The organism is Allomuricauda sp. CP2A (assembly GCF_001683915.1).
Lineage (GTDB): Bacteria > Bacteroidota > Bacteroidia > Flavobacteriales > Flavobacteriaceae > Flagellimonas.
In genome coordinates, this window is sequence record NZ_LXTT01000026.1 from 171,502 (window position 1) to 229,172 (window position 57,671).

Consider the following 57,671-nt stretch of genomic DNA (forward strand, 5'->3'; position numbering starts at 1 on the left):
ACAAGTGGCCCTGCAACATTTTTGGCCGCAGGGGTATTTGCAATAGGGGTCACTTTTTTCTGGCCGACCATGCTCGGTTTTGTTGCAGAATACCTGCCAGAAACCGGTGCTTTGGGATTGTCCATAATGGGAGCAGCCGGAATGCTTTCTGTCTCGATAGTACTACCCATCATGGGGAACCTTATGGATAACGCCAGTGCACATGAAGCTCTTCGTACTATGTCAACCTTACCAGCCATATTGATTGTGGCCTTTATTGGATTGTATATATTTATGCGAGGAAAAAAAGTTCAGACAGAAGAGTAAGTTTCAATAATAGAGTAAAAATTAAGATTTATGCCAAAAAAAATCAGACTTGGAATTCTTGGAGGAGGCGGAGATTCGCTCATTGGAGTGTTGCACAGAGTAGCCTCGTTCATCAATGACAACTATGAAATCGTAGGGGCGGTCTTCAACCCAAATTTTGAGGACAACATGAATTTTGCAAAGGAGATTGATATTCCCACAAACCGTATCTACAAGGATTTTGATACGCTGGTGGAGGAAGAATTAAAACTTCCGGAGGAGGAACGGATTCAGGTGTGCTCCGTGTTAACACCAAACTTCCTGCATTTTCCCATGGCCAAAAAGCTGTTGGAAAACGGGTTCCATGTCATTTGTGAAAAACCAATGACCACAACCTATGAAGAAGCCAAGATTTTACAGGAAACCTTGGCCAAGGCGGGAACTGTTTTTGCGGTCACCCATACCTATACCGGGTATCCCATGGTGCGCCAGATGCGGGAAATGATCAAGGCCGGGGAATTGGGCAAAATCCATAAAGTGGATGCCCGATATTACCAAGGTTGGATCAATCCCATTATCCATGACAAGGAAAAACGCTCGTCTGTATGGCGATTGGATCCCAAAAAGGCGGGTATCAGTTCCTGTATGGGAGATATAGGGGTGCACGCCTTTAATATGATCGAGTTTACCACGGGGCTTCAGGTAAAATCCCTGTTGTGTGATTTCAATTATATGTATGATGACAACCAGATGGATGTGGATGGAACAGTTCTCATACGTATGGGTAAGAACGTAAAAGGAGTAATCAGGGCAAGTCAGGTTGCCACAGGTGAGGAAAACGGACTGGCCATTGCCATTTACGGCGAAAAAGCTGCGTTTAGATGGGAGCAGGAAAAACCCAATTTCCTCTATAGACTGAGCGATACAGAACCGGTACAGATTTATAAACCGGGACACGCCTATAATTCTGAACTTTCCTTGGACGGCACCAAACTGCCTCCCGGACATCCCGAAGGTATCTTTGATGCCATGGCCAATATTTATCTAGGCGTGGCTAGGGCAATCAGGGGAGAAAAATACAACGATGGTGAATTCCCAACCATGTTGGATGGTGTTCGAGGACTAAATTTTATTGAAGGCACCGTAGCTTCGCACAAGCAAGGCAACGTTTGGATGGATTTGGATTAATCCAGACTCTCACTCTATAAAAGTAAAATGGCCGCAATTTGCGGCCATTTTTTTATCGTTTAAAAAGCAGTTCAAATCCTTGGAAGACCACAATCATGCTCTCGCGTGGAATCTTTCCAAATTCGGCAAGTTCCCGGGAAAAATAGGACCAATGGGTCTTTTTCCAATGTTCCAGACTTTTGTCCCCCTCACCTTCCAACCGTGCCTGTTCTTCACGTACCGCAAAAAAAGGCGTCAATTTTACCGAAGTGGTCCGTATGATGCACTTGGCATTACCCTCCCAATCAGTAACAACCGAAAACTCCCCAATTTTGGGCAGTGGCATATTTCGCTGTTGCAACCCCATTAAGGAATGCGAAACCGCTCTTTTGGTTTCTTTGCAAATTAAATCCACACACGTATTGGTATCTTGTTCATTATCATAAAAACGAACGACCTTGGGAGCATCTTTTGAAGCAAACTCCAAATGGGCGTCCAAAAAATCGCCCCATAGATTCCGGGCAGATGCATTTTCCATAAGCAGGTATTTTAAAAACTTTATATTGCTTTAATTGTTGGCGAATTCCTATATTTATGTTTTCTACATGGGGAATAAAAATATCATAGAATTTTTCTAAATATAGAGGATAAATCGCAAAATTTTGCGGATTTGTTGATTCATAAAACCAAGTTAAATGAAAACTATCAAAGGACCGGCTGTATTCTTAGCACAATTTGTGGACAGTCAACCACCGTTCAATTCTTTGGATGGATTATGCAAATGGGCTTCAAGCCTAGGATATAAAGGAATTCAAATACCAACATGGGAATCGTTCCTTATCGATTTGGACAAAGCTGCCGAAAGTCAGGATTACTGTGACGAGCTCAAGGGAAAAATAAACTCCTACGGCCTTGAAATCACAGAATTGTCCACCCACTTACAGGGACAATTGGTGGCAGTACACCCAGCCTATGACATTATGTTCGATAATTTCGCCCCCGAAGCATTGCACGGAAAACCAAAGGAACGCACTAAATGGGCCATTGAAACCGTAAAAAAAGCAGCAACCGCAAGTAGAAGATTGGGAATTACGACCCATGCAACCTTCTCAGGAGCTTTACTTTGGCATACCATGCACCCTTGGCCTCAAAGACCACCGGGATTGGTGGAGATGGGTTTTGAGGAATTGGCCAAAAGATGGATGCCCATCCTAAACCATTTTGATGAAGAGGGTGTGGATGTGTGCTACGAGATTCACCCGGGCGAGGATTTGCATGATGGGGACACTTTTGAGCGCTTTTTGAAAGCCACAGGGAACCACAAACGGGTAAACATCCTGTACGACCCAAGCCACTTTGTGCTGCAACAATTGGATTACATTGAGTACATCGATTTTTACCATGAGTTTATCAAGTCCTTCCACGTGAAGGATTCAGAGTTCAATCCCACAGGAAAAAAAGGCGCCTTTGGCGGCTACAACGATTGGGGAGATAGAGCAGGACGTTACCGTTCTTTAGGTGATGGCCAAATCGACTTTAAGACCATTTTTTCCAAATTGACCCAATACGGATGCGATGTTTGGGCGGTAATGGAATGGGAATGTTGCATCAAGAGTCCAGAGCAGGGAGCCCGTGAAGGTGCCAAGTTCATTCAGGACCATATTATTGAGGCCACGCAAAAGACCTTTGATGATTTTGCAGGGGCAGAAATTGACTCACAAAAACTTAAAAATATCCTTGGGCTATGAGAAAACCGATCCTGTTGGCCGTGCTGGTCATGGCCTTTGCCTGTAAGGAAAAACCCAAGGAAAATGCTTCACAGGAAGCTGGGAAAGAAGAAATGGAAGTTGTGGAAGAAGCTGAATGGACCGTTTTGTTTGATGGCTCATCCTTTGATGGCTGGCATATTTACAATGGTGGAGAAGTAGGTGCGCCTTGGAAGTTGGAAGATGGTGCCATGATCTTTGATCCTTCTTTGGATGAATCTGAAGGTAAACACTTTAATCTTGTCACTGATGCGGAATACACCAACTTTAAACTATCCTTGGAGTGGATGGTGACCGAAGGGGCCAACAGTGGTGTCATGTGGGGCGTTGTGGAAGATGAAAAGTATGGCGAACCGTATATGACCGGTCCAGAAATCCAAGTGTTGGACAATGTTGGCCACCCCGATGGAAAGAACGGAACATCACACCAAGCTGGAGCATTGTACGATATGGTTTCTCCTGCCGAAGATGTTACAAAACCCCTGGGAGAGTGGAATCATTTTGTAATCACCATAAACCATGAGACCAATGAAGGCAGTGTGGTTTTGAATGATACTACAGTGGCTGAGTTCCCGGTAAATGGGGAAGCATGGAACCAGATGGTCTCCAAATCCAAGTTTGCCGACTGGGAAGGTTTTGGTGAATTCAAAACAGGAAAGATCGCATTGCAACACCATGGCGAACCCATAGTGATAGGGTACAGGAATATTAAGATTAAAGAATTATAAGATGCAAAAACTAAGAAGTATTTTGTTGGTTTTGTTGGCGGTAATTTCCACAAATGGTTTTGCCCAATTGGAAAAGGAACCGACCAAACCGGAAGCCACTGAATTTTATGAACCCGTTGTGCCTGTTGTAACACCGGGAAAAGACGGCGCGCCACCCAGCGATGCCATTGTTCTTTTTGATGGTAGCAGCTTGGATAAATGGATCAGTACTGCCGACAGTACTGCCGCCAAATGGACAGTGAACAAGGATGGCAGCATGACGGTAAAGGACAGAACGGGAGATATTCAAACCAAGCAAAACTTTGGAAGCATACAGCTCCATGTTGAATGGAGATCACCAGCTGAAATACAGGGTGAAAATCAAAGTAGGGGTAATAGTGGTGTTTTTCTTTCTGGATTGTACGAGGTACAAGTTTTGGACAACAACAATAACGACACTTATGTGAACGGTCAGGTTGGCTCTATTTACAAACAGCACACTCCATTGGCCATGGCTTCGGTCCCATCAGGGGAGTGGAACACCTATGACATCATCTACCATGCTCCCGAGTTTGAAAAAGGCCAAAAGGTCAAGTCGGGAACGCTCACGGTGATCCATAATGGTGTTTTGATCCAGGATCATGTGGAAATCAAGGGAACAACACCCTATATTGGTTGGCCCAAAAACCCACCACATGGAGATGGACCACTTCGACTCCAGGACCATGGCGATAACAGCAGGGTAAGCTACAGAAACATTTGGGTACGGGAGCTGGACTAATTTTCTGCTTTTTAACCCCACATTGATCAAGGGCAAAGGGCCAAAAGCTATTTTGGTTACCTTTGGCAAAATATATTGTTCTATATGATTCAATCCATGACCGGTTTTGGGAAGCATGTGGCACAGCTTCCATCCAAGAAAATTACTGTAGAACTCAAATCGCTCAATAGTAAGAGTTTGGATATCAATGCCAGAATTCCGCAATCGTATCGAGAAAAGGAATTGGAACTCCGTAAAATGATAGCCGATGTGCTAGTGCGCGGAAAGGTGGATTTGGGACTCTATGTTGAGATCACCGGGGAAGAAACCACAGCTGAAGTCAATAAGGGGGTGGTTAAAAATTACATGGAACAGTTGGCGCAAATAGCCAAAGGAGACGATATAAAACTTCTTGAATTGGCATTGCGCATGCCCGACACTCTTAAAACGGACAAGGACGATATTGACGAAACCGAGTATGAGGCCATAAAAGAGGCTATGAGACAGGCACTTTCCGAAATATCTGCATTCAGGAGCGAAGAAGGCAAGGTGTTGGAACAGGATTTCGTGGAGCGCCTTAAAAAGTTGACAGTGCTACTCGATGAGGTCAATGCCATGGATCCAGAGCGTCTGGCAACCGTGCGTGAGCGATTGGAAAAAGCGGTGGCCGATGTAAAAGTTGAGGTCGATGCCAATCGATTTGAACAGGAGCTGATCTACTACTTGGAGAAGTACGATGTTACCGAAGAAAAGGTGCGTTTGGCCAATCACTTGAACTATTTTGAAGCCACTTTAAAATCGGATGACTCCAATGGGAAAAAGTTGGGTTTCATTGCGCAGGAGATCGGTAGGGAAATCAACACCATCGGCTCCAAGGCCAATTATGCCCCCATGCAGCAATTGGTAGTTCAGATGAAGGACGAATTGGAAAAAATCAAGGAACAAATGCTCAATGTACTATGACAAAAGGTGGTAAACTTATTATTTTTTCGGCGCCCTCGGGTAGTGGAAAAACTACCATAGTCAAGTATTTGCTGGATCAGCCCGAACTCAATCTCGCCTTTTCCATTTCTGCCACATCCCGTCCTCGAAGAGTAAAGGAGAAAAATGGGATAAATTACTACTTCATGTCCATTTCCGAATTCAAAAAACACATTAAAGAAGGCGATTTTCTGGAGTGGGAAGAAGTGTACCGTGACAATTTTTATGGCACCCTTAAAAGTGAAGTGGAACGACTGTGGGCCGAAGGTAAAAATGTGATTTTTGACATTGATGTTTCGGGGGGACTCCGGATAAAAAAGAAATTTCCCGAAGAGACTTTGGCCGTTTTTGTGAAGCCGCCCAGTGTTGATGAACTCAAGATCAGGCTGAAAAAAAGAAGTACCGAAAGCGACGACAAAATAAACATGCGGATAGCAAAAGCATCCGTGGAACTGGCCACTGCGCCCCAGTTTGATAAAATCATCAAGAACTATGATCTGGATGTGGCCCTAAAAGAGGCCCACGCATTGGTGGCAGATTTTGTTGGCGCTAAAATCCCCGACTCAAAAGAAGATTAACACCATGAAAAAGGTAGGGCTCTTCTTTGGAACATTCAACCCTATTCATATTGGCCATTTGGTGATTGCCAATCATTTGGTGGAGTTTTCCGATTTGGATGAGGTATGGTTCGTCATAACGCCGCAAAGCCCTTTCAAGACCAAGCAATCCTTGTTGGATGACCACCACAGATATCAAATGGTGTATGAGGCGGTGCAGGATTATCCCAAACTAAAGCCCAGCAAGATCGAGTTTGATCTACCACAGCCCAATTACACCATAAACACGTTGGTGCATTTGGATGAGAACTATGGGGAAGACCATCAATTTTCACTGATTATGGGAGAGGATAACCTGAAAAGCTTCCACAAGTGGAAAAACTACGATACCATCTTGGAGCATTATTCCATTTATGTATACCCCAGAATTTCGGAAGGGAAAATGGAGCATCAGTTTAAAGGCCATCCAAAAATCACCAAGGTGAATGCGCCGATCATGGAGATTTCATCCACCTTTATCCGTAGGGAGCACAAAAAGGGAAAAAACGTTAGGCCTTTGCTTCCTTGTACGGTTTGGAAGTATATGGATGAGATGAATTTTTACCGATAGCAGGGCTTACTGTTTTGCCTTGACAACCCCAACCATACTATCAGCGGTACCGTAGTACAGGTGCCACATTCCATCAAAAAGAACCAGACCTTCCAAAAACGTTGTGCCATCCTTGTATTGCCCCGATTTTTCAAAAGGGAGTTCGGGTTTAATAAAAGGGTCATTGGTGCGATCAAGCAGTTTCCATGGTTCGTTGGAATCAAACAGGGCCTGCCCGCCCGTGTAGATTCGATTGCCCAGTTCTTTTACCCCGATGTTTTGGGAATTCCCCGCATTGTACAGGACCACAATGCCATTTTCCGTAAGCAAGGGAGGAGGGCCGGCCTCTACCAACCAAGAATCAAAATAACCCGGTCTTGGGCTCAATACAGGGGCTAAATTGCCTTCATAAGTTTCAATGGGTTCCCAATCGGTGAGATTGGTTGAGCTGGCCAACCAAATGTGTGGAACTCCGTAATACATCCAATATTTTCCATTGATTTTGGCAGCAACCAGCTTGCCATTCTTCAACTCTGTGACAATAGCTCCGGATTTTGTTTCTCGATCAAGATACACGCCTTCCTTATGATTTTTCAATGCCGGACCATGTTTTTCCCAATGGATGAGGTCCTTTGATGTGGCCACAGCCAACCGTGGAATCTTTTGGTTCCATTGCGTATAGGTGAGCACATATAGGCCATCTTCTGTTTCTACAATGCGGGGATCTTCGGTTCCTCCGGGCCACTCATTTTGTTTTTGCCCATCAAGATTTGGATGGAAAACGGGTTTTGGGTTTTTGGAAAAGAGGATGCCATCCGTAGAGGTGGCCAAACCGATTCTGGACCGGTGCCCGCCAATTTCTTTTTCTCCCAGCTTTTCTTCGGCCCTGTACAGCACATGAATCTTTCCATCCTTAACAATGGCCGCTGGATTAAAAGTGGCCATGGATTCCCAATGTGCGTCTTTGCCCGTAATAGGGTCTTTGAATATGGATGTCGTATCTTTTTGAAGAATGGGTTGGGCATTCTGGGGCCGTTCAAATGGGCCCATCATCCAAGGTTTTTCCGATTTTTGTGAAAACGTGGAGACCAAGGGAATCAATAGAATCAGTAGAAATGTGAAGTGCCTCATTGTAGCGTCTATTTTTCCAAAATGTCCGTGCCCAAATAGTTGTCGTCCTTGTTTAGATACCATGCCCTTGTTTTGGGCATTTGTATGCCATTGATGCTCTCCAAACCTTCCAAAAGGATATATTCCCCATCATTTTTACTTTCATCATGGTAGAATTGGTACACTTCCATGGCATAGGTCTTTGGGTCAAAATAGAAATACCAGACATCACTGCCCACGCTTTTTTCATAAGTGACCTTCAACACTAAATATTCCTTGCCCTTAAAGGTTTTCTTTTGCACTTTCTCATCCAAAAGGGTGCCAGGGTCCTTTAGTTTCATGGGGAGTCCATAGAGATAGGTATAGTAGTTTTTCATGGTTTCCCCACGATCACAAGTGAGCCTATAGGTCTTTCTATCCTCATCACTGATTTCAGCAGAGCCGTTTAGGGTGGTGGTACAGTTTCCTTTGTCAAAGGCATAGGTATAGGAAACCCCATCTTTTTCTACCAAAAGGTGGAACTGCCGTTCTGGAATATCCAGGGTTATAGTGCTCAATCGGTCACTTGAATTGGGACTTTTCATGAGGACCTTAAAGTCACCGTCAAAAGTCTTCCAATTACCGTTTGGGTCATGAAACGCAATGGTTTTGTCCAAAAGCTGTTCGGCCGAGATGTCTTGGGCCTGCGAAATGGTGCCAAGGCATAGTGCCACGAATAAAATAAAGTAGCGCATAGAAACAAAAGTAAGCAATCTACTTGTCTTCTGGCTTTTCTATACGGGCGGGTTCCACAGTGCTATCATGCTCGGAATAATAGAGGTCCAATAGCTTTATGGTGGCCTGCACCATGTCTCTGCTTTCGGTGAGCAGGGAAAAGTACAATGTCGTGTTCTTTGGACTGGTCTCCTCGGTCCGTGTACGGGCCACCTGTTTTTCCACTTTGTCGGAAATCAAATCAAAATATCTATCCTTCTCACTTAAGATACTGGCAATATTTTCAAAGGATTTTTTACTAAAGGTTTCGGTAGTCTTGGTAAATAGGCCTTCCAAATGTTGATCTAGATCTTTAAGCTCCTTAATTTGATTGTACTTCAACTTTTTATGGTTGTTGCGCACGTGCGTATAGCTAACTTTTGAAATATACTCGAGAGACTGTGTGAAATCTTGGAGAACGCCCAGCAAGGTGATGTAAAAATTACTGGCCCCACCCACACTGGATTCATCCAAGTTTTTGATAAAGTAATACAGGTTGTTTTTAAGGCCATCCACTTCTTTGGATAGTTTTTTAATCCCTTTATTGTTCTTTTTCAGGGCTTCAAGATCGTGTTTGGCCAAACCATTGATGGCACCAGTATAAATCTTGTTACTTCTTTTTACCACGCTGGCAATGTTGGTGGCACTTTCTTCAATGACTCCCTGTATGGAACTGCTCTCAGCTTTTCTTAAGATATCCTCGACCTTGTTCTCTACTTTTTTACGGGAATGGCTCAAATAATTTCTGACCAAAAGTACCCCGGCAAAGAACAAAAGCACCAAAAGTGCAATAAAGCCACCAATATGAAGTAAATAGGCAATGGTGGCAGCTGCCACAAAAGCAGAAATGGCCGTGAAGAACCAACCCCCGATTACATTGAGCACCCCGGCCACGCGGTATACAGCACTTTCAGAGCCCCATGCCCTATCTGCCAACGAACTGCCCATGGCCACCATAAAGGTAACATAGGTGGTGGACAAAGGAAGTTTCATGGAGGTTGCCACAGAGATGAGCACACTGGCCACCATGAGATTTACAGAAGCCCTTACCATATCAAACGCGGGCATATCCTGCACTTTGCCTTTTGGAACATATTGATTGGGTTTGATGAGCCTTGTAGAAACTTTTTCCCTAAAATTTTTGGGTGCCACATTGGAAAGATTGTCAAAAGCCGTCATGGAAAATTTTACAATCTGACGGGACAAAAAGTTAGGTTGAAAACGTTCTTCCCCTTCCCCTTCACGGGCCAGATTAATCTCGGTTTCGGTGACATAACGTGCCTTGGTGGATAGCCACAGGGTAACGATCATTACCAATCCAGAGACCAATAATAGATAGACAGGGGTTTGGACTGCAGCGGCCAATCCGCCCATGGAATATTCAGAAGCTGCGATCCCAGAAGCCTGCCAATCCTGAAAAGATTGCCATGCGGCAATGGGTACACCAATAAAGTTCACCAAATCGTTACCGGCAAAGGCCATGGCCAAAGCAAAGGTTCCCAAAATAATTATGAGCTTATAAATGTTAAGCTTAAAAGTTGAGGTGAGCACCAAAGAAACTATGACCCAAAAAACAAAATTCCCCAACAAGAAAAACTCGGGCTGGGTAGAGGCAAAATCAGTTAGCCCACCATCAAACAAATTGGCACTTTTTAATCCCTTTACCAAGATAAAATGGATAATTGCCGTTATGGCCAGTCCACCAAAAATAGAGCCGATCCATTTGGGTTGCTCATTGAACCGGAAGGAAAGCAAAAGTCTTGAAACAAATTGCACTATAGCGCCAACCGTAAATGCAATGACCACAGAGAGCAAAATACCTAAAATAATTTCGGTGGCTTTGTCTGTGTTGATGTAGCTGCCCAAGGCTTCAAAGCCACCACCTGTGCCAGAGACCTTGATCAATGCCATGGCCACAGCGGCCCCCAAAAGTTCAAAAACGATGGATACCGTGGTTGAAGTGGGCATACCCAGTGTGTTGAAAAAATCCAACAACAGCACATCCGTGATCATTACGGCCATGAAAATGATCATGATTTCCGAAAAAACGAATTCAGAAGGGTTAAAAATACCTTTCCGGGCCACTTCCATCATGCCACTTGATGACATTGCACCCAAGGCAATACCAATACTGGCAACCACCATTATCGTCTTAAAGGAAATAGCTTTTGATCCCAATGCTGAATTTAGGAAATTCACAGCATCATTACTGACACCAACGACCAAATCTGTAATGGCCAAGACTGCCAGGGCAACCATTATTACGAGGTAAATATTATCCATAGTTAATACTTCAGAAAAAATTGTTCAAATATCTTGATAATGACCAATGCCTAAGTTATGTTAAGGTTATCTTTTAAAGGTGCACCTCCATTTGTAAACGCCACATTAACTCATCAACTCCATTGTCTAAAGTTAAGTAACTTAAATCGGTTTGCACCTTTAGTTTGTGTCCTACTATATACTTTGAAAGCCCCAAGGTGTATTGTTTTTCACTTTCCTTTCCTGTTATCTCCTCATTTAGACCAATATCCGTAAACCGGCCGGAAATTTCCCAATTGTTTTTGAAAAGGTATCCGGTTTGTAGGTTCAGCCCATTACCAACCTGCACCACATCTCCCGTTTCAGTACCATCCGAATTTAGGGCAATGGGGCTGTCTGAATCACGATTGGCATACTCTCCCATAAGAGAAAAGCCATTGTACTTCAACATAAAGTCCAAAAAAACAGTGGAGATATCGGTTTGGTAAAACCCAGTATCATTGAACATATATTTGCCCAGATTGCTTCTGGTTTTCACAGCGTCCTTGTTGATATCATAGGTTGCCCCGAGCATTAGTTTTATGGTTTTTTCCCGTTTTAGATCGGCCGCAATGTAATCACCTTTTGAAGTAAACTTGCCAAAGGGCAGCAGCTCCAGTCGGGTGGTATATTGGTGTCCGCCAAGATTACCTTCGGTAACGTTTCTGCCTTCTCCTTGGGAAAAAGCAAATTTTTCCCGCACCAACATCTTTTTGCCCAATGTAAAATGGTGCCTTAACTGAAACCCCATATCCCTATCTATGTTAAACCTACTATTGAGCAAGGAGCGGTCCACTTGCTGTAGATTTGCGGATGAAATAACCCTCTCTATATTCCCAGGAAGCTTTGTTTGGCCAAACCAGATCACGAAATTTTGATAAAAGTTCCATTTAACAACCGCATCCAAAATATATCTGGGCGTGTTTCTGGTGAACTGTGACCCTCCTGAAATATCCCGGTTTGAAAGTCCCAACTCTATTTTATATTGAAGCTTCGGAGAATGGACAAAACCATCGAATTTTAGCCGTGCCCTACGCACCAAAAAGTTTTGTTCCGGGTTTGCAAACCCTTCATCATCCTTGCTCCAGCTAGAAATGGACAAAATTTGCATTCTTGCCCCTACCTTTGCAGACCAAGTGCTGTCCTTGCCCATAAAATTTAATAAACCGTTGCCAAAAGTTGAAGGTTGGAGTTCCTGTGAGTAAGAAAAAGGCGCACATAGAAAAAGAAAGAAAAACCCATAAAGGGCTAACTTTTTAAAAATCATTACGGTACTAGTTTTTGTCGCTGCAAAGAACAGCACCCAATGTTAAGCTAACGTTTCTTTTATGTTATTTTAAGGAAGTATTATCGACAAAAAAGGGCTACCTTTTTAAAGGTAGCCCCTAGGATTTCGAAGAATAGTCGACAAAAACTAATATCCGTAAAGAAATCCTTAATCAAACCCCAAAAGTGGTCGCTGGAGATTTCTTAACCGTAATGTTAAGTTTAAGTAATCATTAAAACTTCTAATATTGTGGAACATAGCAGCGATACGCTTTCTTTCTTTTGAGTTGATAAAGGTTGAACGTATATTGCGCTTCAAATTGACCGCACATGGAATGGGAACAGCTACTTTCCTTAAAACGACAGGGAGACACCCATAAACGACTCCGAAAAGAACAAGAAGAGACCCGTTTGGGTTTTGAGGTGGATTATGACCGTATCATATTTTCCTCAGCCTTTCGGAGCCTTCAGGACAAGACCCAAGTGGTGCCCATGCCCATAAGTGTCGGTTCCAACAAAGATTTTGTGCATACCCGGCTTACCCACAGCTTGGAGGTTTCCGTGGTAGGGCGGAGCCTGGGTCGCTCTGCAGGACAACAAATTTTATTTAAATATCCTTATTTGGCGGAAGTGCATGGCTATCATTTCAACGACTTTGGGGCCATAGTGGCCGCTGCTGCCTTGGCCCATGATATTGGCAACCCCCCTTTTGGGCATAGTGGGGAAAAAGCCATTGGCAATTATTTTAAACAAGGAAACGGAAAAGGCTACGAAGCCTCACTTTCTCCAGAGGAATATCAAGATTTGGTGGATTTTGAGGGGAACGCCAACGGATTCAAATTGTTGACCGAGGCTAGGGAAGGGGTTCCCGGAGGGTTACGGTTGAGCTATGCCACCTTGGGCGCTTTTATGAAGTATCCCAAGGCCTCTTTGCCCAAAAAGCCATCCAAACACATAGCGGACAAAAAGTTTGGTTTTTTTCAATCCGAAAAGGATTTCTTTAAAGAAGTTGTGGAGGAAATTGGTTTGGCTTCCAATCCCGCCAATCCCGAAACAGGGTTTTTTAGACACCCCTTGACCTATTTGGTGGAAGCTGCGGATGATATCTGCTATACGATCATAGATTTTGAGGACGGGATTCATTTGGGGCTTATTCCAGAGGAATATGCTTTGGAGTATCTTATCAATTTGGTGAAGGACAACATCAACACCAAAAAGTACAATGCCATGACCCATTCCAGTGATAGACTGAGCTATTTGCGGGCTTTGGCCATCAACACCCTGATCAGGGACGCTGTTGATGTGTTTGTACAGAACGAAACCGAAATTCTTAAGGGCGATTTTGACTCCGCTTTGCTGGACAAGGGAAAATATCAGGCACAGGTAGAGGATATCATAAAACTGAGCGTTGAAAAAATCTACCAATCCACTGAGGTGGTGGACAAGGAGTTGGCAGGGTATCGGATAATCTCAGATTTGCTGGACACCTACACTACGGCGCTGATCAATGCCAAAGAAGGCAATGCCAGCAATTATGATCGGTTACTGATCAGAAGCCTACCTGAAAACTACAGGAACGCGGATAAATCAACGTATAAAATCTTGTTGGACACCAGCTGTTTTGTGGCCAGCTTGTCGGACAGTGCCGCGGTGCACATCCATAATAAATTGACAGGCCGAAAAATCTAGAAACTGAAGAGCAGTCCAACGCCCAACAATTGTTTAAATTGAATTCTTGGTATTCCGGGATCTATGACTGTACCGTCATCCGCGACCACCTCGTCAAATTTAATGTCATCATCATAGATAAGATGTGTTCCAATGTTGGCGTTGATATGGTCATTGACCTTTAGATTAAAGTTCATTTCCCAATCCACATCTATGTTTCCAAAACTTCGAACATAATCTGTATACAGGCTTAATCTGTGATTCATTAATACATTCCTGACAATTTCTTTTTCCCATGTGTTGGTAATGAGAAAACCAAGTTCCAAGAACAGCTGTTCACCTTCTTCCACACCAAATGCACCCTGATTTGAAAGGACTTCATCCAAAACAAAGGTAGATTTCATGGTGGCGGGCGAAATATATAGGTTGAACTTTTCTTTTGTAGGAATATAGGAGGTACCCATACCCAGAAAAAGGTACCCGGGAGACATGAACCTGGAAATGGGATTGTCCCTATCCGGGTATTTAAAACCATTTGAAAATTGCGTGTTGAAATTTGTCTTTACGGAATAATACCAATTGGTGAGGGTATCTTTTCTAAAACTTATGGTGGATGACAGCCTAATTTGGTCGTCTGTTTTTCTGAGCTTCCTCCCTTCCTGCGCATTCAACCCATACCTAAAGATGGCTTCATTGTTCCAGTTCAAGTATCTGAATTTGTAGTTCCTGCCAAACCGCATACTGGCCAAGGCCGAAACTGAGTTGTCCCCACCTGCGTTCCAATTTACGAAGGAAACCTCGTTGATGTTCATTCCAAACTCATTGATTTTCTCCCAAAATGAGGTTGGCTCAAAACGGCTGTACCACTTGCGAACTGGTTTTATGCGATTTAAAACAGCCCTGGGGTCGGTGAGCTTTGCCCCCCTTGTCACATATTTTAGTTTGACATCTTTAATGCGTATTACCTTGAAAGTATAATCTGTACTGTCGGATTTAAGCTCAAAAACCTTATATGGGGCAACTTGCGCTTTGGCCGACAGGAAAACAGTAAGGAACAGAATTATAAAAAAGTTTAATCGCATTGGTTTAAGGTTGATTTTATATAGGAATGTAGGGCATCAAAATCTATACCAGCAAGCCTGTGGGTCTCCTCCATTGTTCCGTGTTCCACAAAATTATCCGGAATCCCAAAGACTGTAACAGGTTTGTGGATCCGCTCTTCATTTGCATATTCCAACACTGCGGAACCAAATCCACCCATCTTGCAGCCGTCCTCTACAGTTATGATATGATCGTACTTTTTAAAAATAGTGCTTAGGCACTTTTTATCCAAGGGTTTTACAAAGCGCATATCGTAATGGCCTATGGTTTCCGGATGATCTAGAGTGTCCAATACCCGAACAATTTCATTTCCAATATGACCCATGGTGAGGACCGCTATTTTTGATCCTTCCTTTAAACAACGAGCTGTACCTATTTCAATGGGCTCAAAGTTGTTTTTCCAATCCAAAGTCACGCCACGTCCTCTGGGATATCGAATGGCAATGGGGCCCTTTAACCCTATTTGGGCCGTATACATAATGTTTCTGAGCTCCATTTCGTTCATGGGAGCGAAGAGGATAAGGTTGGGGATACATCGCAAATAGGCCATATCAAAAACGCCATGATGGGTTGGGCCATCCTGGCCCACCAATCCAGCACGATCCAAACAAAAAATGACCGGAAGATTTTGAAGTGCCACGTCGTGGATCACTTGGTCATAGGCCCGTTGCAAAAAGGTGGAGTAGATGTTGCAAAAGGGAACAAGCCCCTGTGTGGCCATCCCTGCGGCAAGGGTAACGGCGTGCTGCTCTGCAATGCCCACATCAAATGCCCGATCGGGCATTTTGTCCATCATATATTTTAAGGAACTCCCGGTAGGCATTGCTGGAGTGATGCCCACTATTTTTTTATTTTTTTCGGCAAGCTCCACCAAAGTAATCCCAAAAACATCTTGATATTTGGGTGGTTGTGCCTCTTGGGACTTTTTGAGCCGCTCCCCTGTTACCTTATCAAATCTACCGGGAGCATGGTAGACGACTTGGTCTTCTTCCGCCTTTTTTAGGCCTTTTCCCTTAGTGGTGATGATATGAAGGAGTTTGGGACCTTCAATATTTTTCAATCGCTGCAATTCATGGACCAAAGCTTTTACATCATGTCCATCCACAGGTCCTGAATACTTCAAGTTCAAGCATTCAAAAATATTCTCATCCTTGGCAGTCCCAGCTTTTACATTGGTGAGATACTTTTTTAGGGCGCCCACACTGGGGTCAATTCCGATGGCGTTATCGTTAAGGACAATAAGGGCATTCACATCCGTGACACCAAGATGGTTGAGCCCTTCAAAGGCCATTCCACTCGCAATGGAGGCATCACCCACCACCGCAATATGTTGTTTGGAAAGTTCCCCTTTTAATTTTGAGGCCATGGCCATTCCCAAAATAGCGGAAATGGCGGTTGAGCTGTGCCCGGTGCCAAAATCGTCATACTCACTTTCACTTCGTTTGGGAAAACCACTAATCCCACCCAGTTGTCTGTTGGTGTCAAAGATTTCCTTTCTGCCCGTCAAGATTTTATGGCCATAGGCTTGGTGACCCACGTCCCAAATGAGCTTATCCAGAGGGGTATCAAAAACATAATGCAGGGCTATGGTAAGTTCCACAACCCCCAAACTGGCCCCTAAATGCCCCTCTTTGGTAGATACAATATCAATGATAAACTCCCTAAGCTCTTGGGCAAGTTTGGGCAACTCATCCAAAGCCAGTTTTTTGAGATCTTGAGGGGAACCGATATGTGTTAAAAGCTTTTCCAATGAATAAAAAACAAAAGTACCTATAATCGGCAAAATTATTTTATGTGTAGCTTAGCCATCTCAAAAAATCTTTACAAATAATTGTGGAAAATCCGTTTGATGACACTTATTTTATGAAGAAGGCCCTTCAGGAGGCCGAAATAGCTTTTGAAAATGGAGAAGTGCCCGTTGGGGCGGTCATTGTGGTGAACAACAGAATTATTGGAAGGGCCCATAACCTTACGGAGCGATTGATGGATGTTACGGCACATGCCGAGATGCAGGCCATTACCGCCGCATCCAATTTCTTGGGGGGTAAATATCTGCAAGGGTGTACACTGTATGTCACGCTGGAGCCTTGCCAAATGTGTGCAGGGGCACTGTATTGGAGCCAGATTTCAAGGGTGGTCTATGGCGCTTCGGATTTGGAGCGTGGCTTTAGTGTCATGGGGAGCCACTTACATCCAAAAACAGAGGTTGTTGGAGGGATTTTGGAAAATGAAGCGGCAGAATTGCTGAAACGCTTCTTTATACAACGAAGAAACTTGAACTAAAAAACCCCCGGAAAAACCGAGGGTTGGTAAAAAATCAAAATAAAATATTGTTATCCGATTACCTGCACTTGTGCAGCAACCCTTCCTTTTCTTCCTTCTTCTTCCTCGTATTCTACTTTGTCGCCTTCGTTCAATTCCACTCCGTTCAATGCAGTTACATGAACAAAGATGTCTTTTCCTGTTTCGTCGTTTGTAATGAACCCATAACCTTTGGATCCATTAAAAAATTTTACTGTACCGGTCATTAAAAAAATAATTTGTTAAAATACTAAAGTATACTTTTTTGTGACGCTTTGGATGAATATAGTATTAAATCTTGGAAAATTATTGATTCCCAGTATTTTTGCCCTCCTTATCCCGCATTTTCTTAATATTGTCTTTGTTGAGCATGTAATCTTTCATGTTTTTACGCTTACTTTCCTTGTACAGGAAAAGGGGCATGGCCACCAAAAAAAGCCCCACAGTTCCCAAACCAATATATTTTTGGGCTGAAGCAGCCTGTTCTTCTTCAAGGGAAAAACCATAAACAATCGAGGAAAACGAGAGCAGGGTTATAAGTACAATAATATGTTTTAGCTTGATTTTCATTGGCTGTAATTGATCAATTTTCTGCGATAGGCTGTCAATAATTTCGATTTTGAGATAAATCCTTCATATTTTCCATCTTTAATGACGGGCAGGTTCCAAGCGCCACTATCCTGAAACTTTTTCATCACCTGTTTCATGGTATCCTTGCCATAGAAAATATGTTCGGGAGGAGCGTGCATCAGATTTTTTACATAAACGGTATCATAAAGTTCTGTGTCAAACATGAATTGTCGAATATCATCCAATACGATAATCCCGATGAGTTTTCTTTCATCATCCAAAACAGGAAAAATGTTTCGTTTGGACTTTGAAACGGATTGGTGCAGCATTTCACCCAAGGACATATTTGGGTGAACGGCCTTGAAGTTTTTTTCGATCACATCGTCAATTTGCATGAGTCCCAATACCATTTGATCTTTATTGTGGGAAAGCAATGCGCCAATTTTCGCCAATTCCTTGGTGTAAATGGTATAATCCAAGGCGTTTTTTGTGGTTAGATACGAAATGGAAGCCGTTATCATCAAGGGAACAAAAAGCTCGTAGCCTCCAGTGATTTCAGCAATCAAGAAAATGGCGGTCAAGGGGGCGTGGATTACCCCTGCGATCAAACCCGCCATGCCAATGAGCGTGAAATTACTTTCGGAAACGGAAAAACCAAGCCCCAGATTGTTGATGACCTTGGCCACCACATTGCCCAGTGCACTTCCCATGACCATGGTAGGAATGAATATTCCACCGGCTCCGCCAGCAGCAAAGGTTGTGGTCATGGCTATGGCCTTGAAAATGGTGATTCCGAACAAGAGGGCAATCACTACCCAGATGTTGTTGGTATGCGCATCAAAAGGAGTCTTGCCCAATGCTTTCAAATGGTCGCCTTCCAATAGACTGTTGATAAAACCAAAACCCTCACCGTATAGCGGAGGAATGGCATAGAGCATGATCCCAATGGCAATACCTCCCACCAGGAGCTTGTATTTTGGACTTTTGAACCGCTTGAAAAACGTAAGAATGGCAAAATACATCTTGGTAAAATAGATGGAGGCAAATGCAGTGCCCACACCCAACAAAATATAAAAAGGGGTATCCTTTAACTCAAAGCCTTCAGTTAATGAGAAGCTGAAAAGTACCTCGTTCCCCAAAAAGAAATAGGAGGTAAGCACCCCGGAAATAGAGGCCAGCAACAGGGGCAGCATGGAAAGCATGGTCAAATCCAGCGTAAAGACCTCCACGGCAAAAATGATGGCCGCAATGGGGGATTGAAAAATGGATGAAATGGCCCCCGCCGAAGCACAGGCCACCAAAAGGGATCGTGTTTTGGTATCAATATGAAACAAGCGGCTCAAGTTGGAGCTTATGGCAGAACCGGATTTTACCGCTGGGCCCAACAATCCTACGGAACCCCCGAAGCCAACGGTAAGTGGTGCGGTAATCAAGGGAGTGTAGATGTCCTTGACTCCCAATAGCCCCCCTTTTTTGGAAAGTGAAAAGATGATGGACGATACGGCATGTTGAAGCGGTTTCTTTTGGACAAACTTCACATAGAGAAAAACAAAGGTCAGCCCTATGGTGGGAAGGATAAAGTACAACTGGTTCTCTGAAAATATGATTCCCATTTTTAAGAGGGATTCAATGAAATAGGTGATGTTTTTTAGCGTGACCGCCACCAATCCCGCCAAAAACCCAACGACCAAGCTCATGAGATGGACAAAGGTTTTGTTGGAGATATTTTTATATCGCCATTTCAGAAAACGGGTCAGAAATTTTTTGCTCTTGTTGGGCATGGGGTCAATGATACACTTAAATGTATTAAAAAATCCCGCTTTAGGCGGGATTGACATGCTTTTAAAGATCTAACTTTAGATGAAGCTCCTTTAACTGTTCCTCATCAATGGTTGCAGGGGCATCGATCATTACGTCCCTACCGCTATTGTTCTTGGGGAAGGCAATGAAATCACGAATGGTCTCCTGTCCACCCAAAATGGCCACCAATCGGTCCAAGCCAAAGGCGATTCCACCGTGTGGCGGTGCACCGTATTGGAACGCGTCCATTAAAAACCCGAATTGGGCCTTGGCCTCCTCAGGGGTAAAGCCCAAATGCTTGAACATGGTTGCTTGCACTTGCTTGTCATGAATACGGATGGATCCTCCACCTATCTCGTTTCCGTTGAGCACCAAATCATACGCATTGGCTTTTACGGCACCGGGGTCGGTCTCCAAAAGTTCCAATTGGCCGGGCTTTGGCGAGGTGAACGGGTGGTGCATGGCGTGGTAAGCCCCGGTTTCCTCATCCAATTCCAACAATGGAAAATCCACTACCCAAAGCGGGGCAAATTCATCTGGTTTTCTGAGGCCGAGTCGGGTTGCCAACTCCATACGAAGGGCACTGAGCTGTGCTCGGGTCTCATTGGTTTTACCTGAAAGCATACAGATTAGGTCTCCCGGCTTTGCTCCGGTGACTTTGGCCCATTTTGCCAAATCTTCCTGATCATAGAATTTGTCCACAGAAGATTTAAAGGTGCCATCTCCGTTACATTTTACATAAACCATACCCTTGGCGCCTACTTGTGGGCGTTTTACCCAATCCACCAAAGCATCAATTTCTTTTCGGGTATATTCAGCTGCTCCGGGAACGGCGATGCCCACCACCAACTCGGCAGTGTTGAAGACATTGAAATCTTTGTGTTGTGCTACGGCGTTCAGCTCCCCGAATTGCATTCCAAAGCGGATATCAGGCTTGTCATTCCCATACAATCGCATGGCATCATCAAAAGTCATTCTTGGAAATTCCTCCACTTCCACCCCTTTGATTTCTTTCAACAAATGCTTGGTAAGGCCTTCAAAGGTATTGAGGATGTCTTCTTGCTCCACAAAGGCCATTTCGCAATCTATCTGGGTAAACTCAGGTTGGCGGTCCGCACGAAGATCCTCATCCCTAAAACATTTCACAATCTGAAAATACTTGTCCATGCCACCCACCATCAGCAATTGCTTAAAGGTTTGGGGCGATTGCGGCAGGGCATAAAATTGGCCCTCGTTCATTCGGCTGGGCACCACAAAATCGCGGGCCCCTTCTGGAGTGGATTTAATGAGATATGGTGTTTCCACATCAATAAAACCTTGATCAGAAAGGTATTTACGGACTGCCATAGTCACCTTGGACCTGAAGATGAGGTTGTTTTTTACCGGGTTTCTTCGGATGTCCAGATAGCGATACTTCATGCGGATATCCTCACCGCCGTCAGTTTCATCCTCAATGGTGAAGGGAGGCAGTAGGGATTTGTTCAGGATAGTGAGTTCACTGACCAAAACCTCGATTTCCCCAGTGGGAATATTAGGGTTTTTGGATGTTCGTTCAATGACCTGTCCCTTGGCTTGGATAACGGTTTCTCTTCCAAGCTCCCGGGCTTTTTCCAAGAGCTCCAGAGGGGTGCGTTCCTCATCAAAAACCAATTGGGTGATGCCGTAACGATCCCGAAGATCTACCCATACCACAAAACCTTTGTCCCGTAGCTTATGGACCCAACCACTCAATACAACTTCCGACCCGATATGTGAAGCCCTCAAGGCTCCACAAGTATTGCTTCTGTACATCTTATTAGTTCTGGAGGGCAAATTTAATAGGAATACCGAAATCTAAGGTTACATATAGGGATTTTCTGCTGGGACACCATTATTTTAAGGGATTGCCACAAAACTTTATGACTTTATTGGGTGATGTTTAGGTAACTTTTTCTTAACTTTAAATTTACATTGGGATGGTCATATCCTGAAAAACGGATGTTTTTATCGATTAAATGTATTTAGTGCTATAATCCAAAGCAACATTAAAATTCTGAAATACAATATATTACGATTTTAATGTTAAGTTAATGTAAATTAAACGTTAGATTAATGTTTAATTGATGTAAAATTTAAATACATTTGTATCGTTATTGATTGATAAAGAATGTTTTAAAAACCCATAAACTATGAAGAAAGCAATATTTATTTTGGCAGTGATGTTTTCGGTTTGTATGTATCCGCAAGGTACAGAACCGACTTTGGAAAAAGTGGGGAAAATGGTAAAAGCTACATATTTTCACGAAAACGGTGAAATAGCACAAACAGGCTATTTAATGAAAGGTAAACTACACGGCGAATGGCTGATGTATGATGTAAATGGTAAAAAACTTGCCTCTGGCACGTATGATAATGGAACAAGAGTAGGAAAGTGGTTCTTTTGGGAAGGTGATATTTTGAGAGAAGTGGATTTTACTGACAATCGTATTGTCAATGTAAAAAACTGGAACCAATCTGAAGTTGTTGCCGTTGACAATTAAGGCCTAAACAAGTTTTAAGAAAAAGCCCCGACCATTAATGGTCGGGGCTTTTTTTTGGTTTCTACAACAGCTTGCTTGCTATTCAGTCACTACTTCTGGAGTACTGTTCCTGGCCTTCCAATTCTGGATCCTTATTTTAAGCCTGTAACTAATATTAAATAGTACGGGCACAATGATCAAGGTTAAGAATGTGGCCACGATCAAACCAAAAATAACCGTCCAAGCCAATGGTCCCCAAAAGATAACATTGTCACCACCCATATAAACTTGCGCATCAAAATCGGAGAACAGGCTAACAAAGTTGATGTTCAGTCCTATGGCCAATGGGATCAAGCCCAAAACCGTTGTGATGGCCGTTAAGATTACCGGGCGCAAACGTGCTTTACCTGCTTTGATGATCACATCGGTAACATCTTCCCGGCTCAATAGGTCATCATCAGAAATACCAAGATTTACCTTTTTTCGATCAATTAGGATTTGGGCATAATCCAACAATACCACACCATTATTTACCACAATTCCCGCCAAGGAAATAATTCCCATCATGGTCATCATGATCACAAAGGGCCACCCGGTTATGATCAATCCGCCAAATACCCCTATAAAACTTAGGAATATGGCCATCATAATTATCGCTGGTTTGGAAACGCCCCCAAACTGGAAAATCAAAATAAGCATGATCAATCCCAGACCAGAGAAGAACGCGCCCATTAAAAATGACATTTGTTTGTTCTGTTCCTCTATCTGCCCAGTGTAATCGATTTTAACCCCTTGGGGGAGATCTTTGAACTCCTGCATTTCATTCTGAATTTCGGCAACAATGGCTGCCGCATCGGTAAACCCAGGTTTTAGAGCGGAATAGACCGTGACGACCCGTTTGGTGTCAACGTGTTTAATGGCACTAAACGAAGAGGTATTCTTCTGATTGGCCACAGCCGAAACCGGAATCTCCTTTATCTGACCGTTGGATGGGTCCCTAAAAATGATGTTTTGGTTGAACAAGGCACTGGTATTGTAACGCAAATCTTCATTAAAGCGAACATTAATGTCATAATCTTCACCGTCCTTTTTGTAAATACCGGCCTTATCCCCAAAAATGGACCTACGCAATTGCTGGCCAACTTGGGCCACGGAGACGCCCAGCTCACCCGCTTTGGCCCTATCAACTTCAACCTGCATACCGGGCTTGCTCTTGTTTACATCAATTTTCAACTCTTCAATCCCAGCTATGTTTTTGCTGTTGATGAAATTGCGCATCCGCTCTGCGGTACCTATCAAGGTATCGTAGTTCTGCCCCTCAATTTCTATGTTGATGGGGTATCCTGCTGGTGGACCAACGGCATCCTTTTCAACAGAAATGGTCACCCCGGGGTAAACGCCCGAGAGCGTATCCTGAATCTGTTGACGCAGCTCTTCGGTGTCCAATCCATCCCTGTATTTGAATTCGCGCATGGATAGGGTAATCTTTCCACGATGGGGCATTTCGGCGGCGGAACCTCCCTCGGTGAAGGGGTTTTCTGCTCCCTTACCTACTTGGGATACACTGGATTGCACTAAATAGTTAAAATCTCCCTTGTTGTACTTGCTCCTTCCGGTGACCCCGTAGACCCTTTCCTCAATACTTTTTGTGATGGTATTGGTCTTTTCTATGTCAGTTCCCTGCGGATATTCTATGTACACATAAATTTCATTGGGGGTGTTGTCCGGAAAGAACTCCACTTTTGTACGCTGTGATGCCAATGACATTCCGAAGAAAACAAAGGACAATATCAAGAGGAGACTAGTAAGCCCAAAATACCAATAGACGTTTTTGCCTCTAAGTGCTTTTTTTAATTGGCGTTCATAAAAGTTCTCTAAACGGACCAAACTATTGGTCTGGAAACGTCGCGCCCAAGGCTTCAAGAAATATTTGTATACCCAGAACATGATTCCAATAACAATCATTAAGGTACCCAATCCACGAACGGGACCTCCCACAATATAGATGAAAAGGCCAAAACCACCCAGAATCAAGCTAAGCCGAATCAATTGCTTTCGGGTCAATTCTTTTTCACCAATCTGCATAAACTGCGATACCAGCATGGAGTTCATGAATATGGCCACGAACAATGACGAACCCAACACTACCGATAAGGTAATAGGGAAGAAAATCATAAACTCACCCATGATCCCCGGCCAAGTGCCCAAGGGAACAAAGGCCGCTACAGTGGTTGCTGTGGATATGATAATGGGTATGGCAATTTCCCCAATCCCTTTTTTAGCGGCTTCTTTACGCGACATGCCCTCTTGCTCCATCAGTCGGTATACGTTTTCAACCACAACAACCCCGTTGTCCACCAACATACCGAGCCCCATGATCAATCCGAAGAGAATCATGGTATTCAAGGTATACCCCAATGCCGTAAGGATCATGAAGGACATGAACATGGACATGGGTATGGCAAAACCAACAAATAGGGCATTTCTAAAGCCCAAGAAGAACATCAACACGGTCACCACCAATATGATCCCGAAAATGATGTTGTTTACCAGGTCATCCACTTGGTTCAGGGTTCTACTGGAAGAATCGTTGGCAATGGTGACCGTAAGGTCTTTGGGAAAGTAATTCTCCCTGGCCTCATCCACCAATTCCCGAATCAGGTCGGATGCCTCAATGGTATTTTTACCCGACCTTTTTTTAATGTCCAACATGACCACTGGAGAACCGTGTTCCCTAGCATAGGTGGTCTTGTCTTCCTCAGTGAACGAAACGGTTGCAATATCCCGCAGATAAATAGCCCCGTTCTCTGACTTGACCACGAAGTTTTCCAGTTCTGATGGTTCATCAACTTCGCCCAAAATACGTATGGTCCTTCGTTGGCCACTGGTGATCAAGTTACCGGCGGACATGGTCATGTTTCCATTGGAAATGGCCTGGATAACGTCATCAAAGTTCACTCGGGAAGCCATCATTTTATAGACATCCACCGCTACCTCAACCTCCTTTTCCTGTGCACCACGGATATCTACCTCCTTGATTTGAGGCAAATCTTCAATCTCATCCTCTAAATATTCGGCAAACTCTTTTAGTCTTTCAACAGGATAATCCCCCGTGAGGTTCACGTTCATTATGGGGAAAGATTCCGCCAAGTTCAGATCAAAAACATTGGGCTCTACCTTTGCCCCATTAAAAATGGGCCAATCTTCACCTGCTTTTTCGGTGTCGACCTCGTCCTTTACTTTTTGTTTTGCATTTTCAACTGTGATTTCCTCATCAAACTCCACAACGATCATGGAGTAGTCTTCTTGGGAGGTTGATGTAATTTCCACCACATTGCTGACATTCTTGAGCACATCTTCCAGTGGGTCGGTGATCAACCGCTCCATATCCTCGGCAGTGTTTCCGGGATAGATGGTACTTACGTATATTTTGGTCTCTTCCACTTCGGGAAAATCTTCCCGAGGCATGGAAAAATAGGAAGACAGACCTATGATAAAGAACAACCCGATCATCACATAGATCACAGACGGATTATCTATGGCCCATGATGAAAGGCGAAATTCTTTATTTGCGTTCTTTTTTGCTTTTTCCATTTTGGTCAATTAGTTTTTTGCAGTTGTAGTTGTGTCCAGTACTTTAACGGTTTGCCCATCCCTTACACTACGGGCACCCTCAACGATAACTTGGTTCCCAGCTGAAATGCCTTCAAGAACTTCTAGAAAATCACCTTGGGTCTTACCGGGGGTAATGATTGATTTTTTTGCGATTACCGTTCCATCGTCCTCGGAAATGATGTATACATATTGTTCGCCTTCCGCATTTTCCGAAACAACGCTTTCCGGAATAAGAATGGCATTTTCATTGGTATAATCATTGATTCTTACCTGTGCGGTCAAATTGGGTTTAATATGTCCGTTGGTATTGGGAACAGGTATTTCTGCCACAAAAGAACGATTACTGGGGTTGATAAAATTACTCGTCTGGCGCACTTTGGTCGAAACTGTTTCGCCCAATACCGGAAAGTAAGCATCAACACTTTTACCGGGGGTTACATTGGGCAAATGCGCTTCGGGCACTTCCACATCTATGTACATATCCGATAGGTTCACGATCCTGAAAATTTCGGAACCGGGACCCGGACTTACCACGGTACCCTGATCTTTGATCACATCGTCAATGATTCCTGAAAACGGAGCCCGTATGGTAGATTTGGCCACTTGGCTTTCCAACTGCTTTACGGCACTCTGTTGGGCCTCATAGTTGGTCTTGGCCTGTAAGAACTGGATTTCGGAACCAATGTTTTGCTCCCAAAGTCTTTTTTGGCGTTCAAAAGTGGTCCTACTCAGTTCCGCTTGGGTCCGTAACTGTGCCAGTTGACTGGAAAGCCCGCCGTCATCAATGGAAGCAAGTACCTGCCCTTTGCTCACTTTTTGCCCTTCTTTTACATACACACGGTAAAGGGTACCGGCCATTTCTGGATAAATAAGTACGTTTTGATTTGTCATAACATCACCCTGTAATTCCAAAAAGTGATGAAATTCTTCAGGTTGTACGGTGAGTGTGGAAACCAAGGGCAATTTGGAGTTGTCGTCCAATTCTGCAATGGCTTCATCCAATTGCTTAACCTGTCCTTCCAGAGCCTTCAATTCTTCGGTAAGGGAGTTTCGTTTGGCCCGTATGACCTCCAAGTCTTTGCTCTCCAAAACGCTTTCAACCGTGTTCTTGCCCTCTCCTCCGCAAGAAGACAAAACCGCAGCTGTCAAAAATATATATAGGATGTTTTTCATGATGATATGATGTTTTTCTTTGTTGTTATTGATTTAGTATGGTTTCCAGTTCAGTCTTTTTGTTGATGACATCCACCATGGATTGCAAATATTCTTGTTGGGTGGTGTACAATTGGGTCTGGGCCTGCCGCAACTCAAAACTGGTGGCCAACCCTTCAGAATATTTGATTTGATTTTTATTTTCAATGCGCTCGGCAAGCTCAAGGTTTTCTTTTGAGGTGCCATACTGTTCAACGGCCAGAATGTAATCGCTTTTGGCACTTTCCAATTGAAGCCGAATTTGTTCTTGCGCCTCGGTCAATTGGGTTTTGGCCTTTTCCAGGGCAATTTTGGCCCGTTGTGTACTGGCACTTCGTCCAAATGAGCTAAAAATGGGGATACTCAGGTCCACACCCAATACGGAAGACCCAAACCATTGCTGTCCACTGCTCAAGAAATTAAAGCTATCACTAAAGGAATTTCCCCCGTAGTTGACAAATGCATTGAGGGTGGGCAGGGCTCTACTTTTGGCCAGTTTTAACTCAAAAAAGCGTTGCTCCGTAAGATTGGTGGCCAATTTATAATCCACATTGTTTTCAATATTGAAATCAGTGTCCAACAGGCCCAGATCAATTTGTTTTTGGGTCAGGATATCAAGATCCTCGGTCAAAACCGTGGGAGTTTCCGTGGGGAGTCCCAAAACTAGATTGAGCATCTGCAAAGTGATTTTTTCCAAACGCTTGGCATTCTTCAATTGGTTGTCCACAGAAGAGAGTGTAATCTGCAATTGATCCACGCTTTCCTCATCGCCCAGACCGTTTTCATAGATTCGTCTGGTCTCATAAAGGTTCTTCTCAAGGGTGGCCTTGTTCTTTTCCGAGATCAACACACTTTCTTGGGCCAAAAGTACATTGCCATAGGCTTCCACCACAGCTTTTCTGACATCGAGGTCCGTTTTCTCCTTGTTGTTTTGGCTGTAGTCCAGAAAAGTCTTGGTGGCCTGTACGCCCACAATGTACGATCCGTCAAAAATCTGCTGTTTCAATGTTGCCGAGGCCGAAGCGGATTGGGGCTGGCCAAAGACCACTTCTTGGTATGTTCCCGGCTCCCCGCCAAAAAATTCTGCCGGTATCTGCGATACGGGCTGTTTTAATTGGTTCTGATAACTTATTGCTCCAGAAATTTGGGGGAGCCCGGTTGCAATGGTCTCCCATTTTTGCTTTTGGGCATCCACTAAATCCCTGGAGGCGTTTATGGAGCTATAACTATGCTCTAAAGCATACTGAATGGCTTCATCAAGACTGAAACTTGGAATAGAGTCCTGTGCTGATGAGAACCACGGCAATAGTAATAATAGACTGATTAGGGTTGTTCGCATTTATTCTTGATTTGAATTGATGATTGAGTTCAATATTTTTCTTCCTTTTGGGGTGACGATTCCCCTTAGGTGATATTCCAGATAATAGTCCATGAGTTGTGGCATGGAGAATATCTGCACGGGGAAAAGTTCATTGTCCTTGATACAGCTTACCCCGGAAAAATAGATTCGGGAGATGAATTCCACATTAAGGTTGTCCCGGTAAATTCCCATTTCCATACCCCTGTTTACATTGTCCATGACGCACCCCAACATTACCTCGTACTGTCGCTGCTTTAGGTTGCGGCTCAGTTTGGGATAGTACTTCTGTAATTGGTATTGGGGGGATGATTTCTCGTCCTTTAAATGCAGCATCACAAATTTTTTGATCTCATAGAGTTCCTCAATGGGGTTTTTTTGCTGTGCAATGATCTCATTTATACCTTCAGAAATAACACAGAACAGATTGGTGATGCTTTCCTCCACCAGTTCTGTCTTATTCTGAAAATGGGAATAAATCGTCTTTTTGGAAATCCCCATCTCATTGGCCAAATCGTCCATGGTCACACTCTTAAAACCCAGGTTTAAGAACAGCTCCGTTGCCTTTTGTATAATCTTTTCCCTCATAATGAGCGGCAAAAGTAATTCAGGAAACTTTAAAAACAAAAAAAGTTTCCAAGGTTTTACAATTTTTTAACGGAGGCGTAAACCGTTGTTTTCAATGGGGCCAACCGACGATATAATGACGATAATGGAAATCTTTTTTGGACTGGATCGTAGTTTTGGACCGTAAACTCCAAAAAAAGGATTTGTACTGACGCTTGTAGCGTTCTTGGATGATGTTCTTTTTACTCGGTATCATGATTGTCGTTTTTGATTCGTTCCACGTATGCTTTATAGGCTTCTTCGCCTTCTTCCTTCCAAAATTGCTCGTAGTGTTTCCATTCTTCAAAATCCCTTCGCATGGAGCTACATCGATGTGTCGCTTTAAACTTCTTCTTGTGACTGGATTTGTCCTTATTTTTTCCACCTCCGCCACAAAAGCCAAACAACAACTTGGCTAGGACAAAAATGCCCAGGGCTTGCCAGTAGGTTATGGTAGTGAGGCCAAAGATGTCGGGCATGAGCCAGTTCCATAAACGCATCAGCACATAATTGGCCAATAAAAACAGGGCTACGCCCAAGATGATCATGGCAATGACCTTGACCACCTTTTTTACATAGTGCTCTACTTTTCGCTCCATTTTTTTCTCGAAGTCTTTTGAATGTTCCATAACTACATGCTTTTTAATTCTTTTATATTTTCTAGATTTTGTAATAATAATGACATGGCACGATGCCTTCTTGACATCAAGGTGCCCGTTGGAATACCGGTTTTTGATGCTATTTCTTTATAGGTATAGCCTTCAAAGTCTATGGCGATGATGATGTCTCTATAGGCAGGTTTCAACTCCGTTACGGCATTTTTCAATGCTTTTTCCAGTTCTGGGGAATAGGAATTGTCCGCATCGCCATAAAACAATTCTGCAAAATCCTGCCATTGGCGATCAATATCATCACTGGAGTACTTGTGCTCCTTCCTACCGCGCATAATATCAATGATCCTGTTTCTGATGGCACTGTACACAAACCCCCCAATGTTATTGATGGGTAGAATATCATCGGCCTTGGCGAAAACCCGCAACGCAACGTCCTGTACAATGTCCTCCGCATCACGTTCCGAGGTATCCCGGATCTTGGACTGCACATAAGACCTCAATGAATGGTATTCTTCATTGAAAAATGTGGTCAGGTTATTTCTGTTCTCTGTTTTGGCGGCCATTCAAAAAAGGACTGGTTGCTTTCTTTATCTGTAAAGACGAAGCTTTTCAAATCTATTGCATTTTTAGGGCAATTTTTTTTCAAGATGGGCATTTGCCCTCTAGGATGCTTTTGTTTTTCAGGGATTTATCGGGTTATACTATTTTTTGGTTTTTTGCACGTATTTTTGACGCTATGGCAGATATCGATATCATTGGTCAGTATAGGGAGCAGTTTGTTACATATCTTGAGGCTAAAACCCAATTGGGGGAACCCAAGAACCTCTATGAACCCATTCAATATATATTGGAATTGGGAGGCAAACGGATGCGCCCCATACTCACTTTGATGACAGCACAAGCCTTCGGCGGAAAAATTGCGGATGCCTTGGATGCTGCATTGGCAGTGGAAATGTTCCACAATTTTTCGTTGGTGCATGATGATATTATGGATGATGCACCACTTCGACGCGGAAAAACAACAGTACATGAAAAATGGGATGTGAACACGGGAATCCTTTCTGGGGACGCCATGTTGATTCTGTCCTATCAGTTTTTTGAAAGCTACCCAGCGGAAACATACAAAGAACTCACGAAGCTGTTCAGTAAAACCGCATTGGAAGTATGCGAAGGCCAACAATACGATGTGGATTTTGAGACCCGGGACGATGTTACCATTCCCGAATATCTTAAAATGATAGAGTACAAGACCTCTGTTTTGGTCGCGGCCGCCATGAAGATGGGAGCCATTGTGGCCCAAGCCTCCAAAAAGGATGCTGACGCCATTTACGAGTTTGGACGCAATCTGGGCATTGCCTTTCAGTTGAAAGATGATTATTTGGATGCTTTTGGTGACCCCAAAACCTTTGGGAAGCAAATTGGTGGAGATATTAAGGAGAATAAAAAGACCTATTTGTTCCTAAAATCCTTGGAAAAAGCGTCCAAAGATGATCAAGATGGCTTGTTGCATTTGTATTCCATAAAACCTGAAGATTCCACAGCGAAAGTGGAGGCGGTAAAGACCATTTTTAAGGAAAGCGGGGCAGTGGAGGAAACCAAAAAAGCCATCCAAGATTTTACCCAAAAAGCATTTGATGCTTTGGCTGAAACAAAACTTACCGATAAAAACAAAGCCTTGCTAAAGCAGTTTGGCGAAAGTTTGATGGAGCGAACCGTTTAAAACAGTCGTTTGAACAATGCTCTGATAAACGGCATCGGTTTGGGAGCGGTCACAATTTTTAGCTCTTCCCACAGATTGGTCTCGTTTTCTAGGAATTTCAAAATCAAGGAAGCCTTTCTTCTTTTGAACATGGATTCAAAAATGTCGTGTCCCAAGTGATTGTTCTCGTACAAAATGTCCAGCAAAAGCATATCGTAGAACAGAAACCTGCTTTTTTGATGAAACTTGGACAATGGTTTCCCAGCTTTCAGATGGCGTACCAATTTGGGCACTTGCTGGCTCGTGTTATAAAACGTGTAGCCTGTACTGGGTTTGGCCCATCCACCTGCAACACCGATGTGGAAAATATGGTCGGTGTTGTGTTGATGAAACGGATAACAGGTCATGGGAATACTACCAAACTCGGTTTCTACAATAGTGTATTGGGTATTGTTATATTTTTCTTTGATGTAATTTTTGATAGCCTCTTCGTACTCGGTCTTCTCCAAAAGATGTTCGGAAAATAGGGTGTATTCCACCAAAGCTTCGGTGTCGGAAATTGGCAGCACATACATAAATCGCGTGTTGCCCTTTTGCGGAATAGTAAAATCCATGAAAGTGACTTCATCTGGATTGAAGACTGGTTCCTCTGTTTTAACGAACCAGCCCAAAAAATGCTGTTGCAGAACGGGGAACTCCTTTTGGCCCAAAGGAATTGATGCATCATACAAACTGGAAAACACCTTTTTGCCCGTGTGGGTCTGCGATGGGGTAGTGACCCAAACCTCGTTTTCTTGCTCTTCAATATGGGTCACTTCTTCCTGAACCCAAGTAATGTTTGGATAGGCTTTTACCTTTGGTAAAAAGTGGTTGTAAAAGTCAATACCTCGGAGCATTTTATAGGTGTAGGGCGCAATGGGAGTGGATTTTTGAAGCTGCTGTCCGCCCACATAAATGTTGTCCCAAGTTTTGTGGATCAAATCATCAAATGGACCATTTCCCCGTTCCCAAAAACACCAAGTTCGATCGTTTTTGGACTTGTCGTCCTTGTCAATTACCAAAATGGATTTGGAGGCAAAGAATTTGTCCTTGCCCAAGGCATCGGCCAACAAAAGGCCAGCAGCTCCCGCTCCTATAATGATGTAATCGTAGTTGGGCATGGGTTCAAAGATAGGGAAGGGGGCAGATATTTGTTGATAGCCCTATCAAATTCTTCCTAGTTAAAAAACCGTATACCGCAATCCAAAGAACCCACGGATGCCTTGGTTGGGGCCGTACACGTAGGCGGGGTCAAAAGTAAGGGCGTAGGGATTGTTCGGTGTAGCCACGGCATTGCCAGAACTGTCAAAAGTCACTTCTTTGTCAAATGGGTCGTTGGCTCGGGCAATGATAAAGGGATTGCCCCGGTTCGGCGTCCAATCCAACAGGTTTTTGATACCTCCGTAAACTTCAAAATTATTTAACCCTTTGTAGGTAAACTGGATGTTTTGGATGCTCCACGTAGGCGAATATTCCTGTCTCGGGTCCAGGTCACCCAAAAGCGGCAATCGCATGGGGCCGTATAAATTTCCCGTATAGTCCGCTGTCAATTTTAGCGAGTGAAAGGTGTACGATAAATTCCATGTAGCGGTAATACTTTCGGTTAGAATCTGTTGTTGGGTCACTCCATTTTCAGTGCTGCTCACATCCTGCCAAGTGGCGCCTACCATAATCTTAAAACTGCTCGGGAATGCAACATCCAAATTGGCACTCACCCCTTGCGAAACTGATTTTCCATCCAGATTATCATAAATGATTTGGTTGGGATTGGTCTCGTAATCGGGCAGGATTACGTTGGAAAAACGGGTGTAAAACACAGAAGCGTCTAGACCGATGAAGGTGCCGTTGTCGCTGTAAATTTTCTTCAAATAGTTGAGATTGACGTTCACGGAGCGTTCGGGTTTTAACTCTTCAGCAATAATCACTTCCCGCGAACCTGTGAGGGCCGCATGTTCCTCAGTAAACAAGTTGACTACACGAAACCCCGTTCCTGCATTCACCCGAAAAATATCGTTATCGGAAATTTTCCATTTGTAAGCAGCTCGGGGTGTGAAAATATTGCCGTGTCTTTGGTCATAATCATATCGAAGCCCGCCCAAAAAGGAATGTTTGGGCGCAAAACTGTATTCATCCTGCGCAAAAAGGCTCGGAATCCAAATGTTATCGGCCTCAGTGGTCGCGGGTGTATTGTCGTCATAATAATTGTAACGAATCGCACTTCCGAACAGCAAATCGTGATTGCCCGCGGTTTTGTCCCAAGTCAATTGGGCAAAACCTATTCGCTGGTCGGCCAAATATTCCGTATCGCCATACACCGAGTTCTGGTTGTGGTCGTTATAAGAGAAAGACAAGAGAAACTTTTCGTCCAAAGGCAACTGATACTTTCCCAGCACTTCCCATCTGCGGGTGTAGATGCTTTCGCCATAAATTTCATCGCCACCGCGAAACTCTGGTGTCCATTGCATTTCGCCACCCCAACGGTCCTCATAAAAAAAGCGTCCCGCCAAAGAGAACAAACGGTTATTACTTCGCTCAAAATCCCACTTTTGAAAAATGGATATACGATCTTGTAGCGTCAAATCGGTAAAATTGTCGCCATTATTGTCTACGGGAACGTCATAATTAAAGTAGTTGAGTCCCAAAAGCAGGTTTGTTTTGTCTCCAACCGAAATTTTGCTTCCCACATCCAAATTGTACTCGCCCCAACCCGTGGCAAAGCCATCGGCAAAAAATTCGGGAGCGCTCAATGCATTTTTGGTAATGATATTGATCAAACCACCAACCGCTTCACTTCCGTAAAGTGAAGAAGCAGGACCTTTTACAATTTCAATCTGCTCAATCAATGAATTGGGAATACCCGTAAGGCCATAAACCGTTCCCAAACCACTTACAATGGGCATCCCGTCGATAAGAACCAAAGTGTATGGCCCCTCTAACCCGTTGATGTGAATATCTCCCGTGTTGCACACATTGCAATTGATCTGCGGACGCACCCCGTTGACGTTCTGGAGTGCATCAAAAACGCTCGCCGTAGGGTTCTTTTTTAGAAAAGTAGGGGAATAGACCTCGACGGGTACGGGACTTTCCAATCGGCTAACGGGTTTAAGGGTGCCCGTGACCACGGTTTCATCCAAACTTTGTGCAGAGGGTTCCAGTTGTATGTTGATGGTTTTGGATTCATTGGTGCTTACGCTGATTTTGGTTTGATACGATTGATACCCCAAAGAGGTTACCAACAATACATAGTCGCCTGGCTCAACGTTTGCCAACTCAAATAGACCATCAATATCCGTAGCAGCTCCCATTTCGGTTCCTTTCAACACCACATTTGTCAAGGGTATTGGTTCTCCGTTGTCCGTCACCTTGCCGCTTATCGAAGCTGTTTGTGCAAAACCGAATGTTCCGATCAATCCGATTAAAAATGGTTTAATGAGTCTGCTCATGAATTTAAGTTGATGTAAAATTAAATTTAGACAAAACTAAAAATAGGTTTTGATAAATAAAAATGTATTTTTGAAAAAATATTTTTTTGATGACCCGATCAGAAGAAAACTATTTGAAGACAATCTTCCATTTGGGGGGAGGCGATTCCAAGTCCATAACCACCAATGCCATTGCGGAGCAAATGGAGACAAAGCCGTCTTCCGTAACCGATATGGCCAAGAAATTATCGGAAAAAGGATTGGTGGATTATGTCCGGTACCAAGGTGTTTCGTTGACCGGTGCAGGGGTAAAGACAGCTTTGTCCATCATTAGAAAGCACCGATTATGGGAAGTTTTTTTGGTGGAAAAATTGGATTTTACTTGGGATGAGGTACACGAGGTAGCCGAGCAATTGGAGCACATCAAAAGTGAAAAGTTGATTGACAAAATTGACGAACTCTTGGAATTTCCCAAATATGACCCACACGGCGACCCCATTCCCACCAAGGACGGAAAGTTTCAGGAACGTGATGAAAAATTACTCAGCGAAATGCCCATCAATTCCAAAGGAATATGTGTGGGGGTAAAGGATTCCTCCGTACCCTTTCTTAAATTTTTGGACAAGAACAAAATCGCTTTGGGAAACACGATCAAAGTAATGGACAAAGAAGATTTTGATAATTCCCTGCGTATTCAAATGGAGGGCAAGGAAATGCGCATATCACACCAAATAGCGTCTAACCTTTACGTAAAAAAGAACGATTGATGAAAGAAGTAATACACTATTTTCAGGAAATAGACCCGGTATTGGCAGCGTTGTATGCGACGCTTTTTACATGGGGACTGACTGCTGCCGGGGCAGGCCTTGTATTTTTGTTCAAAAGTCCAAAGAGGGCTTTGATGGATGGAATGTTGGGCTTTACGGGAGGTGTTATGGTCGCTGCGAGTTTTTGGAGTCTTTTGGCACCAGGCATTGAAATGAGTCCCGGTGACGGTTTTGTTAAGGTGATTCCAGCAGCTGTCGGCTTTTTAATGGGTGCTGCCTTTATTTTTGGGCTCGATAAAATTTTACCCCATTTGCACATCAATTTTAAAATGGACGAAGCGGAAGGCGTAAAGACGCCCTGGCACCGCACCACGCTACTGGTCTTGGCCATTACCTTGCACAATATTCCCGAAGGATTGGCGGTAGGTGTCCTATTTGGGGGTGTTGCTTCTGGCTTTGAGGGCGCAACCATTGGTGGTGCTGTAGCTTTGGCCTTGGGTATCGGTTTGCAAAATTTCCCTGAGGGTTTTGCCGTTGCCGTACCAATGCGCAGGCATGGCCTCAGTCGAAGAAAAAGTTGGATGTACGGTCAGGCCTCGGCCTTGGTAGAACCCATTGCAGGGGTATTGGGGGCTTGGGCCGTTCTTACTTTTGAGCCAATACTTCCTTATGCCCTTTCGTTTGCCGCGGGTGCCATGATTTTTGTGGTGGTGGAGGAGGTGATTCCCGAGACCCAACAAGACAAATACACCGATATCGCCACAATGGGCTTTATCGGTGGATTTATAATTATGATGACACTGGATGTAGGACTGGGGTAAATGCTATCCCCCAATCAAATCAAAAACACCCTTGGTCAAGAACTGATCAGTTTCGGTTAGTCCTGTTGAGATGATTTCGGTATGCCCACCATAGGTATTGCCTTGTTTTACGGCAACACGTTCAAAGGTGTATCCCCCCCCTTCTTTATTCACCAATTTAAGTACGTAGGAGGTGCCCTCTGATTCAATTACCGCTTCTTCCGGTAAAGAGAGGGTTTTGATGGTGTCCGTCATAATTTTGGCATCCACGAACATGCCTGGGAGGAAGTTTGCCTCTTCCTCGTGTTCCAAGTGCCCATGTACCTTAATGGATCTTTTGGCATCGTCAATTGAGGTGCCCACCAAATAAACTTCTGCATTAAAGGCTTCTTCGGATGCTTCTGGAATCCTGAACTGGATTTTCTGCCCTTTTTTCACCTTTAGGATATCCTTTTCAAAAACCGTGAGCTCCAAGTGTACATGTTCATTGCTCACAATCTCCAAAATCTCGGTAGCTGGGGAAACATAGCTTCCCTTGGCCACATTCATTTTTGTGATGCTTCCCGAGATAGGGGCATAAATGGCCGCTTGTGATGTAATGTTGCCCTGCTCTACATTACTGGGTGATATGTTCAGCATTTGCAATTGCTCCCGCAAGCCTTGGTAACGGGCCTTGGCTGTTTCATAATTACTCTTGGCCTGAAGAAAGTTCTTTTGCGAGGCGATTTTTTCTTCAAAAAGGGTTTGGTTTCTTTCAAACTCGGCTTTTAAATAATCCAATTGAGTGAAAATCTCTAGATATTCTTGCTGCATCTTTAGGAATTCCTGACTTTCCAGAACCACTAAAAGCTGTCCCTTTTTTACTTGGTCACCGACCAATAATGCGGTTTTTTTTACGAAACCACCCATAAAGGCCGTTACACTAGCCCGGTTTTCGGGCGGTACATCTATCATCCCAGAAGTCTCCACCATTTTGGGGAAGGTTCTTTTTTCCATTGGACCAATAGTGAGGTCATTGGTGTCGAATTGATCTTGTGTGACCACGATTCCTGTTTCTTCTTCTTGCCCTTCGGAAACAGATTCTTTGTTGTTTTTATTGCCACAGCCCATCAATAGAAGGAAAACAGCGGCTATTTGAATTATATTTTTCATTGTTATAATGTTATTGTCAAGTAATTAATGGCGATTACAGTTTGATTGTATTGGTTGAGCACATCCAAATAATTGAGTTGGATGTCGTATGCGTTTTCCAAACTTTGAATGTATTGGAAAAAGTCGATTTCCCCGTTTTGAAAGTTTCCAGAGGCCGCTTTCAAAATCTGATCGGAAAGTTGACCGCCTTCATCTTCGTAATAGGACAGTTCCTTGGCCTGTTGTTCCAATTGTCCCAACAAGGTTTTGTAACGCTGGTTCATCGCAACGGTAATTTCGGTATTCTGCATTTCCGTGATTTTGGTCTGGATCTTGGACGATTTCACCTTGCTACTGTGTCCAAAAAAGAAAAGGGGAATACGAACACCCAGCTGAATACCGTAGAGCGATGTTCCCAAGCCCTTGTTGGTCCCTTGAAAATACTCCAGGTTCAGGTCGGGCAGCAATCTATTTTCCTCCAGACTCTTTTGGGCATTGCTCAGTTCTTGGCGGTTGTCCAAAAAGGAAGTTTCCGTTTCCAACATTCCTTGCGCATTCAACACCCTAAGTTTTTGTGGTTCTTCATCCACAATTTCCAAGGTGTCCTCAATTTGCACCAAGCTCACAATCTGATTATAGGTGGTGAGTAGTTGCTGCTTTATTTTGGAATAGGTGTTCATGATTTGCCGTTGCTTGGCCGTAGCCGTTACCTTTTCCAGATAATTGGTCTCCCCGAGTTCAAAACGTCGGTTGGCTGCGTGCGCAAATTTGCTGTAAATACTATCCAACGTACTATAAAGCTTTGCTTTTTGGTTCAAGGTCTGGTATTGGTAGTACGCAATACTCAGGTTTTGGTACAGTTGCTTCTTTTTTATTTCGAACGATGATTTTTGAAGCTCATAGTTCGATTTTTGAAGCCTATTTTTTGCACCGTACACTGTAGGAAACTCAAACTGCTGCTGTGCCCCAAAAACTTTAAGTGGGGCTCCGTTCAAGGCTAGATTGTTCTCATCATATTGGTAGTAAACATCCGTTTTGTCAAACATAAAAGCGGTTCCTTTGAGGGTTTCCGCCTGATCTACCAGTAAGGATTCTGCTCGGATTCCCTTATTGTTTTCAAGGCAAAGAGCCATTAAATCTTCCAAATCCAATTTGGTTTGGGAAAATCCTGAAACTGAAATCAACAGCAGTATGACGGTCAATGTGTTCTTTTTCATCATTTTACGTTCTTTCCTTCTTTTTCTCATCCCACGGAATTTAATGTTGTGGGTGTACGCATATAAAACAGGCAATACCACCAAAGTGAGTAGGGTTGCCGTTACCAATCCACCGATGACCACTGTGGCCAAAGGTCGCTGTACCTCGGCCCCGGCATTGGTGGAAACCGCCATGGGCAAGAAACCTAGGGCAGCTGCAGAGGCGGTCAACAACACGGCACGGAGCCTATCTTTGGTACCTTGTTTGATCAAATCTTCCATAGAATTGAAATCACTGCCCTTCAGTTCCTTAAAATGTTCAATGAGCACAATGCCGTTCAGTACCGCGATACCAAAAAGAGCTATAAATCCAACTCCAGCGGAAATGCTAAAAGGCATGTCCCTTAACCAAAGTAATAGAACCCCTCCAACGGCAGATAATGGAATGGCCGAGAAAATGAGCAAGGCTTCTTTAACAGAACCAAAAGCAAAATAGAGCATGATAAAGATGAGCAACAAGGCAATGGGTACGGCAACCATCAACCTGGCTTTCGCATTTTGAAGATTTTCAAACTGGCCACCGTAGGTGATGGTGTAGCCAGGTGGTAATGTGATGTTTTCGTTGACCAAGAGTTGCACATCGTCCACCACAGATTGAAGGTCTCGGTTCCTTACGTTGATACCGACAACGATTCTTCTTTTTGTATCGTCACGGGAGATTTTTGCCGCACCTTTTTGGTAGGTGATATCAGCCAGCTCGCTCATGGGAATTTTTCCACCGTTGGGAATATCAACATAAAGGTTTTTTAAGTTGGAAATATCCTGACGGTTTGCAGCATCCAACCGAACGGCCATATCAAACTGTCGTTCGCCCTCAAATACACTACCTACCACTTTTCCTGCGAATCCCATCGAAATCATTTCGTTGAGGTCTGCTATGTTGAGTCCGTGGCGTGCAATTTTGGCCCTGTCAAAGGAAACGTTCATTTGCGGAAGACCTTCCACTTTTTCCACAACAATATCGGATGCTCCCTCCACATTTTGGATGAGATCTTTGATTTCGTTGGCCTTTTTGTTCAAGGTTTCCAAGTTTTCCCCAAAAATCTTGATGGCAATATCGGCCCGGACCCCGGTAATCAATTCATTGAATCGCATTTCAATGGGTTGGGTGAATTCAACCTCCATTCCCGGAATTACGGTGAGGGCTTCTTTGAATTTGTCCGCTAATTCATCCTTGGTTTTGGCCGAAACCCATTCATCTTTAGGTTTTAGAGTGATAATTACATCGCTTTCTTCCATGGACATGGGGTCGGTGGGCACTTCCGCGGCACCGATACGGCTTACTACTTGTTTTACTTCGGGAAACTGATTCAATAAAATTTTCTCGATCTTGGTGGTCGTCTCAACCGTTTTTGCAAGCGATGTACCCGTCTTTAGTATGGGTTGAATCACAAAATCACCTTCATCTAAAGTGGGCACAAATTCGCCTCCCATGGAAGAGAACAGTAAAACAGCTCCCACCAACAATGCGGCCGCTAATGAAAGCACCAATTTTTTACTTTTCATAGCCCATTCGATGACAGGCCCATATTGCTTATTGATCCAGTTGACCAAACGTGTGGAGATGCTTTTTGCAGATTCTTTGGATGGCTTCAGGAACATGGCCGAAGCAACGGGCACATAAGTAAAACACAAAAGAATTGCCCCTAACAAGGCAAAGCTAAACGTTAGGGCCATAGGCTTGAACATTTTGCCCTCTACACCGCTCAGTGAAAGAATAGGGATAAATACAATCAAGATGATAAGCTGCCCAAAGACTGCGGAGTTCATCATTTTCGTGGCACCTTCCAATGTTATGGTATCCTTGATGGCTTGCGTTTCATTTTTCCCCAGATTGGCAAGCTGTACTTTCTTTTGGGTAATTTGGAAAGCAATGTATTCCACAATGATGACCGCACCATCTATAATGATACCGAAATCAATCGCACCAAGGCTCAACAAGTTGGCATCCACACCAAAAAGGTTCATCAAGGTCAGTGCGAACAGCAAACATAGTGGAATTACCGATGCCACTACAAGGCCCGAACGCCAGTTGCCCAAGAGCAAGACCACCACAAAAATGACGATCAAGCAACCCAATATCAAGTTCTCGGTCACGGTAAAAGTGGTTCTGCCAATAAGCTCGCTTCGATCCAGAAAAGGGTTGATGTAAACGCCTTCGGGCAGTGATTTGGAAATGGCTGCAACTCGTTCCTTAACGGCTTCGATTACCCGTTTGGAATCTGCATCCTTCAGCATCATAATTTGCCCCAGGACTTTTTCACCCTCACCGTTTCCGGTTATCGCACCAAAGCGCGGGGCACTACCAAAACCTACTTCGGCAAGGTCCTTAATATATATAGGGATGCCATTTCTGGTGGTTACCACAATGTTTTCAATATCGGAGAGGCTGCTCACCAAACCTTCGCCTCGAATAAAATAGGCTTGGTTCACTTTTTCGATATAGCCACCACCGGTAACACTGTTGTTTTTTTCCAATGCCGTGAAAACCTCCCTGGCGGTAATATTGAAGGCGTTCAATTTTTGGGTTTGAATGGCCACTTCGTATTGTTTGAGATGACCTCCCCAGGTGTTGACCTCCACAACACCGGGAATTCCGGAAAGTTGTCGTTTTACGATCCAATCTTGGATGGTCCTGAGTTCCGTTGCATTGTATTGATCCCTATATCCGGGCTTCACATCCAAAATGTATTGATAGATTTCGCCCAATCCAGTGGTGATCGGCCCCATTTCTGGGCTTCCAAATCCTTCAGGTATTCGGCTTGATGCAGATTTTATCTTTTCTGCGATAAGTTGTCTGGGCAAATATGTCCCCATATCATCCTCAAAGACGATGGTGACCACCGAAAGGCCAAACTTGGACACGGAACGGATTTCCTTAACGCCCGGTAAATTTGCCATTTCAAGCTCAACAGGGTAAGTGACAAACTTCTCCATATCTTGTGTGGACAAGCTTCTTGATGTTGTTATTACCTGAACTTGGTTGTTGGTGACATCGGGAACAGCCCCAATGGGTATTTGTGATAGTGAGTATAACCCAACTAGGGCTATAGCCGCTGTAAAGAGAAGAACAATGAACTTGTTCCTTATACTAAAGTTGATAATTTTTGAAAACATGATTCATAGAAATGATAGCATTATTAATATGGAATAAGGCCTGCTAAAAAGGTGTTCAGCAAAGCTGAAAAACTATGAACTATGCGAATTTAGGCGGCTGGAAAGGGCCATCTCCCCAAATCAGGGAGTAGAATATTTGATAATGAAAATTGCCTTTAGTGGTAACGGGAATCTCAGAGCGTGAATTGATAAAATTATCTGACCCTAGAACAAAAACCAAAGGCTGCGCACATTGGGTTTGATGCTGAAAAGGTAGCTTCTCATGTTCTTTCTGTTCCTCTTGATGTTTTTCGCTGTGTGAAGCCTTGAGTTCCCCGTAATGCTTGGAAACAAAAACCATAAAATTATCACCATATTCCTCGTTGTGGAATTGGTAGTGCTCAACAAGTTGCCCAAGTTCAACCAAATCCTTAAAATGGATGTTGACGCTTTGGAGCAAAATGAGCAATGCGGTACCTATGATAACTATTTTATTCATCCTAGCACTGTAAAATTACGAATAATACGTTGCAGGATAAACACTTGGGGTCAATTTAGAATGAGTCTCATTTTTAAAAACCATGAGGCCCTACTGGGCCTCGATAGTTGAAATTCCGTTATCTTTTAAAACAGTGTTTACTTTGGGCAGGTCTTTTTCAAGTATGTTGTTGAGTTTGGCCATATGACCGTCCAATTCCTCCGTGAACTCATCAAAAACCACATAAGCAGCATCCGTTGGTCTGGCATCACCGGTCTCAATACTGCGTTGCAACGCGTTGAATCTATTGTTCAGCTTTATGGGAAAGTTCAAAGGGTCCTGTCCCGATTGGTTTTTGGTTTGATAGAGATCTTCTTCTATTTCGGTCAGGCTTTCCATAAAATCTTCGGATAGGTTTTTAAACTTTCTGCTGGAAACACCTTTGCCCAAACTATCCAATTGTTTGCGGATACTTCTGATTTTGATTACCGCTTCGTTGGCGGTGGTGGCTTTCTCCGTGATTTTGGAAGCCAATTCAAACTGTTCTTGAAGGTCTTGCGCGGTCACTCCCTTTAAATTTGGGTTCATCGTAATCTTGAAAGGAGCGGTTTCCACCACTTCATCACCTATTTTCATATTGATTTTATAAGTTCCCAATGGTGCTATTGGACCTCTATCGGCCTTGGCGCCCCAGATAATAATGCCGTCAAATGTAGTGGGGCCCGGGTAGCGAAGGTTCCATGCAAAGTTGTTCAACCCTTTTGCCGTGGTGGGTTTGGTGCTGGCATTTCCGCCCCACCAAGAGGACTCGGCCTTTTCTTCATATTTGGGTTTATTTCCTCCAAAAGAATCGATAAGATTGTCATTGGCATCCAAAATTTCAAAGGTAATGGTGTCCACTTGCTCCTGAAGGTGGTACTGGAAAGTGGCATCATAAATGCCCCTGATGGCATCTGTGGGTTTGAATAGTGTTTGTTTTTTGTTCATCAATTCTTCTGAATATTCTCGGAACGGTTGAATATCATCCAAAATCCAAAAACCTCTACCATGGGAGCCCAGCACCACATCGTTGTCCTTGATGACCAGATCCCGGATGGGGGTGTCAGGCAAGTTCAATTGAAGCGATTGCCATTGTTCACCATCGTTTATGGAGAAATAAACCCCATGTTCGGTAGCTAGGAACAATAGCCCTTTCCTTTGGTGGTCTTCCCGAATGGCACGGGCAAAATGCCCGGATGCTATTCCGGTGATGATCTTGGTCCATGTTTTTCCATAATCATGCGTTTTGAAGACATAAGGCTCCCTGTCATCCACTTGGTACCTGTTGGCGGCCACATATAAGGTTCCAGGATTGTGAATGGATTCATCAATAATGCTCACCCTTGAAAACTTTGGCAAAGCTTCAGGAGTAATATCGGTCCAGTTTTTACCACCATCGCGGGTAATGTGGATTTTTCCATCGTCCGATCCTGCCCAGATGGTGTTGATATCATGATTGGATGGTGCCAAAGCAAACACCGTGGCATAGATTTCTGGCCCGTTCATGTCCATGGTGATCACACCTCCTGTTTTGCCCAAGGTTTCCGGGTCGGCATAGGTAAGATCTGGACTGATTTTTTCCCAAGTCTGCCCATCGTTGGTAGTCTTCCAAACGTGCTGCGAACAAGTGTACATTACATTGGGGTCTTTTGGTGCGAACATGATGGGGAAGGTCCATTGCCAACGTTCCGGGAGGGCACTTGCTGGCTCTCCGGAGAAAAACCGTGGATACACCTGAATATCCCTGACCTGTCCATTGCTCCGGTCATATCTTGTGAGCAAAGCTCCTTGGCTTCCCGCATAAAAAATATCTGGGTTGGTAGGGCTTTGGGTGATCCAACCACTTTCACCACCCCCCACGGCATAGTACCATCCGTGGTTGGGTCCGCGAGCTTGCATGAAATCCCATCCATCGCTCGGCATGGCCAAGGTAGAATTGTCCTGTTGCGCTCCCACTACATGATAGGGGACATCGCTGGTGGCCATTACATGATAAAATTGTGAGGTGGGATAGTCCTGCTCGGTCCACGTTTTACCTCCGTTTATACTTACTACACCACCCCCATCGTTGGAACTTATCATCCTATCGGGATTATTGGGGTCGATCCAAAGATCATGATTATCGCTGTGGGGCACTTCAATTTCAGTGTCGAAGGTTTTGCCACCATCCGTAGATTTAAAGAAACCAACGTTCAACCCATAAACCACATCTTTATCCTTTGGGTCGGCATAAATTCTGGAATAGTAAAAGGCGCGTTGCCTCAATTTGCGTTCGTTGTTGGTGAGTTCCCACGTTTTTCCTGCATCATCCGAACGGAAAACACCGCCTTCATTGGCCTCTACAATGGCCCAAACCCGGTTGGAGTCCACAGGGGAAACCGTTACCCCAATTTTACCAATAGGCCCCTTGGGCATCCCCGGGTTTTGGGTAAGGTCGGTCCACGTTTCACCACCGTCGGTGGATTTCCATAATTTACAATCTGGTCCGCCACCCCACATTTTCCAAGCTTTCCTGTACACTTGCCATGTGCTGGCATACAAGATATTGGGATTATTTCGATCTATGATCAAATCAGCAGCACCCGCTTTGTCACTGACATACAATACTTTTTTCCAAGTTTTACCTCCGTCTGTGCTTTTGAACACGCCGCGTTCCTCATTTTCGCCATACGGATGCCCAAGAGCTGCCACATAAACAATATTTTCGTTGGTGGGGTCTACTCGAACCCTTGAAATGGCTTGGGTTTCTTCCAAACCAAGGTGGGTCCAAGTCTTTCCACCATCCGTTGTTTTATAAACCCCATCGCCTTGGGTAATGCTTCCCCGCAATTGGGTTTCGCCCATTCCAATGTAAACCACATCGGGATTGGTTTCAGCAACCGCAACGGCACCCACGGAGGAACTTGATATCTGCCCATCGGTCACACATTCCCAAGTATTTCCACCGTCTATGGTTTTCCATAAACCGCCTCCAGTGGCACCAAAATAGTATTCGTTGGGTCTGGAAGGGCTTCCAGCACACCCCAAGGTTCTACCTCCACGATCGGGGCCGATATTCCGCCATTCAAAACCGCTATAAAAACTGGTGTCAACAGCTATGGTATTTTGGGCATTTTGTATTTGAACAAGAAACATTGAAAGGAGACAAGGGAGAAATACCCGCATCTTCATTGAGGTTGGTTGAGATTTCATCATGGAATTTTGAGTTGAGTCGTTAGTCAAAACCCCAATTTACTCAAACTTTTTGAATTGGATGGGTGCTCCCATCATAGTTCTGGATCGTCATAATTGAGTCCAGGTGGATTAAAGAGTCCCCAACGGTCCAACGTGTAGTTCCAAGGGTCAAAAGTTTGTACCCATTCGGCAAATAAGATTCTGAATTCCTCAATTTCTTTTCGCAACAACTCAAGATACTCGGTATGTTTGAAACCCCACATTTCCAGCCCTGAACAGCCAGTCTGGATTTCGTGGGCGGCTTTTCTGATTAGGGTGGCGTTTTCCATACGGATGGCATAGAGATCACCTCCCTCGGCCCCTGCAATTTTGGGGCAAATGAGCATGGCATCGTTCCGCAGTTGTTCGGCGTGGTGACGCAACAGGCCCAATTCCGTTTCTTCGAGAGACGCATACTCCTCCTCATCATTTACCAAGGAAGCAATTTTATCAGCTAGGTCAAAAATGAGCCACCCTTTTTTGTAAATGGGCATTTTTTCAAATTCCTCGCTGCTTTTGCCGGGTTCATCATTGTCTTCAAACATGGTTTTTTAGTGATTTAACTGTTGTAAAATTAGCCCGTAATCGTGCTGGAGATCTTCATGAAGTGTGGGTATTTTTTTTCGGATGTAGTCCAATTGTCGGCTATACAGATTATGGAGTGCCATATTTTTGCGAATGGAAGGGGTAAAGGCATTCAGTTTTTGGCAGAAATATAGGAGCAGTTCCACTTCCGTTGCCTTATTTCCAGAGTAGCGAATGTACTTTTTGATGGTGCGAAGTATTTTCCGAACACTTTTTTTGATGTAGAAGTAGCTTTTGATGTTGATTTCAGCAAACATTCCATCCACCTCTTCTTTTACGGTTTCAATATAACCTTCCTCATTGTCAGCCTCAAAAAGCAAATAGGTGAGCAGTTCCTTGTTCTCTTTTTTGAATCGGGCCAAGCGCAAGCAGAGTTGCAACACCTCATCTTGGGATTTAAACTGGAGTTCCTTTTTCAATTGGGCAACGGTGGCAGCCTTCATAGATTAACTTCTTAGGTATGATGCTCCGTTCACATCGATGATAGTCCCTGAAGAGTAGGCCGCTCCGTCCGAAGCCAAAAACAAAATGGCATGGGCCACTTCCTCTGGACGGGCCATTCGCTTAAAGGGGGATTCACGGAGGAGATTTTCACGTTCTTCAGGGGTGAGGGTCTTTGCTGCCATTTCGGTTTCTGTAAATCCAGGGGCAACGACCCCAACATAAATATTGTGTGGCGCCAATTTTTTGGCCAAGGATTGACTCATGGAATTCAACGCAGCTTTGCTGGCCCCGTAAGCAGGCTTGGTGGGCTCGCCACGGAAAGCTCCCCGCGAGGAAACATTCACAATATGTCCGCCACCCGATTTTATCATGGCCTGAGCACCCCAATAACAAAGATTGGCCGCAGCAAAGAGGTTGGTTTCAAAGGTCTTTTCCCAAGCGGTGGTCCAATGGTCAAAATCCACCGAATCAATTTCATGAAAAATGGAAATCCCTGCGTTGTTCACTAACACGTCCAATTGGCCATAGGCTTTTACAAAATCTTCAATAAGGGCTTTGGTTTCCTTTTTTTGGGAAATGTCCCGTTTAAAAAGTTGATGGCCTTCCCCGGGCAGCTCCTTCAAAGTGAGTTGGGCCGCTTCATCATTGCTTCTATAATTGAGACCCACTTTGGCCCCTTTTTGGGCAAAGGCGATGGCCGTGGCTTTTCCGATGCCTCGGGAGGCCCCAGTGATGAAAACATTTTTATTGGTAAAATCCATACTATTAAATTGCTTTTCAAAGATAATAGGAAAGTATCGTCTTGAATCCTAAATGGAATTGCATTACTTTTAAAAACTTCAAAAATCAGAACAATGCGTAAACTACTTCTTTTACTTTTCCTTGGAATGATGGCTCAGTTTTCAACCGCACAGGACAAAAACTTTTCCTATCTCGACATTTTTGACCTTCAATATGCATCCGATCCACAAATTTCACCTGATGGGGAGTGGGTGGTTTACCGAAGAATGGGTTTTGATATTATGAACGATGGTTCTGCTGGCAACCTTTGGTTGATCAAGGCTGATGGGAGTCAAAACCAAAAACTTACGGCAAGGGAAGTAAATGAAAGTAATCCCCGGTGGTCCCCAAGCGGAGACCGTATTGCATTCACCAGCAGCACGGATGAAGGTTCGGAAATCTATATGTATTGGGTAGGGACAGGCAAGGTGGCCAAGTTGACGCAACTGCCTTTTAGTCCAAGTTCGTTGACATGGTCCCCAGATGGGACAGAACTGGCTTTTTCCATGAATGTTCCACAGGACCCGCCTGTCATTGCCAAGATTCCGGCCAAGCCGAAAGGGGCAAAATGGGAGGAAGCACCAAGGATTACCGATCGTTTGTATCATGAAGCTGATGGTAGGGGATACATTGCGCCCGGATTCAACCACATTTTTGTTGTTCCGGCCAATGGTGGTGCTCCCCGTCAAGTCACTTCGGGGGATTGGCATCATAGAGGAACGCTGTCTTGGGGTAAGGATGGATCAAAAATTTACTTTTCGGCCAATAGGGTGGAGGATTGGGAATACCGTTTCCGAAATAGTGAGATCTATTCCGTGGAAGTGGAAACCGGAAAAATTGAAGCTTTGACTGACCGCAACGGTCCAGATAGTGACCCGCAGGTATCGCCAGATGGAAAATATATTGCTTATGTAGGGTATGAGGATAAAATACAGGCCCACCAAACAGATAAGCTGCACATCATGAATAGTGATGGTAGCAACCAACGTGTTATTTCCGAAGGTTTGGATCGCTCAGTTTCCGATATTCAATGGAATGCCAAGGGGGATGGATTGTATGTGTACTATGATGACAAAGGAAATGGCAAAGTGGGACTGATTTCCCTGGATGGAAAGACCACTAAGCTTGTAGATAATGTGGGGGGCACCACCTTGGGAAGACCCTATTCAGGAGGATCCTACAGTGTTTCAAACGATGGGACAATTGCCTTCACACAAACCCGACCTGAATACCCTGCTGATTTGGCCATCCTAAAACCACGATCCAAAAACCCAAATAGGATTACCAGTTTGAACAATGCGCTGCTCAATTATAGGGATTTGGGGAAAGTGGAGGAAATTTGGTACAAGTCTTCAGTGGATGGCCGAGATATTCAAGGGTGGGTGGTGTATCCGCCAAATTATGATGAGAATAAAAAATATCCCTTTATGGTGGAGAATCACGGCGGGCCCATAGCCAATTACGGCGACCGATTTTCCATTGAAATGCAGTTGTATGCCTCGGCTGGCTATATTGTATTCTATCCAAATCCAAGAGGGAGTACCAGTTATAGCGAGGAGTTTGCCAATTTGCTGTACAACAACTATCCCGGAGAGGATTACAACGATGTCATGGACGGAGTGGACTTTTGTATTCAAAAAGGTATTGCCCATGAAGACCAATTGTTCGTGACCGGAGGTAGTGCCGGAGGGATTATGTCGGCCTGGATCATTGGGAAGAATAATCGTTTTGAGGCAGCTGTGGTGGCCAAACCCGTTATGAACTGGATCAGTAAAACCTTGACGGCCGACAACTATTTTTATTATGCTGAAAACAGATACCCGGGCCAGCCATGGGAAAATTTTGAAGGCTATTGGAAATTTTCACCCCTTTCGCTCGTTGGTAATGTACAGACCCCGACGATGGTGATGGTGGGCATGAACGATTTGCGCACCCCGCCCAGTGAGGCCAAACAACTGTACCATGCGCTTAAACTTCGGAAAATTGAGACCGTTTTGGTTGAAATTCCGGGAGCGGGCCATGGCATTGCCAACAAACCGAGCAATTTAATGACCAAAGTGGCCCATACCATTGCCTGGTTCGATAAGTTTAGAACAGATAAAGAAAATGAATAGGAAAAAAAGACATTGGCTGTGGAACGTACTCATTGTTCTTACACTGATAGTCTGTTTGCTTGCCTTTGTGGCCCACTACAAAAATTGGTACAAAGTTGAAGAAGGGGAATTCAAGATTTTCTCAGGGATTTACCGTCAAAATATTCCAATTACGGAAATAGATAGTGTCCTATTCGTGGAGAAACTGCCCGAAATGGAGCGCTCGTCCGGATTTTCATGGTTGGCCAAGGAAAAGGGCGTTTTCAAGGACTCCATTCATCAGACCAAGGTCTATGTTTTTGTGGATGATCTACGGCAACAGAAAATTAAACTGGTGCACCACGATACCCTTAAAATGTACTTTAATGCGCAAGATAGCGTGGAGACCCAAAAAATATATGCTATTTTGCAATCCAAAATGATGGACAGCCTCAAAAACCGTTAATTGAAATTTTCATCACTAATAGTAACCTAGCTATGAAAATGATTTTTATTGGGATTTTGTGGTTCCCCATGTCGCTTTTGGCTCAAAACACAATTTCGGTCCATGTAAAAAATGTGGATTCCGCCCAAGGCGATGTTAATGTGGCCTTGTATGATTCGGATGAAACCTTTTTATCTTTTGATGGGGTTCTTAAGACTAGCAGTGCCCCGGCCCATAAAGGAATTGTGACTTTACAAATAGTGGATTTGCCCATTGGGGAATATGCTCTGGCCGTATTCCACGATGAAAACGGAAATGGCAAGTTGGACACCAATTGGTTGGGCATCCCCAAGGAAAAAGTAGCTTTTTCCCGAGCTAAAATGAAAATGTTTGGGCCACCCAAATTCAAGGAATGTACTTTTCGGGTGACCTCGGACCATGAGATCAGTATTGATCTATAAATCTTAAAAGTTGTCAATTCGATTTTTTTCACAAGTAAAAAAAACTTGAACTGACATTACTTTTTTACTTTCACATTGGATTAAAAAGCAATAGAACTATGGAAACCATTTTTTTGACGCAGCTTATGGGAGCCGTTTACGGTCTGTTGGCTGTACTATTTGGTGCTTTTGGCGCACATGCCCTAAAAAAGAAATTGACCCCTGAACTGCTCCATAGTTTTGAGACCGGGGTCAAATATCAAATGTACCATGCCATTGTGCTGTTGGTACTGGGCTTTAACCTCAGTTTTGACCGACCCCTGGATTCGGCCATCGCCAATTGCTTCATTTTTGGAACACTTTTGTTCTCTTTCAGCATTTATGCTTTGTGTTGGAGTGCTGCCAAAGGTGAAAAGATGCGATTCTTGGGACCAGTTACTCCAATTGGTGGACTGCTTTTAGTGATTGGATGGGCTTTGTTGCTCTATTCTTTTATTGGGTCGTTGCTTTGATAAAAAAAAGGTTTATGGATGGGAAGGGAAAGACATAAAATAGAATAAGCATCAGCTGCAACCACAATTATCCTCTCCGCAGGATTTGGAACCCTTCTTTTTTCCGTGGATCAAGGATTTGGGCAAGAGAAACTTCCAGACCAAATAGCCCACGGCCACTGCCAAAGTAATGTAGACCAAAATGTGCTGTACAGATTCCATTAACTTATGATTTGATAGGCCGCTAAAGCTACAAGATACGCAAATACACTCATAAATGCCAGTTGCAACAGGGGCCATTTCCAAGAGTTGGTCTCCCGTTTTACAATGGCCAAAGTGCTCATACATTGCATCGCGAAGGCATAAAACAGCATCAACGAAATCCCCGAAGCCATATTGAACAGGGGTTTGCCCGATGCATCCAATTCTGCAGCCATTCTATTTTTTATGGTCTCCTCTTCATCGCTTCCCACACTGTAGATGGTGGCCAAGGTTCCCACAAACACCTCTCGGGCCGCAAAGGAGGTCAAGACTGCAATGCCAATTTTCCAATCGTAGCCCAAGGGTCTTACCAAAGGTTCAAATGCTTTTCCGGCCTGACCAATATAAGAGTGTTCCAACTTATAACTGGCAATCTCCTGGGCCTTTGCCCTTTCCGTTAAGTCGTTCGTTATGGCCTGAATGGAATCTTGTACTTGCTCGGAGTCAATGTTCTCGTTTTCTGATTCCACATCTTGCACATAGGAATTGACATGGTTCTGAATGTAATTTTTACTGTAGGTGGACAGCCCTTGTTCCTCAATTCGTTCCGTAACAATGCGCTCCGCATTCCTGAAGTCTTCCGAATACCCATTGGATCCCAAAAACCAAAGGACAATGGAAATGGCCAAAATGATTTTCCCTGCACCCAACACAAAGCTTTTGGTTTTTTCCAATACGGTGTAGGCCACATTTTTTACCAAGGGTAATCGGTAGGTGGGCATCTCCACCATAAAAAGGGACCGACTTTTTATTTTCAAGATCTTGTTCAGGGCCATTGCAGATACCAGAGCCATGCCAAAGCCAATCAGGTATAGAAGCATTAAGGTCAATGCTTGATAGCTAAGTCCCAACAAAGAGCCTTCGGGAATCACAAGGGCGATCAAAATAAGATACACGGGCAATCGGGCCGAACAAGTGGTAAATGGCGTAACCAAAATAGTGATGAGCCGTTCCTTCCAATTTTCTATGGTACGTGTGGCCATGATGGCGGGGATCGCACAAGCATTCCCCGAAATGAGGGGAACCACACTTTTTCCGCTCAATCCAAATGGGCGCATTAATCGGTCCATTAAAAAGACCACCCGGCTCATGTACCCGGATTCTTCCAATAGCGATATGAACAGGAACAAAAAGGCGATTTGTGGAATAAAAATGACAATGCCACCGATACCGGCAAGGATTCCTTCGGCCAACAGATCCGTGAAAACTCCGGGGGGCAAGGTATTTTTGATCCACTCACTGGCATTGGCAAACTGCGCATCAATAAAATCCATCGGATAGGAGCTCCATTCAAAAATAGCCTGAAAAATCAGCAATAGAATGGCAAAGAAAATCACATAACCAAATATCTTATGGGTAAGGATTTTGTCTATGGAAGCACGCAGCCCTTTGGCGGCCATTATGTCGACCTTGTAGGTTTCCTTGAGGGTATTGTTGATGAACTGATAGCGCAACACCGTCTCCTTGTGCTGTAGTTTTTTGAGCTCTTCCTTGGATTTAGTGGAAAAGGAAGTGGCATCCTCAATTTGCTTTTTCTCTATGGGCATGAAGTTGACATCTTGGGTGATGACCAACCATAATTTGTAGAGATCTTCCTTTGGAAAGGTTTTTTGCAACCGATCAAAATACTCAGGAGCGATCCTTGTTGTATTTACATTGGGAGCGGTGGACAAGCTTTTGTAGTCGGCAATGAGCTCTTTGATACGATCTATGCCCATACCTTTCCTGGTGCTGACCAGGGCAATTTTGGTGTCGAGTTTTTTCTCCATGGCCTCAACGTCTATGGAGATACCTTTTCGCGACATCCGATCGGACATGTTGATGACCAAAATGGTGGGAATGCGTAGGTCTTTGATCTGTGTAAAGAGCAAAAGGTTTCTCTTTAGATTTTCCACATCACTGATAACGATGGCCACATCAGGATAATCCTTGTCATTTTTATTGAGGAGGAGTTCCACCACCACACTCTCATCCAAAGAGGTGGTGTTGAGGCTGTACGTTCCGGGAAGATCAAGAATATGGGCCTTTACCCCTCTGGGCAGTTTGCAGATGCCTTCCTTTTTTTCAACCGTGATGCCGGGATAGTTGCCCACCTTTTGTTTGAGGCCGGTAAGTTGGTTGAAAACTGAGGTTTTTCCGGTATTGGGATTACCGACCAGGGCAACGTTAATGTTTTTACTCATAGGCCAGAGGTGTCTTCAACAATGTCCAGCTCAATAAGTTGTGCCAAAGATCGTCTAATGGCAATGTGACTTCCGCTTAAATTGATGTAAATGGGGTCTTTCAGTGGGGCAACTTGAACCAGTTCAACACTGTTGCCCGGCAAGCAGCCCAGTTCCAACAGTTTTATGGGAAGAACGTGCTCCGAAAAATCCTTTATAATTCCCTTTTGTCCGTATATCAAATCCGCTACCGTTGCCACTAAACTTATTTAGATTGAATTTAATTAAGGGCAAAAATAAGTAAAAAAGACAAAACAGAATCCTAAAATGGAAAGAAAGGTTAGGTCTATTCCGCATAACTGTCCTTAAGGATTTTAAGGTCTTGGAGCAGTTTATTGATTTCCTCGGGATTGGTGCCGTCGTAAAAGCCCCTGATTCTTCGCTCTTTATCCACTAGGATGAAGTTTTCGGTATGGATCATGTCGTAGGGACCACCATCGCCATCGGTTTTTACGGCCAAATACGATTTTCGGGCCATTTCATAGATCTGTTTTTTATCACCCGTCACCAAGTTCCATTTGCTGTCCACCACACCTTTTTCCAACGCATACTTTTTTAGTTGCGGTACGGAATCGATCACCGGGGTAACGGAATGGGAAAGCAACAATACTTCATCATCATCTAGAATGGTCTCCTGAATGTCGGCCATATTCTTGGTCATGATGGGACATATACTGGGGCAGGTGGTAAAGAAGAAATCGGCCACGTAAATTTTGTCCTTGTAATCGTCTTGGGTGATGGTCTTGCCGTTTTGGTTGATAAATTTAAAATCCGCAATGCGGTGATATTTCTTTTTATAGTGGAGTGTGCTGTCCACCAAAGTGGGATCCACCATGGAAGGTTGGTACACCGGAAGCATCTTTTTGGGTTGTAGGGCATTGTAGAACAAATAGATGATCACGGCCGAAAGGCACAGCAAGACAATTCCAAAAAGCCTGTATTTTGCAAAAAAGGATTTCACATTACAAAATTACGCTCGCTGACAGGATTCATCAAGAGAAAAGCCAAGTTTTGTTGCCAAAACTTTCTTAAAACCTACTACCCTTTGTTTTGTGGTTTTTTTATCACTTTGTAAAAGTTTACTTTTGTGCGTTTTAACAAATGACTGCTGATGAGTCCCATACTGATACAGACCATACAATTCTTTTTAAGCCTTTCCTTGCTCATTGTTCTTCATGAGCTGGGGCATTTTATTCCAGCAAAGATCTTTAAGACAAGGGTGGAGAAATTCTATCTGTTCTTTGATGTGAAATTTTCCCTTTTCAAAAAGAAAATAGGGGAGACCGTTTATGGAATTGGGTGGCTGCCTCTGGGAGGCTATGTGAAGATTTCCGGAATGATCGATGAGAGCATGGACAAGGAGCAGATGCAACAAGATCCAAAACCATGGGAGTTCCGTAGCAAACCAACATGGCAACGATTGATTATAATGTTGGGGGGTGTTACCGTGAACTTTATCTTGGCCGTGATTATTTATATAGGAATGGCCTATGCCTACGGAGATCAATATATTCCCATGGATAGTTTGCGTGATGGTGTTTGGGTGACCGAAAAGCAAATCGGGGATGAGTTGGGAATTCAAACAGGAGACAAGATCTTGGCCGTGGATGGAAATGAGATTGAATCTTTTGACAATGTTTTTGTGGAACTCATCAATGGAAACAGCATCACCATTGAACGTGATGGTCAGAGCATTGAAAAGGAAATCCCAATCGACTTCATTGCAACCTTGCTCGAGGATGAGGACAAAATACGCTTCTTGAGCTTTAGGGTGCCCTTTGTGGTGAACAAAGTTCCCAAAAACTCCCATAACAAAACAGCAGGATTTCAACGCAAGGATGAGTTTCTCAGCATAAATGGTTCAGAAGCCATTTACCGAGATCAAGTGATGGATTTATTGGAAGAAAATAAGGGGAATGACATTGACGTTGTGGTTCAGCGTGAAGATGGATCCCGTGCCAATGTGGTTGCCCAGGTAAATGAAGAAGGAATGTTGGGATTGGAAGTAGGTGGGTATACCATGCAGGACCTTCAGGAAGACGGCTTTTTTGAGATCAAGACCCAAAAATACTCCTTTATGGAGGCCATTCCTGCAGGAATAGATAAAGGTGTTACCACCTTGTCCAGCTATGTAAAGCAGCTCAAGAAGATTTTTAATCCGCAGACAGGGGCATATAAGGGAGTAGGGGGATTTGCCGCCATCGGAAGTATGTTTCCAGGCACATGGAACTGGGCCGCATTTTGGTCCACAACCGCATTGATCTCCATTATCTTGGCGTTTATGAACATTTTGCCCATTCCAGCTTTGGATGGGGGACATGTAATGTTCTTGCTGTACGAAATGATCACGGGCCGCAAACCCAGCGATAAGTTTTTGGAGTATGCCCAGATGATTGGGTTCTTTTTATTGATAGCACTGTTGCTCTTTGCCAATGGCAACGATTTGTATAAATGGCTTTTTAAATAGAAAACCGAATTTTTTGCTTGTAGTGTTTTAAAGAAACACATATATTTGCACCCGCTTAGGATAAAAATTCCTCTTTACCTGCCTGCCGGCAGGCAGGGCTCAGAACTGAGCCATTTTCTTGACCGGCAACCAGTGTAAAGAAAAAGCGGAATTAAAATAGAGTTTAGAATAAGCGTAACATTCCTCCTTAGCTCAGTTGGTTAGAGCATCTGACTGTTAATCAGAGGGTCCTTGGTTCGAGCCCAAGAGGGGGAGCAGAACAAAAAGCCACACGAAAGTGTGGCTTTTTTTGTTTGGGGGTGGGCGAGAAGTTTATCCTGAGCACCCGCCTGCCGGGCGGGCGGGTAGTCGAAGGGAGCCCAAGAGGGGAACGGATAAAGCCTGGTAGGTATTGTACTTACTGTGTTTTTTAATTTCCACACTCTTTTTTATCCAACATCAATAAAAGTAACTTGTTTTTTGGGCTACCAATCACCTTCATTTTTTTGGATTTTAAAGAGTTGACAAATATTGGCATCAATAACACCTTCGTCTCTTTTCAAAAAAGCCTTTTTGTATTCCCCCTTACTATTAAGTGCATACCGTTCTAATTGTGTTCTAGCACCAACGCCATCCCCTAATGCTTGAATTTCTGTGTTACTTATAAATGTTAGGTTCTTTACCGTAACCCTATAACGTTCTTCTTTAAATTCAATAAGTACAAATCCGGTAATATCATCAGTATACATATAAAGGCTTCCACCAGAATTGGAGAGTTTTCTGTTTAATAAGAATTGGTTAATATTTGCTGTTATTTGTCTTTCAGTCTTTTTAATGTCTGAAAAGTTGCCACTTCTCATCATGTAAGAATACACCTCATCAATGTTTTTGTTATTAACAAATATTTTTTGCCATATTATATTTCCATTTTCAAGGGTCATGTTTTGGCTGAAAACAGATATTGATATTAAAAGGAGTAGAGAGGTAAAAAAGTTTTTCACGGCTTGATAATTATATTGGTTTTGTAGAAAACCTGTCCTAAAGATGGGGGTGTCTACAGGGCAAGTTTATCTTATTTAAATACAATTCAATTCTGTACCACTTCCGAAGGAATTCTTAGATCAAACAGGTGTTGGTTCACCCCTTTCATGCCCAGCTTGAACACCTTCACCTCCTTGCTCTGCAATTTACTGCCGTAATTTCTATAAATGGTAGCTTTGATGTAGGTAGGGGTAACTTGCTTATTGCCATGGTAGGTGGCATTGATTTTCCAAGTGCCCAACAGCTCATTGTCCAAAAGGAAATCGGCCATGGCATAGCCCAGTTCCTTTTCGGAGCGGATTCTGTCCGGCATGTTCTCCATGGTGTGCTTCCATTCAAAATATTGGTTCTCGGGGTTCACGAACTGTAGGTTGAACTCTGCCTCGGAGTCGTTCCAATCAAACACCAACCGGGTGCTGCGTTCATCGAAGTCCTTTTTACGTTTCTTGATCTTCAATGACCCGTTATCGAGGTCGAACAGGTTGTCCACCTCCCGTTGCATGATCGCGGCAAGCTCCAGACTGTCTTTGGGCAAAAGACCTTTATCCAAAAGATAGGAATGTCTGGCGTAGAGCGAAGCGGCGGATTCCGGCTTGTCCAGATTCCGGTAACTGTTGGCCATATCGATGAAACTTTGGGCATATTCTGGCCGCAGTTTGTACACCTTTTTATAGAGGGAATGGGCCTTTTCCTGCTGGCCTTGTGCTTCCAACACATAGGCCATGGCCTTTAATAGTACGGGATTGTTGTCTGTTAAATCAACGTAGTTGTCATAGATGGCATCCGCAAAGGCTTTGTCTTTTTCATTCTCGTAGAAATACCGGTACGAATCCAGATAAAAGAAGGCATGGTTGGCATATTTGGCCTGATTTTTTTCAAATACGGCCCGGGCAGCTTCCGTGGACTCACTTTCCTTGAGTTCCTTTACATAACTGGGCAGG

Annotated in this window: 51 protein-coding genes and 1 tRNA gene (2 of these 52 only partly in view); 20 read left to right on the forward strand and 32 right to left on the reverse strand. The window is 43.8% G+C overall.

Annotated features, from left to right (window positions below; translation table 11 throughout):
- Nucleotides 1-306: the 3' portion of an MFS transporter gene (locus tag A7D14_RS03495; RefSeq protein WP_067030004.1), read on the forward strand. The gene continues 867 nt to the left of window position 1, outside the view; the window shows 306 of its 1,173 coding nt (coding positions 868-1,173); its start codon lies beyond the left edge, outside the window; its stop codon occupies nucleotides 304-306.
- 30 nt (nucleotides 307-336) lie between these two features.
- Nucleotides 337-1,473, forward strand: a complete 1,137-nt coding sequence (locus A7D14_RS03500) for a Gfo/Idh/MocA family protein (RefSeq protein ID WP_067030006.1) — start codon at nucleotides 337-339, stop codon at nucleotides 1,471-1,473.
- Between the two features lie 52 nt (nucleotides 1,474-1,525).
- Here the strand turns inward: A7D14_RS03500 and A7D14_RS03505 are convergent, their stop codons facing one another.
- Nucleotides 1,526-1,990, reverse strand: a complete 465-nt coding sequence (locus A7D14_RS03505; RefSeq protein WP_067030009.1) for an ASCH domain-containing protein — start codon at nucleotides 1,988-1,990, stop codon at nucleotides 1,526-1,528.
- 157 nt (nucleotides 1,991-2,147) lie between these two features.
- Here A7D14_RS03505 and A7D14_RS03510 point away from each other — a divergent pair, with 157 nt between their 5' ends.
- From A7D14_RS03510 to nadD, 6 genes are all read left to right on the forward strand, one after another.
- Nucleotides 2,148-3,200, forward strand: coding sequence for a sugar phosphate isomerase/epimerase family protein (locus A7D14_RS03510; protein WP_067030011.1), 1,053 nt, complete (start codon nucleotides 2,148-2,150; stop codon nucleotides 3,198-3,200).
- On the forward strand, nucleotides 3,197-3,946 hold the full coding sequence (locus A7D14_RS03515) for a DUF1080 domain-containing protein (RefSeq protein WP_067030013.1): 750 nt from the start codon (nucleotides 3,197-3,199) through the stop codon (nucleotides 3,944-3,946). The genes A7D14_RS03510 and A7D14_RS03515 overlap by 4 nt, the downstream gene beginning before the upstream one ends.
- A 1-nt stretch (nucleotide 3,947) precedes the next feature.
- Complete coding sequence (locus A7D14_RS03520) at nucleotides 3,948-4,706, forward strand: DUF1080 domain-containing protein (RefSeq protein WP_067030015.1); 759 nt, start codon at nucleotides 3,948-3,950, stop codon at nucleotides 4,704-4,706.
- An 84-nt stretch (nucleotides 4,707-4,790) separates the two neighbouring features.
- On the forward strand, nucleotides 4,791-5,648 hold the full coding sequence (locus A7D14_RS03525) for a YicC/YloC family endoribonuclease (protein WP_067030019.1): 858 nt from the start codon (nucleotides 4,791-4,793) through the stop codon (nucleotides 5,646-5,648).
- Nucleotides 5,645-6,244: a guanylate kinase gene (gene gmk / locus A7D14_RS03530; protein ID WP_067030023.1), complete on the forward strand. Its 600-nt coding sequence runs from the start codon at nucleotides 5,645-5,647 to the stop codon at nucleotides 6,242-6,244. Before A7D14_RS03525 ends, gmk begins: the two co-directional genes overlap by 4 nt.
- Before the next feature lie 4 nt (nucleotides 6,245-6,248).
- The gene (gene nadD / locus A7D14_RS03535) at nucleotides 6,249-6,833 is read left to right on the forward strand and encodes a nicotinate (nicotinamide) nucleotide adenylyltransferase (RefSeq protein ID WP_067030026.1); all 585 of its coding nucleotides are present in this window, start codon (nucleotides 6,249-6,251) and stop codon (nucleotides 6,831-6,833) included.
- A 6-nt stretch (nucleotides 6,834-6,839) separates the two neighbouring features.
- Here the strand turns inward: nadD and A7D14_RS03540 are convergent, their stop codons facing one another.
- From A7D14_RS03540 to A7D14_RS03555, 4 genes are all read right to left on the reverse strand, one after another.
- Complete coding sequence (locus tag A7D14_RS03540; RefSeq protein ID WP_067030027.1) at nucleotides 6,840-7,943, reverse strand: glycoside hydrolase family 130 protein; 1,104 nt, start codon at nucleotides 7,941-7,943, stop codon at nucleotides 6,840-6,842.
- Nucleotides 7,944-7,951: 8 nt separating this feature from the next.
- Nucleotides 7,952-8,656, reverse strand: a complete 705-nt coding sequence (locus tag A7D14_RS03545; RefSeq protein WP_067030028.1) for a DUF6503 family protein — start codon at nucleotides 8,654-8,656, stop codon at nucleotides 7,952-7,954.
- Between the two features lie 19 nt (nucleotides 8,657-8,675).
- On the reverse strand, nucleotides 8,676-10,958 hold the full coding sequence (locus A7D14_RS03550; RefSeq protein ID WP_067030029.1) for an inorganic phosphate transporter: 2,283 nt from the start codon (nucleotides 10,956-10,958) through the stop codon (nucleotides 8,676-8,678).
- A 73-nt stretch (nucleotides 10,959-11,031) separates the two neighbouring features.
- Nucleotides 11,032-12,243 (reverse strand): porin, encoded by a 1,212-nt coding sequence (locus tag A7D14_RS03555; RefSeq protein WP_067030030.1) that lies wholly within the window; start codon nucleotides 12,241-12,243, stop codon nucleotides 11,032-11,034.
- A gap of 329 nt (nucleotides 12,244-12,572) precedes the next feature.
- On the opposite strand from A7D14_RS03555, the gene dgt reads away from it, so the two are divergent.
- Nucleotides 12,573-13,931 (forward strand): dGTP triphosphohydrolase, encoded by a 1,359-nt coding sequence (gene dgt / locus A7D14_RS03560; RefSeq protein ID WP_067030031.1) that lies wholly within the window; start codon nucleotides 12,573-12,575, stop codon nucleotides 13,929-13,931.
- Here the strand turns inward: dgt and A7D14_RS03565 are convergent.
- Together A7D14_RS03565 and dxs are read right to left on the reverse strand one after the other, a co-directional pair.
- Nucleotides 13,928-14,992: a DUF3078 domain-containing protein gene (locus A7D14_RS03565; RefSeq protein WP_067030032.1), complete on the reverse strand. Its 1,065-nt coding sequence runs from the start codon at nucleotides 14,990-14,992 to the stop codon at nucleotides 13,928-13,930. The genes dgt and A7D14_RS03565 overlap by 4 nt on opposite strands.
- Nucleotides 14,983-16,761: a 1-deoxy-D-xylulose-5-phosphate synthase gene (gene dxs, locus A7D14_RS03570; protein ID WP_067030239.1), complete on the reverse strand. Its 1,779-nt coding sequence runs from the start codon at nucleotides 16,759-16,761 to the stop codon at nucleotides 14,983-14,985. The genes A7D14_RS03565 and dxs overlap by 10 nt, the downstream gene beginning before the upstream one ends.
- 83 nt (nucleotides 16,762-16,844) lie before the next feature.
- Between dxs and A7D14_RS03575 the strand changes: the two genes are divergently transcribed.
- The gene (locus A7D14_RS03575; protein WP_067030033.1) at nucleotides 16,845-17,294 is read left to right on the forward strand and encodes a nucleoside deaminase; all 450 of its coding nucleotides are present in this window, start codon (nucleotides 16,845-16,847) and stop codon (nucleotides 17,292-17,294) included.
- A 50-nt stretch (nucleotides 17,295-17,344) separates the two neighbouring features.
- Here the strand turns inward: A7D14_RS03575 and A7D14_RS03580 are convergent, their stop codons facing one another.
- From A7D14_RS03580 to aspS, 4 genes are all read right to left on the reverse strand, one after another.
- The gene (locus tag A7D14_RS03580) at nucleotides 17,345-17,539 is read right to left on the reverse strand and encodes a cold-shock protein (protein WP_067030034.1); all 195 of its coding nucleotides are present in this window, start codon (nucleotides 17,537-17,539) and stop codon (nucleotides 17,345-17,347) included.
- A gap of 79 nt (nucleotides 17,540-17,618) precedes the next feature.
- The gene (locus tag A7D14_RS03585) at nucleotides 17,619-17,882 is read right to left on the reverse strand and encodes a hypothetical protein (RefSeq protein ID WP_067030035.1); all 264 of its coding nucleotides are present in this window, start codon (nucleotides 17,880-17,882) and stop codon (nucleotides 17,619-17,621) included.
- Nucleotides 17,879-19,663, reverse strand: coding sequence for a chloride channel protein (locus tag A7D14_RS03590; RefSeq protein WP_067030036.1), 1,785 nt, complete (start codon nucleotides 19,661-19,663; stop codon nucleotides 17,879-17,881). Before A7D14_RS03590 ends, A7D14_RS03585 begins: the two co-directional genes overlap by 4 nt.
- A 61-nt stretch (nucleotides 19,664-19,724) precedes the next feature.
- Nucleotides 19,725-21,473: an aspartate--tRNA ligase gene (gene aspS / locus A7D14_RS03595; protein WP_067030037.1), complete on the reverse strand. Its 1,749-nt coding sequence runs from the start codon at nucleotides 21,471-21,473 to the stop codon at nucleotides 19,725-19,727.
- A 377-nt stretch (nucleotides 21,474-21,850) separates the two neighbouring features.
- Between aspS and A7D14_RS03600 the strand changes: the two genes are divergently transcribed.
- Nucleotides 21,851-22,201 carry a toxin-antitoxin system YwqK family antitoxin gene (locus A7D14_RS03600; RefSeq protein WP_067030038.1) on the forward strand — a complete coding sequence of 117 codons (351 nt, stop codon included), beginning with the start codon at nucleotides 21,851-21,853 and terminating at the stop codon, nucleotides 22,199-22,201.
- A gap of 78 nt (nucleotides 22,202-22,279) precedes the next feature.
- On the opposite strand, the gene A7D14_RS03605 is transcribed toward A7D14_RS03600, so the two are convergent.
- The 6 genes from A7D14_RS03605 to A7D14_RS03630 form a co-directional block, all read right to left on the reverse strand.
- A complete protein-coding gene (locus A7D14_RS03605; protein ID WP_067030039.1) occupies nucleotides 22,280-25,774 on the reverse strand; it encodes an efflux RND transporter permease subunit in 3,495 nt (1,164 codons plus the stop codon).
- A gap of 9 nt (nucleotides 25,775-25,783) precedes the next feature.
- Nucleotides 25,784-26,968, reverse strand: a complete 1,185-nt coding sequence (locus A7D14_RS03610; RefSeq protein WP_067030048.1) for an efflux RND transporter periplasmic adaptor subunit — start codon at nucleotides 26,966-26,968, stop codon at nucleotides 25,784-25,786.
- Between the two features lie 25 nt (nucleotides 26,969-26,993).
- Entirely contained in the window at nucleotides 26,994-28,325 is a 1,332-nt protein-coding gene (locus A7D14_RS03615; RefSeq protein WP_067030051.1) for a TolC family protein, read from the reverse strand.
- Nucleotides 28,326-28,931: a TetR/AcrR family transcriptional regulator gene (locus A7D14_RS03620; protein ID WP_067030054.1), complete on the reverse strand. Its 606-nt coding sequence runs from the start codon at nucleotides 28,929-28,931 to the stop codon at nucleotides 28,326-28,328.
- A 221-nt stretch (nucleotides 28,932-29,152) separates the two neighbouring features.
- The gene (locus A7D14_RS03625; RefSeq protein WP_083157957.1) at nucleotides 29,153-29,578 is read right to left on the reverse strand and encodes a hypothetical protein; all 426 of its coding nucleotides are present in this window, start codon (nucleotides 29,576-29,578) and stop codon (nucleotides 29,153-29,155) included.
- A 2-nt stretch (nucleotides 29,579-29,580) separates the two neighbouring features.
- On the reverse strand, nucleotides 29,581-30,126 hold the full coding sequence (locus A7D14_RS03630) for an RNA polymerase sigma factor (protein WP_067030057.1): 546 nt from the start codon (nucleotides 30,124-30,126) through the stop codon (nucleotides 29,581-29,583).
- Nucleotides 30,127-30,299: 173 nt separating this feature from the next.
- Here A7D14_RS03630 and A7D14_RS03635 point away from each other — a divergent pair, with 173 nt between their 5' ends.
- The gene (locus A7D14_RS03635) at nucleotides 30,300-31,283 is read left to right on the forward strand and encodes a polyprenyl synthetase family protein (RefSeq protein ID WP_067030245.1); all 984 of its coding nucleotides are present in this window, start codon (nucleotides 30,300-30,302) and stop codon (nucleotides 31,281-31,283) included.
- Here the strand turns inward: A7D14_RS03635 and A7D14_RS03640 are convergent.
- Both A7D14_RS03640 and A7D14_RS03645 read right to left on the reverse strand, forming a co-directional pair.
- Entirely contained in the window at nucleotides 31,280-32,422 is a 1,143-nt protein-coding gene (locus A7D14_RS03640) for a lycopene cyclase family protein (RefSeq protein ID WP_067030060.1), read from the reverse strand. The genes A7D14_RS03635 and A7D14_RS03640 overlap by 4 nt on opposite strands.
- Nucleotides 32,423-32,482: 60 nt before the next feature.
- Nucleotides 32,483-34,744 (reverse strand): TonB-dependent receptor, encoded by a 2,262-nt coding sequence (locus tag A7D14_RS03645; RefSeq protein ID WP_067030063.1) that lies wholly within the window; start codon nucleotides 34,742-34,744, stop codon nucleotides 32,483-32,485.
- Between the two features lie 89 nt (nucleotides 34,745-34,833).
- On the opposite strand from A7D14_RS03645, the gene A7D14_RS03650 reads away from it, so the two are divergent.
- Complete coding sequence (locus tag A7D14_RS03650; protein ID WP_176712354.1) at nucleotides 34,834-35,490, forward strand: metal-dependent transcriptional regulator; 657 nt, start codon at nucleotides 34,834-34,836, stop codon at nucleotides 35,488-35,490.
- Nucleotides 35,490-36,311: a ZIP family metal transporter gene (locus tag A7D14_RS03655; RefSeq protein WP_067030069.1), complete on the forward strand. Its 822-nt coding sequence runs from the start codon at nucleotides 35,490-35,492 to the stop codon at nucleotides 36,309-36,311. Before A7D14_RS03650 ends, A7D14_RS03655 begins: the two co-directional genes overlap by 1 nt.
- 3 nt (nucleotides 36,312-36,314) lie before the next feature.
- Here A7D14_RS03655 and A7D14_RS03660 read toward each other — a convergent pair whose 3' ends face one another.
- The 7 genes from A7D14_RS03660 to A7D14_RS03690 all read right to left on the reverse strand — a co-directional run bounded on the left by A7D14_RS03660 (nucleotide 36,315) and on the right by A7D14_RS03690 (nucleotide 47,293).
- A complete protein-coding gene (locus A7D14_RS03660) occupies nucleotides 36,315-37,442 on the reverse strand; it encodes an efflux RND transporter periplasmic adaptor subunit (protein WP_067030071.1) in 1,128 nt (375 codons plus the stop codon).
- 2 nt (nucleotides 37,443-37,444) lie between these two features.
- Nucleotides 37,445-41,794 carry a CusA/CzcA family heavy metal efflux RND transporter gene (locus A7D14_RS03665; RefSeq protein WP_067030074.1) on the reverse strand — a complete coding sequence of 1,450 codons (4,350 nt, stop codon included), beginning with the start codon at nucleotides 41,792-41,794 and terminating at the stop codon, nucleotides 37,445-37,447.
- Between the two features lie 79 nt (nucleotides 41,795-41,873).
- The gene (locus tag A7D14_RS03670) at nucleotides 41,874-42,272 is read right to left on the reverse strand and encodes a hypothetical protein (RefSeq protein WP_067030078.1); all 399 of its coding nucleotides are present in this window, start codon (nucleotides 42,270-42,272) and stop codon (nucleotides 41,874-41,876) included.
- Between the two features lie 90 nt (nucleotides 42,273-42,362).
- Nucleotides 42,363-45,425: a VPS10 domain-containing protein gene (locus tag A7D14_RS03675; protein ID WP_255307379.1), complete on the reverse strand. Its 3,063-nt coding sequence runs from the start codon at nucleotides 45,423-45,425 to the stop codon at nucleotides 42,363-42,365.
- 131 nt (nucleotides 45,426-45,556) lie between these two features.
- A complete protein-coding gene (locus tag A7D14_RS03680) occupies nucleotides 45,557-46,048 on the reverse strand; it encodes a hypothetical protein (RefSeq protein ID WP_067030081.1) in 492 nt (163 codons plus the stop codon).
- A gap of 6 nt (nucleotides 46,049-46,054) precedes the next feature.
- Nucleotides 46,055-46,531 carry a hypothetical protein gene (locus tag A7D14_RS03685; RefSeq protein WP_067030084.1) on the reverse strand — a complete coding sequence of 159 codons (477 nt, stop codon included), beginning with the start codon at nucleotides 46,529-46,531 and terminating at the stop codon, nucleotides 46,055-46,057.
- 3 nt (nucleotides 46,532-46,534) lie between these two features.
- Nucleotides 46,535-47,293, reverse strand: coding sequence for an SDR family NAD(P)-dependent oxidoreductase (locus tag A7D14_RS03690; protein ID WP_067030087.1), 759 nt, complete (start codon nucleotides 47,291-47,293; stop codon nucleotides 46,535-46,537).
- Nucleotides 47,294-47,386: 93 nt separating this feature from the next.
- Here A7D14_RS03690 and A7D14_RS03695 point away from each other — a divergent pair, with 93 nt between their 5' ends.
- The 4 genes from A7D14_RS03695 to A7D14_RS03710 all read left to right on the forward strand — a co-directional run bounded on the left by A7D14_RS03695 (nucleotide 47,387) and on the right by A7D14_RS03710 (nucleotide 50,781).
- Nucleotides 47,387-49,426: a S9 family peptidase gene (locus A7D14_RS03695; protein ID WP_067030092.1), complete on the forward strand. Its 2,040-nt coding sequence runs from the start codon at nucleotides 47,387-47,389 to the stop codon at nucleotides 49,424-49,426.
- Entirely contained in the window at nucleotides 49,419-49,850 is a 432-nt protein-coding gene (locus tag A7D14_RS03700) for a hypothetical protein (protein WP_067030096.1), read from the forward strand. Before A7D14_RS03695 ends, A7D14_RS03700 begins: the two co-directional genes overlap by 8 nt.
- A 32-nt stretch (nucleotides 49,851-49,882) precedes the next feature.
- Nucleotides 49,883-50,290 (forward strand): DUF2141 domain-containing protein, encoded by a 408-nt coding sequence (locus A7D14_RS03705; RefSeq protein ID WP_067030100.1) that lies wholly within the window; start codon nucleotides 49,883-49,885, stop codon nucleotides 50,288-50,290.
- Between the two features lie 98 nt (nucleotides 50,291-50,388).
- On the forward strand, nucleotides 50,389-50,781 hold the full coding sequence (locus A7D14_RS03710; RefSeq protein WP_067030103.1) for a DUF423 domain-containing protein: 393 nt from the start codon (nucleotides 50,389-50,391) through the stop codon (nucleotides 50,779-50,781).
- Nucleotides 50,782-50,832: 51 nt separating this feature from the next.
- Here the strand turns inward: A7D14_RS03710 and A7D14_RS19955 are convergent, their stop codons facing one another.
- From A7D14_RS19955 to A7D14_RS03725, 4 genes are all read right to left on the reverse strand, one after another.
- Nucleotides 50,833-50,982: a hypothetical protein gene (locus tag A7D14_RS19955; RefSeq protein WP_176712355.1), complete on the reverse strand. Its 150-nt coding sequence runs from the start codon at nucleotides 50,980-50,982 to the stop codon at nucleotides 50,833-50,835.
- On the reverse strand, nucleotides 50,982-53,204 hold the full coding sequence (gene feoB / locus A7D14_RS03715) for a ferrous iron transport protein B (RefSeq protein WP_067030106.1): 2,223 nt from the start codon (nucleotides 53,202-53,204) through the stop codon (nucleotides 50,982-50,984). The genes A7D14_RS19955 and feoB overlap by 1 nt, the downstream gene beginning before the upstream one ends.
- Nucleotides 53,201-53,443: a ferrous iron transport protein A gene (locus tag A7D14_RS03720; protein WP_067030109.1), complete on the reverse strand. Its 243-nt coding sequence runs from the start codon at nucleotides 53,441-53,443 to the stop codon at nucleotides 53,201-53,203. The genes feoB and A7D14_RS03720 overlap by 4 nt, the downstream gene beginning before the upstream one ends.
- Before the next feature lie 86 nt (nucleotides 53,444-53,529).
- Nucleotides 53,530-54,204 (reverse strand): SCO family protein, encoded by a 675-nt coding sequence (locus tag A7D14_RS03725; RefSeq protein WP_067030112.1) that lies wholly within the window; start codon nucleotides 54,202-54,204, stop codon nucleotides 53,530-53,532.
- A gap of 150 nt (nucleotides 54,205-54,354) precedes the next feature.
- Here A7D14_RS03725 and rseP point away from each other — a divergent pair, with 150 nt between their 5' ends.
- Both rseP and A7D14_RS03735 read left to right on the forward strand, forming a co-directional pair.
- Nucleotides 54,355-55,710 (forward strand): RIP metalloprotease RseP, encoded by a 1,356-nt coding sequence (rseP, locus tag A7D14_RS03730; RefSeq protein ID WP_067030115.1) that lies wholly within the window; start codon nucleotides 54,355-54,357, stop codon nucleotides 55,708-55,710.
- 181 nt (nucleotides 55,711-55,891) lie between these two features.
- A tRNA-Asn gene (locus A7D14_RS03735) sits at nucleotides 55,892-55,965 on the forward strand.
- A gap of 209 nt (nucleotides 55,966-56,174) precedes the next feature.
- Here A7D14_RS03735 and A7D14_RS03740 read toward each other — a convergent pair.
- Nucleotides 56,175-56,630 carry a hypothetical protein gene (locus A7D14_RS03740; RefSeq protein ID WP_067030118.1) on the reverse strand — a complete coding sequence of 152 codons (456 nt, stop codon included), beginning with the start codon at nucleotides 56,628-56,630 and terminating at the stop codon, nucleotides 56,175-56,177.
- Nucleotides 56,631-56,776: 146 nt separating this feature from the next.
- A protein-coding gene (locus A7D14_RS03745) for a carboxypeptidase-like regulatory domain-containing protein (RefSeq protein WP_067030121.1) crosses the window boundary here: on the reverse strand, nucleotides 56,777-57,671 show its 3' portion. Its footprint extends 818 nt past the window's final position; only the last 895 of its 1,713 coding nucleotides appear in the window; its start codon lies beyond the right edge, outside the window; its stop codon occupies nucleotides 56,777-56,779.

Bases quoted from the DNA above. Each gene is read 5' to 3' on its own strand.
- A7D14_RS03555 (WP_067030030.1), bottom strand. From the start codon at position 12,243: ATGATTTTTAAAAAGTTAGCCCTTTATGGGTTTTTCTTTCTTTTTCTA.
- A7D14_RS19955 (WP_176712355.1), bottom strand. From the start codon at position 50,982: ATGGAATCTGTACAGCACATTTTGGTCTACATTACTTTGGCAGTGGCC.
- A7D14_RS03645 (WP_067030063.1), bottom strand. From the start codon at position 34,744: ATGAGCAGACTCATTAAACCATTTTTAATCGGATTGATCGGAACATTC.
- A7D14_RS03510 (WP_067030011.1), top strand. From the start codon at position 2,148: ATGAAAACTATCAAAGGACCGGCTGTATTCTTAGCACAATTTGTGGAC.
- A7D14_RS03640 (WP_067030060.1), bottom strand. From the start codon at position 32,422: ATGCCCAACTACGATTACATCATTATAGGAGCGGGAGCTGCTGGCCTT.
- A7D14_RS03635 (WP_067030245.1), top strand. From the start codon at position 30,300: ATGGCAGATATCGATATCATTGGTCAGTATAGGGAGCAGTTTGTTACA.
- A7D14_RS03630 (WP_067030057.1), bottom strand. From the start codon at position 30,126: ATGGCCGCCAAAACAGAGAACAGAAATAACCTGACCACATTTTTCAAT.
- A7D14_RS03650 (WP_176712354.1), top strand. From the start codon at position 34,834: ATGACCCGATCAGAAGAAAACTATTTGAAGACAATCTTCCATTTGGGG.
- gmk (WP_067030023.1), top strand. From the start codon at position 5,645: ATGACAAAAGGTGGTAAACTTATTATTTTTTCGGCGCCCTCGGGTAGT.
- A7D14_RS03705 (WP_067030100.1), top strand. From the start codon at position 49,883: ATGAAAATGATTTTTATTGGGATTTTGTGGTTCCCCATGTCGCTTTTG.
- A7D14_RS03580 (WP_067030034.1), bottom strand. From the start codon at position 17,539: ATGACCGGTACAGTAAAATTTTTTAATGGATCCAAAGGTTATGGGTTC.
- A7D14_RS03695 (WP_067030092.1), top strand. From the start codon at position 47,387: ATGCGTAAACTACTTCTTTTACTTTTCCTTGGAATGATGGCTCAGTTT.
- A7D14_RS03520 (WP_067030015.1), top strand. From the start codon at position 3,948: ATGCAAAAACTAAGAAGTATTTTGTTGGTTTTGTTGGCGGTAATTTCC.
- A7D14_RS03740 (WP_067030118.1), bottom strand. From the start codon at position 56,630: ATGACCCTTGAAAATGGAAATATAATATGGCAAAAAATATTTGTTAAT.
- A7D14_RS03610 (WP_067030048.1), bottom strand. From the start codon at position 26,968: ATGAAAAACATCCTATATATATTTTTGACAGCTGCGGTTTTGTCTTCT.
- A7D14_RS03600 (WP_067030038.1), top strand. From the start codon at position 21,851: ATGAAGAAAGCAATATTTATTTTGGCAGTGATGTTTTCGGTTTGTATG.
- A7D14_RS03605 (WP_067030039.1), bottom strand. From the start codon at position 25,774: ATGGAAAAAGCAAAAAAGAACGCAAATAAAGAATTTCGCCTTTCATCA.
- aspS (WP_067030037.1), bottom strand. From the start codon at position 21,473: ATGTACAGAAGCAATACTTGTGGAGCCTTGAGGGCTTCACATATCGGG.
- A7D14_RS03545 (WP_067030028.1), bottom strand. From the start codon at position 8,656: ATGCGCTACTTTATTTTATTCGTGGCACTATGCCTTGGCACCATTTCG.
- nadD (WP_067030026.1), top strand. From the start codon at position 6,249: ATGAAAAAGGTAGGGCTCTTCTTTGGAACATTCAACCCTATTCATATT.
- A7D14_RS03620 (WP_067030054.1), bottom strand. From the start codon at position 28,931: ATGAGGGAAAAGATTATACAAAAGGCAACGGAGCTGTTCTTAAACCTG.
- A7D14_RS03500 (WP_067030006.1), top strand. From the start codon at position 337: ATGCCAAAAAAAATCAGACTTGGAATTCTTGGAGGAGGCGGAGATTCG.
- feoB (WP_067030106.1), bottom strand. From the start codon at position 53,204: ATGAGTAAAAACATTAACGTTGCCCTGGTCGGTAATCCCAATACCGGA.
- A7D14_RS03690 (WP_067030087.1), bottom strand. From the start codon at position 47,293: ATGGATTTTACCAATAAAAATGTTTTCATCACTGGGGCCTCCCGAGGC.
- A7D14_RS03685 (WP_067030084.1), bottom strand. From the start codon at position 46,531: ATGAAGGCTGCCACCGTTGCCCAATTGAAAAAGGAACTCCAGTTTAAA.
- A7D14_RS03525 (WP_067030019.1), top strand. From the start codon at position 4,791: ATGATTCAATCCATGACCGGTTTTGGGAAGCATGTGGCACAGCTTCCA.
- A7D14_RS03505 (WP_067030009.1), bottom strand. From the start codon at position 1,990: ATGGAAAATGCATCTGCCCGGAATCTATGGGGCGATTTTTTGGACGCC.
- A7D14_RS03665 (WP_067030074.1), bottom strand. From the start codon at position 41,794: ATGTTTTCAAAAATTATCAACTTTAGTATAAGGAACAAGTTCATTGTT.
- A7D14_RS03680 (WP_067030081.1), bottom strand. From the start codon at position 46,048: ATGTTTGAAGACAATGATGAACCCGGCAAAAGCAGCGAGGAATTTGAA.
- A7D14_RS03625 (WP_083157957.1), bottom strand. From the start codon at position 29,578: ATGGAACATTCAAAAGACTTCGAGAAAAAAATGGAGCGAAAAGTAGAG.
- dgt (WP_067030031.1), top strand. From the start codon at position 12,573: ATGGAATGGGAACAGCTACTTTCCTTAAAACGACAGGGAGACACCCAT.
- A7D14_RS03590 (WP_067030036.1), bottom strand. From the start codon at position 19,663: ATGCCCAACAAGAGCAAAAAATTTCTGACCCGTTTTCTGAAATGGCGA.
- A7D14_RS03670 (WP_067030078.1), bottom strand. From the start codon at position 42,272: ATGAATAAAATAGTTATCATAGGTACCGCATTGCTCATTTTGCTCCAA.
- A7D14_RS03675 (WP_255307379.1), bottom strand. From the start codon at position 45,425: ATGTTTCTTGTTCAAATACAAAATGCCCAAAATACCATAGCTGTTGAC.
- A7D14_RS03540 (WP_067030027.1), bottom strand. From the start codon at position 7,943: ATGAGGCACTTCACATTTCTACTGATTCTATTGATTCCCTTGGTCTCC.
- A7D14_RS03615 (WP_067030051.1), bottom strand. From the start codon at position 28,325: ATGCGAACAACCCTAATCAGTCTATTATTACTATTGCCGTGGTTCTCA.
- A7D14_RS03550 (WP_067030029.1), bottom strand. From the start codon at position 10,958: ATGGATAATATTTACCTCGTAATAATGGTTGCCCTGGCAGTCTTGGCC.
- rseP (WP_067030115.1), top strand. From the start codon at position 54,355: ATGAGTCCCATACTGATACAGACCATACAATTCTTTTTAAGCCTTTCC.
- A7D14_RS03515 (WP_067030013.1), top strand. From the start codon at position 3,197: ATGAGAAAACCGATCCTGTTGGCCGTGCTGGTCATGGCCTTTGCCTGT.
- A7D14_RS03655 (WP_067030069.1), top strand. From the start codon at position 35,490: ATGAAAGAAGTAATACACTATTTTCAGGAAATAGACCCGGTATTGGCA.
- A7D14_RS03585 (WP_067030035.1), bottom strand. From the start codon at position 17,882: ATGAAAATCAAGCTAAAACATATTATTGTACTTATAACCCTGCTCTCG.
- A7D14_RS03660 (WP_067030071.1), bottom strand. From the start codon at position 37,442: ATGAAAAATATAATTCAAATAGCCGCTGTTTTCCTTCTATTGATGGGC.
- A7D14_RS03700 (WP_067030096.1), top strand. From the start codon at position 49,419: ATGAATAGGAAAAAAAGACATTGGCTGTGGAACGTACTCATTGTTCTT.
- A7D14_RS03565 (WP_067030032.1), bottom strand. From the start codon at position 14,992: ATGCGATTAAACTTTTTTATAATTCTGTTCCTTACTGTTTTCCTGTCG.
- A7D14_RS03710 (WP_067030103.1), top strand. From the start codon at position 50,389: ATGGAAACCATTTTTTTGACGCAGCTTATGGGAGCCGTTTACGGTCTG.